The sequence below is a fragment of the Streptomyces sp. NPDC001828 genome, from assembly GCF_042892175.1.
GTDB lineage: Bacteria > Actinomycetota > Actinomycetes > Streptomycetales > Streptomycetaceae > Streptomyces.
This window is the reverse complement of record NZ_JBIATV010000001.1, coordinates 963,677-1,019,844: the sequence shown is the minus strand read 5'-3', so window position 1 is coordinate 1,019,844 and position 56,168 is coordinate 963,677. Positions and strand designations below refer to the sequence as shown.

Annotated in this window: 52 protein-coding genes, 1 pseudogene and 2 riboswitches (2 of these 55 running past the window's edge); of the genes and pseudogenes, 28 read left to right on the top strand and 25 right to left on the bottom strand. The window is 70.8% G+C overall.

From position 1 onward, the window contains the following. The 3 genes in view from ACFYZA_RS04735 to ACFYZA_RS04725 are tightly spaced (at most 44 nt apart) and all read right to left on the bottom strand, a layout consistent with a single transcriptional unit that may run on beyond the window. Positions 1–1,210 carry the 5' portion of a class I SAM-dependent methyltransferase gene (locus ACFYZA_RS04735; protein ID WP_388487183.1) on the bottom strand. It extends 68 nt beyond the left edge of the window, so the window shows 1,210 of its 1,278 coding nt (coding positions 1–1,210); the start codon lies at positions 1,208–1,210; its stop codon lies off the left edge, out of view. After that, a complete protein-coding gene (locus ACFYZA_RS04730; RefSeq protein ID WP_388487995.1) occupies positions 1,207–1,932 on the bottom strand; it encodes a DUF1365 domain-containing protein in 726 nt (241 codons plus the stop codon). The genes ACFYZA_RS04735 and ACFYZA_RS04730 overlap by 4 nt, the downstream gene beginning before the upstream one ends. 44 nt (positions 1,933–1,976) lie before the next feature. Continuing rightward, positions 1,977–3,236 carry an NAD(P)/FAD-dependent oxidoreductase gene (locus ACFYZA_RS04725; protein ID WP_388487181.1) on the bottom strand — a complete coding sequence of 420 codons (1,260 nt, stop codon included), beginning with the start codon at positions 3,234–3,236 and terminating at the stop codon, positions 1,977–1,979. A gap of 390 nt (positions 3,237–3,626) precedes the next feature. Between ACFYZA_RS04725 and ACFYZA_RS04720 the strand changes: the two genes are divergently transcribed. The 3 genes from ACFYZA_RS04720 to ACFYZA_RS04710 all read left to right on the top strand — a co-directional run bounded on the left by ACFYZA_RS04720 (position 3,627) and on the right by ACFYZA_RS04710 (position 6,920). Next, complete coding sequence (locus ACFYZA_RS04720; protein ID WP_388487178.1) at positions 3,627–5,150, top strand: catalase; 1,524 nt, start codon at positions 3,627–3,629, stop codon at positions 5,148–5,150. A gap of 149 nt (positions 5,151–5,299) precedes the next feature. Then, positions 5,300–6,127 carry a DUF1206 domain-containing protein gene (locus ACFYZA_RS04715; protein ID WP_388487176.1) on the top strand — a complete coding sequence of 276 codons (828 nt, stop codon included), beginning with the start codon at positions 5,300–5,302 and terminating at the stop codon, positions 6,125–6,127. Positions 6,128–6,236: 109 nt separating this feature from the next. After that, positions 6,237–6,920, top strand: coding sequence for a hypothetical protein (locus ACFYZA_RS04710; protein ID WP_388487173.1), 684 nt, complete (start codon positions 6,237–6,239; stop codon positions 6,918–6,920). A gap of 67 nt (positions 6,921–6,987) precedes the next feature. Here the strand turns inward: ACFYZA_RS04710 and ACFYZA_RS04705 are convergent, their stop codons facing one another. Beyond that, positions 6,988–7,680 (bottom strand): haloacid dehalogenase type II, encoded by a 693-nt coding sequence (locus tag ACFYZA_RS04705; protein ID WP_388487170.1) that lies wholly within the window; start codon positions 7,678–7,680, stop codon positions 6,988–6,990. Positions 7,681–8,112: 432 nt separating this feature from the next. Between ACFYZA_RS04705 and ACFYZA_RS04700 the strand changes: the two genes are divergently transcribed. Then, positions 8,113–8,673 carry a TetR/AcrR family transcriptional regulator gene (locus ACFYZA_RS04700; protein WP_382588313.1) on the top strand — a complete coding sequence of 187 codons (561 nt, stop codon included), beginning with the start codon at positions 8,113–8,115 and terminating at the stop codon, positions 8,671–8,673. Between the two features lie 55 nt (positions 8,674–8,728). Here ACFYZA_RS04700 and ACFYZA_RS04695 read toward each other — a convergent pair whose 3' ends face one another. The 3 genes from ACFYZA_RS04695 to ACFYZA_RS04685 all read right to left on the bottom strand — a co-directional run bounded on the left by ACFYZA_RS04695 (position 8,729) and on the right by ACFYZA_RS04685 (position 11,454). Next, a complete protein-coding gene (locus ACFYZA_RS04695; RefSeq protein ID WP_388487168.1) occupies positions 8,729–10,117 on the bottom strand; it encodes a helix-turn-helix domain-containing protein in 1,389 nt (462 codons plus the stop codon). Positions 10,118–10,294: 177 nt separating this feature from the next. After that, positions 10,295–10,882, bottom strand: coding sequence for a cupin (locus tag ACFYZA_RS04690; protein ID WP_388487166.1), 588 nt, complete (start codon positions 10,880–10,882; stop codon positions 10,295–10,297). Continuing rightward, positions 10,879–11,454, bottom strand: coding sequence for a class II aldolase/adducin family protein (locus ACFYZA_RS04685; protein ID WP_382588000.1), 576 nt, complete (start codon positions 11,452–11,454; stop codon positions 10,879–10,881). Before ACFYZA_RS04685 ends, ACFYZA_RS04690 begins: the two co-directional genes overlap by 4 nt. A 280-nt stretch (positions 11,455–11,734) precedes the next feature. Here ACFYZA_RS04685 and ACFYZA_RS04680 point away from each other — a divergent pair, with 280 nt between their 5' ends. The 8 genes from ACFYZA_RS04680 (at position 11,735) to metF (ending at position 19,412) form a co-directional block, all read left to right on the top strand. Further along, positions 11,735–11,866, top strand: coding sequence for a hypothetical protein (locus ACFYZA_RS04680; RefSeq protein WP_382587998.1), 132 nt, complete (start codon positions 11,735–11,737; stop codon positions 11,864–11,866). 343 nt (positions 11,867–12,209) lie between these two features. Further along, positions 12,210–13,196, top strand: coding sequence for a class I SAM-dependent methyltransferase (locus ACFYZA_RS04675; RefSeq protein WP_382587996.1), 987 nt, complete (start codon positions 12,210–12,212; stop codon positions 13,194–13,196). A 130-nt stretch (positions 13,197–13,326) separates the two neighbouring features. Further along, positions 13,327–14,325, top strand: a complete 999-nt coding sequence (locus ACFYZA_RS04670) for a PLP-dependent cysteine synthase family protein (protein WP_382587994.1) — start codon at positions 13,327–13,329, stop codon at positions 14,323–14,325. Then, complete coding sequence (locus tag ACFYZA_RS04665) at positions 14,325–15,317, top strand: DMT family transporter (protein ID WP_388487163.1); 993 nt, start codon at positions 14,325–14,327, stop codon at positions 15,315–15,317. The genes ACFYZA_RS04670 and ACFYZA_RS04665 overlap by 1 nt, the downstream gene beginning before the upstream one ends. A gap of 67 nt (positions 15,318–15,384) precedes the next feature. After that, positions 15,385–16,032: a class I SAM-dependent DNA methyltransferase gene (locus ACFYZA_RS04660; protein WP_388487161.1), complete on the top strand. Its 648-nt coding sequence runs from the start codon at positions 15,385–15,387 to the stop codon at positions 16,030–16,032. A gap of 102 nt (positions 16,033–16,134) precedes the next feature. Further along, on the top strand, positions 16,135–17,361 hold the full coding sequence (gene metK / locus ACFYZA_RS04655) for a methionine adenosyltransferase (RefSeq protein ID WP_388487160.1): 1,227 nt from the start codon (positions 16,135–16,137) through the stop codon (positions 17,359–17,361). 141 nt (positions 17,362–17,502) lie between these two features. Next, positions 17,503–18,486 (top strand): carbohydrate kinase family protein, encoded by a 984-nt coding sequence (locus tag ACFYZA_RS04650; RefSeq protein ID WP_382587986.1) that lies wholly within the window; start codon positions 17,503–17,505, stop codon positions 18,484–18,486. Then, complete coding sequence (metF, locus tag ACFYZA_RS04645; protein WP_388487159.1) at positions 18,483–19,412, top strand: methylenetetrahydrofolate reductase [NAD(P)H]; 930 nt, start codon at positions 18,483–18,485, stop codon at positions 19,410–19,412. The genes ACFYZA_RS04650 and metF overlap by 4 nt, the downstream gene beginning before the upstream one ends. A 4-nt stretch (positions 19,413–19,416) precedes the next feature. On the opposite strand, the gene ACFYZA_RS04640 is transcribed toward metF, so the two are convergent. From ACFYZA_RS04640 to ACFYZA_RS04625, 4 genes are all read right to left on the bottom strand, one after another. Beyond that, complete coding sequence (locus ACFYZA_RS04640; protein WP_388487158.1) at positions 19,417–21,039, bottom strand: phospholipase D-like domain-containing protein; 1,623 nt, start codon at positions 21,037–21,039, stop codon at positions 19,417–19,419. 184 nt (positions 21,040–21,223) lie between these two features. Continuing rightward, complete coding sequence (locus tag ACFYZA_RS04635) at positions 21,224–21,394, bottom strand: hypothetical protein (protein ID WP_382587981.1); 171 nt, start codon at positions 21,392–21,394, stop codon at positions 21,224–21,226. 83 nt (positions 21,395–21,477) lie between these two features. Then, positions 21,478–22,872 carry an AMP-binding protein gene (locus ACFYZA_RS04630; RefSeq protein ID WP_388487155.1) on the bottom strand — a complete coding sequence of 465 codons (1,395 nt, stop codon included), beginning with the start codon at positions 22,870–22,872 and terminating at the stop codon, positions 21,478–21,480. Positions 22,873–23,102: 230 nt separating this feature from the next. After that, entirely contained in the window at positions 23,103–24,320 is a 1,218-nt protein-coding gene (locus ACFYZA_RS04625; protein ID WP_388487153.1) for an erythromycin esterase family protein, read from the bottom strand. 58 nt (positions 24,321–24,378) lie between these two features. On the opposite strand from ACFYZA_RS04625, the gene ACFYZA_RS04620 reads away from it, so the two are divergent. Together ACFYZA_RS04620 and ACFYZA_RS04615 are read left to right on the top strand one after the other, a co-directional pair. Beyond that, positions 24,379–25,128: a TioE family transcriptional regulator gene (locus ACFYZA_RS04620; protein WP_388487152.1), complete on the top strand. Its 750-nt coding sequence runs from the start codon at positions 24,379–24,381 to the stop codon at positions 25,126–25,128. Between the two features lie 147 nt (positions 25,129–25,275). Then, positions 25,276–26,205, top strand: a complete 930-nt coding sequence (locus tag ACFYZA_RS04615; protein WP_388487151.1) for an endo-beta-N-acetylglucosaminidase H — start codon at positions 25,276–25,278, stop codon at positions 26,203–26,205. 12 nt (positions 26,206–26,217) lie between these two features. Here ACFYZA_RS04615 and ACFYZA_RS04610 read toward each other — a convergent pair whose 3' ends face one another. Then, positions 26,218–27,069, bottom strand: coding sequence for an alpha/beta fold hydrolase (locus ACFYZA_RS04610; protein ID WP_388487150.1), 852 nt, complete (start codon positions 27,067–27,069; stop codon positions 26,218–26,220). A 97-nt stretch (positions 27,070–27,166) separates the two neighbouring features. Between ACFYZA_RS04610 and ACFYZA_RS04605 the strand changes: the two genes are divergently transcribed. After that, entirely contained in the window at positions 27,167–27,817 is a 651-nt protein-coding gene (locus tag ACFYZA_RS04605; protein WP_388487147.1) for a TetR family transcriptional regulator, read from the top strand. Positions 27,818–27,846: 29 nt separating this feature from the next. Here ACFYZA_RS04605 and ACFYZA_RS04600 read toward each other — a convergent pair whose 3' ends face one another. Together ACFYZA_RS04600 and ACFYZA_RS04595 are read right to left on the bottom strand one after the other, a co-directional pair. Next, the gene (locus ACFYZA_RS04600; RefSeq protein WP_382587967.1) at positions 27,847–28,911 is read right to left on the bottom strand and encodes an alpha/beta hydrolase; all 1,065 of its coding nucleotides are present in this window, start codon (positions 28,909–28,911) and stop codon (positions 27,847–27,849) included. 148 nt (positions 28,912–29,059) lie between these two features. After that, positions 29,060–31,525, bottom strand: a complete 2,466-nt coding sequence (locus ACFYZA_RS04595) for a penicillin acylase family protein (protein ID WP_388487146.1) — start codon at positions 31,523–31,525, stop codon at positions 29,060–29,062. A gap of 207 nt (positions 31,526–31,732) precedes the next feature. On the opposite strand from ACFYZA_RS04595, the gene ACFYZA_RS04590 reads away from it, so the two are divergent. Next, positions 31,733–32,401, top strand: a complete 669-nt coding sequence (locus tag ACFYZA_RS04590; RefSeq protein WP_382587963.1) for a cutinase family protein — start codon at positions 31,733–31,735, stop codon at positions 32,399–32,401. A 100-nt stretch (positions 32,402–32,501) separates the two neighbouring features. Here the strand turns inward: ACFYZA_RS04590 and ACFYZA_RS04585 are convergent, their stop codons facing one another. Then, a complete protein-coding gene (locus tag ACFYZA_RS04585; protein ID WP_388487144.1) occupies positions 32,502–33,632 on the bottom strand; it encodes a BTAD domain-containing putative transcriptional regulator in 1,131 nt (376 codons plus the stop codon). Between the two features lie 178 nt (positions 33,633–33,810). Between ACFYZA_RS04585 and ACFYZA_RS04580 the strand changes: the two genes are divergently transcribed. Then, positions 33,811–35,037: a low temperature requirement protein A gene (locus ACFYZA_RS04580; protein WP_388487142.1), complete on the top strand. Its 1,227-nt coding sequence runs from the start codon at positions 33,811–33,813 to the stop codon at positions 35,035–35,037. 28 nt (positions 35,038–35,065) lie between these two features. Here ACFYZA_RS04580 and ACFYZA_RS04575 read toward each other — a convergent pair. Together ACFYZA_RS04575 and ACFYZA_RS04570 are read right to left on the bottom strand one after the other, a co-directional pair. After that, positions 35,066–35,230: pseudogene (locus tag ACFYZA_RS04575) on the bottom strand (FAD:protein FMN transferase); the annotation flags it as partial. A gap of 18 nt (positions 35,231–35,248) precedes the next feature. After that, positions 35,249–36,412, bottom strand: a complete 1,164-nt coding sequence (locus ACFYZA_RS04570; RefSeq protein WP_388487139.1) for an ROK family protein — start codon at positions 36,410–36,412, stop codon at positions 35,249–35,251. Positions 36,413–36,817: 405 nt separating this feature from the next. Here ACFYZA_RS04570 and ACFYZA_RS04565 point away from each other — a divergent pair, with 405 nt between their 5' ends. From ACFYZA_RS04565 to ACFYZA_RS04550, 4 genes are all read left to right on the top strand, one after another. Further along, complete coding sequence (locus ACFYZA_RS04565; protein WP_388487136.1) at positions 36,818–37,078, top strand: hypothetical protein; 261 nt, start codon at positions 36,818–36,820, stop codon at positions 37,076–37,078. A 139-nt stretch (positions 37,079–37,217) separates the two neighbouring features. Then, the gene (locus ACFYZA_RS04560; RefSeq protein WP_382587942.1) at positions 37,218–37,379 is read left to right on the top strand and encodes a hydrophobic protein; all 162 of its coding nucleotides are present in this window, start codon (positions 37,218–37,220) and stop codon (positions 37,377–37,379) included. Between the two features lie 230 nt (positions 37,380–37,609). After that, the gene (locus ACFYZA_RS04555; protein WP_388487134.1) at positions 37,610–37,978 is read left to right on the top strand and encodes a PRC-barrel domain-containing protein; all 369 of its coding nucleotides are present in this window, start codon (positions 37,610–37,612) and stop codon (positions 37,976–37,978) included. 177 nt (positions 37,979–38,155) lie between these two features. Then, positions 38,156–38,902, top strand: coding sequence for a class I SAM-dependent methyltransferase (locus tag ACFYZA_RS04550; RefSeq protein ID WP_388487132.1), 747 nt, complete (start codon positions 38,156–38,158; stop codon positions 38,900–38,902). A 422-nt stretch (positions 38,903–39,324) separates the two neighbouring features. On the opposite strand, the gene ACFYZA_RS04545 is transcribed toward ACFYZA_RS04550, so the two are convergent. Next, positions 39,325–40,146 (bottom strand): DUF2382 domain-containing protein, encoded by an 822-nt coding sequence (locus ACFYZA_RS04545; protein ID WP_388487130.1) that lies wholly within the window; start codon positions 40,144–40,146, stop codon positions 39,325–39,327. A 476-nt stretch (positions 40,147–40,622) separates the two neighbouring features. Here ACFYZA_RS04545 and ACFYZA_RS04540 point away from each other — a divergent pair, with 476 nt between their 5' ends. The 5 genes from ACFYZA_RS04540 to ACFYZA_RS04520 all read left to right on the top strand — a co-directional run bounded on the left by ACFYZA_RS04540 (position 40,623) and on the right by ACFYZA_RS04520 (position 45,206). After that, a complete protein-coding gene (locus ACFYZA_RS04540) occupies positions 40,623–41,075 on the top strand; it encodes a hypothetical protein (protein ID WP_388487127.1) in 453 nt (150 codons plus the stop codon). A 180-nt stretch (positions 41,076–41,255) separates the two neighbouring features. Continuing rightward, the gene (locus ACFYZA_RS04535) at positions 41,256–41,918 is read left to right on the top strand and encodes an NAD(P)H-binding protein (RefSeq protein WP_382600491.1); all 663 of its coding nucleotides are present in this window, start codon (positions 41,256–41,258) and stop codon (positions 41,916–41,918) included. A 136-nt stretch (positions 41,919–42,054) separates the two neighbouring features. After that, positions 42,055–42,492: a cytidine deaminase family protein gene (locus tag ACFYZA_RS04530; RefSeq protein WP_388487992.1), complete on the top strand. Its 438-nt coding sequence runs from the start codon at positions 42,055–42,057 to the stop codon at positions 42,490–42,492. A gap of 118 nt (positions 42,493–42,610) precedes the next feature. Then, a riboswitch (cobalamin riboswitch) is annotated at positions 42,611–42,785 on the top strand. A 43-nt stretch (positions 42,786–42,828) separates the two neighbouring features. Then, positions 42,829–44,616 (top strand): ribonucleoside triphosphate reductase, encoded by a 1,788-nt coding sequence (locus tag ACFYZA_RS04525; RefSeq protein ID WP_388487124.1) that lies wholly within the window; start codon positions 42,829–42,831, stop codon positions 44,614–44,616. After that, the gene (locus ACFYZA_RS04520) at positions 44,613–45,206 is read left to right on the top strand and encodes an anaerobic ribonucleoside-triphosphate reductase activating protein (protein ID WP_382600487.1); all 594 of its coding nucleotides are present in this window, start codon (positions 44,613–44,615) and stop codon (positions 45,204–45,206) included. The genes ACFYZA_RS04525 and ACFYZA_RS04520 overlap by 4 nt, the downstream gene beginning before the upstream one ends. A gap of 58 nt (positions 45,207–45,264) precedes the next feature. Here ACFYZA_RS04520 and ACFYZA_RS04515 read toward each other — a convergent pair whose 3' ends face one another. The 6 genes from ACFYZA_RS04515 to ACFYZA_RS04490 all read right to left on the bottom strand — a co-directional run bounded on the left by ACFYZA_RS04515 (position 45,265) and on the right by ACFYZA_RS04490 (position 52,543). After that, a complete protein-coding gene (locus ACFYZA_RS04515) occupies positions 45,265–46,047 on the bottom strand; it encodes an enoyl-CoA hydratase (RefSeq protein ID WP_382600484.1) in 783 nt (260 codons plus the stop codon). Beyond that, positions 46,044–46,967: a 3-hydroxyisobutyrate dehydrogenase gene (mmsB, locus tag ACFYZA_RS04510; protein WP_388487121.1), complete on the bottom strand. Its 924-nt coding sequence runs from the start codon at positions 46,965–46,967 to the stop codon at positions 46,044–46,046. The genes ACFYZA_RS04515 and mmsB overlap by 4 nt, the downstream gene beginning before the upstream one ends. Beyond that, a complete protein-coding gene (locus ACFYZA_RS04505) occupies positions 46,964–48,040 on the bottom strand; it encodes an enoyl-CoA hydratase/isomerase family protein (protein WP_388487119.1) in 1,077 nt (358 codons plus the stop codon). The genes mmsB and ACFYZA_RS04505 overlap by 4 nt, the downstream gene beginning before the upstream one ends. Beyond that, positions 48,037–49,185, bottom strand: coding sequence for an acyl-CoA dehydrogenase family protein (locus ACFYZA_RS04500; RefSeq protein WP_388487117.1), 1,149 nt, complete (start codon positions 49,183–49,185; stop codon positions 48,037–48,039). The genes ACFYZA_RS04505 and ACFYZA_RS04500 overlap by 4 nt, the downstream gene beginning before the upstream one ends. Positions 49,186–49,189: 4 nt before the next feature. Then, complete coding sequence (locus ACFYZA_RS04495) at positions 49,190–50,689, bottom strand: CoA-acylating methylmalonate-semialdehyde dehydrogenase (RefSeq protein WP_388487115.1); 1,500 nt, start codon at positions 50,687–50,689, stop codon at positions 49,190–49,192. A gap of 223 nt (positions 50,690–50,912) precedes the next feature. Next, positions 50,913–51,098, bottom strand: a riboswitch (cobalamin riboswitch). 26 nt (positions 51,099–51,124) lie between these two features. After that, positions 51,125–52,543, bottom strand: a complete 1,419-nt coding sequence (locus ACFYZA_RS04490; RefSeq protein WP_388487990.1) for a short-chain fatty acyl-CoA regulator family protein — start codon at positions 52,541–52,543, stop codon at positions 51,125–51,127. A 376-nt stretch (positions 52,544–52,919) separates the two neighbouring features. On the opposite strand from ACFYZA_RS04490, the gene aceA reads away from it, so the two are divergent. Both aceA and aceB read left to right on the top strand, forming a co-directional pair. Further along, entirely contained in the window at positions 52,920–54,209 is a 1,290-nt protein-coding gene (gene aceA, locus ACFYZA_RS04485) for an isocitrate lyase (protein ID WP_382600474.1), read from the top strand. Between the two features lie 123 nt (positions 54,210–54,332). Continuing rightward, the gene (gene aceB / locus ACFYZA_RS04480; RefSeq protein WP_388487112.1) at positions 54,333–56,009 is read left to right on the top strand and encodes a malate synthase A; all 1,677 of its coding nucleotides are present in this window, start codon (positions 54,333–54,335) and stop codon (positions 56,007–56,009) included. A 109-nt stretch (positions 56,010–56,118) separates the two neighbouring features. On the opposite strand, the gene ACFYZA_RS04475 is transcribed toward aceB, so the two are convergent. Further along, positions 56,119–56,168, bottom strand: the final stretch of a protein-coding gene (locus ACFYZA_RS04475; RefSeq protein WP_388487110.1) for an MBL fold metallo-hydrolase. 820 nt of this gene lie beyond the right edge of the window; the window shows 50 of its 870 coding nt (coding positions 821–870); its start codon lies off the right edge, out of view — the gene reads right to left on this strand; it ends in the stop codon at positions 56,119–56,121.

Here is a 56,168-nt window from a genome sequence, read left to right as displayed (position 1 = left end):
CGGAATAGGCGAGGTAGAACTCCCACATCCTGGTGAAGGTGGCGTCGAAGCCGAGCGCGGCGATCTGCTCGCCCTGTGCGGCGAAGCGCTCGCGCCACAGCCGCAGCGTCTCGGCGTAGTGCGCTCCGTACGCGTCGTCGTACACCGTCGTGAGGCCTGCCGCCCCGGCGGCCTGGTCCATGGCTTCGACGGAGGGGATGAGGCCGCCGGGGAAGATGTACTTGTGGATCCAGGTGTAGGTGTCGCGGGTGGCCAGCATGCGCTCGTGGGGCATGGTGATGGCCTGCAGCACGATCCGGCCGCCGGGATCCAGCAGACCGGCCAGGGTGTCGAAGTAGACGGGCCAGTACTCCTCACCGACCGCCTCGATCATCTCGACGCTGACGATGGCGTCGAAATCACCCGTGACCTGCCGGTAGTCACACAGTTCGACGCTGACGCGGTCCGCGTGGCCGGCCGCTTCGAGGCGCTGGACGGCGTAGTCGCGCTGTTCCCGCGAGAGGGTCACGGTTTTCACCCGGGCGCCCCGGTCGGCCGCGCGCAGGGCGAGTTCGCCCCAGCCGGTGCCGACCTCCAACAGCCTGGTTCCTGGGCCGACTTGGGCCAGATCGAGCAGCCGGTCGATCTTGCGGTGCTGGGCGTCGGGCAGTTTCGACCACTGGGCGGGGAAGCCTCGGAAGAGGGCGGCGGAGTACATCATGGTCTCGTCGAGGAACAGGGCGAACAGGTCGTTGGACAGGTCGTAGTGCCGGCTGATGTTCGTCCGCGCGCCGTGCAGGGTGTTGCGCTGCGGAGCCGGGTGGCGCCGCGCCCAGAGTCCGCGCAGGCTCTGCAGCGGACGCGGCACGAGCGAGGCGACGTTGGCGGCGAGGACGGTGAGGACGTCGACGAGCTCGTCGGTGTCCCACTCCCCCGCCATGTAGGACTCGCCGAAACCGATCAGACCGTCCGTGCCCAGCCGGCGGAAGAACGCCTGCGGGTCGTGCACCCGGACGAGGGGCCCCTGGTCGCCGGTGTGCGGGGCGTCGCCCAGCTCGACCCGCAACGGCAGCCGGGCGAGCGCGCGGCGCACGATCCGCTCGGCGACCCGCGCGCGCAGCGGCGAGCTGCGGGGCACCCTGGCCACGTCGGGCCACCGGGAGGCGTCCACCCGCACGCGCGGTGCGGGGGTCGCGCTCCGGTCGTCGGGGTACGAGACAGCGGCCTTCACTTCATGCCCTCCTGAGGACAGTGGCGGGGTCGGGGATGGACGGGCAGACGGCGCAGGAACAGCCACAGGCCGTGCCGGCGGATACCGGCCGCGACGGCGACCGTCGACCACGGGTGACGCAGCGCGGCGGCGAGCAGGCGCCCGGGGGTGGCCCTGGTGCGTACGCCCCGCACGGTGGCGGTGAACGGACGCTCGCCGCCGCGCCGCAGCTGCACGCTCAGTTCAAGCCTCGCGCCGGGCTCCGGCAGGCGCATCCGGTAGGAGCCGTCGACGGGGAAGAACGGCGACACGTAGAACTCCTTGGCCACCGAGGCGGCGCCCTGTTCATCGGTGCGCAGCAGGTAGCAGTGGCGTTCGCCGTAGGTGTTGTGTACCTCGGCCACCACGGCCTCGAGGTCACCGCCCGGGCCGTAACACCAGTACAGCGTCAGGGGGTTGAACACATAGCCCAGTACGCGCGCGTTGCCGAGCATGAGGACTCGGCCGCCTTCCAGGCGCACGCCGTGCGCCGCCAGGAAGCGGTCGAGACCGCCGCGCAGTGAGGCTTCCGTGCCGCCGAAGTGGTCGCGGGCGTCGAAGCGGGCCAGCGGGAGCAGCGGGAGCGGCAGGGCGGGCAGGTCGTCGAGGTCGACCAGCCACATGTAGGTGCGGTGGCGGAAGCCGTGCCGCAGCGGGAGCGTCCGCGCGTGGGAGACCACGCATTCGTAGAGCGCGGGGGCCATGGGCGCACGGACGGAGCCGGGAGCCGGGTCCAGGGCCGGGGCGGTCACCACGGCACCCCCAGAGCGGCGGCGGCGCGGACGCCGGACCGGCAGCCGTCCTCGTGGAAGCCCCAGCCGTGATAGGCGCCCGCGTAGGCGGTCACCGGCGTGTTCAGACGCGGCAGGTGCTGTTGCGCGGCCACGGACTCCCTTGTGTAGACGGGGTGTTCGTAGGTCATGCGGTCCACGACCCGGCCGGGGTCGATCCTGTCCTCGCCGTTGAGGGTGACGATGTAGGGGTGCGGTCCCTCGAGGCGCTGCAGCCGGCTCATGTCGTAGCTGACCTGCACCTTGTCCGCCGTCGACGCACAGGAGGGCATCCGGTAGTTCCAGGACGCCCTGGCCCCGTGGGCAGTGGGCAGCACGGTGGCGTCCGTGTGCAGCACGGTGTGGTTGCGCGAGTACCGGAAGGCGCCCAGGACCCGGGCCTCGTCCGGGGTGGGGTCGGCCAGGAGCCGGAGCGCCTGGTCGGGGTGGACGGCGATCACCACGGCGTCGTACGTGTCCTCCCCGTCCCCTGTGATCACCCGGGCCCGGCCCGGCTCCCGTCGCACCGCCCGCACGGGGGTCGAGGTGTGAACGGCGGTCAGCTGCTTCACGACCCGGCTGACGTACTCGGCCGAACCGCCGGTCACCGTCTTCCACTTGGGCGCCCCGCGCACCGACAGCATCCCGTGGTGCTCGAGGAACCTGAAGAGATACGTGGCCGGGTACCGCATGGCGATCTCGGGTGCGCACGACCACACCGCGGAGACCAGCGGGGTCATGAAGTGGTGCACGAAGTACGGCGTGAAGCCGCCGTCGGCCAGGAATTCGCCCAGCGTCCGCGCGCCCTCGCGGTCCGAGACGAGTGCCGCGCGCGCGGCCCGGTGGAAGGCGGGCACCTGGCCGAGCATCCGCAGATAGGGACCCCGTACGACGCTGCGCGGCTGGGCGAAGAGCCCCGCGAGGCCGCGGGCCCCCGCGTACTGCAGCCCACAGCCGTCGCACCGCACGGACATGCTCATCTCCGAGTCCTGTGTGGACACCCCGAGCTCCCGGAACAGCCGCAGCAGCAGGGGGTAGGTGCGTTCGTTGTGGACGATGAACCCGCTGTCGACCCGGACCACCTTCCCCGCGTCCCGGGTCAGCTCGTGCGTGTGCGCGTGCCCTCCCGGCCGGTCATCGGCCTCGTACAGCGTGACGTCGCAGACCCGCTGCAACACATGGGCGGCGGTCAGTCCCGCCACCCCGCTGCCCACCACGGCTATCTGTCGCCGCTCCATCTCCGCGCGCCTCCTCAACCCGACACCGACAGCGACGGCCGACCGTCCGGCCCCCCGTCTGTGAGTGATTCGGCTCTGCGCGCCCCGCGGATTGGCCCGAGTTTGAATTGGCGCTCTGCTCGACCGGGGAGCGCGTCAGGCGTCGCCGAGCCAGGCGTCGATCCGCTGTTCCCGGGCCCGGTCGCCGGCGTCGTACGCCGTTCGGGGTGATTACCGGACGGAGCCAGAGCCCCCGACGTCCGATGCCCGTCGATATTCGCCATTACCTGACGGATATGCGCGGGTTTGCCGACCCCCTGTGGCGGCTACACGCGTAGTGCCGCGATTTCCATTTCGTGATCACGGCCTGAGTACGTTGCATCGCGCACCGCAATGACGGAGGGCAGACCGATGACAGACACGCCACGCCAGCCGACCACCGCCGATTCCGGCGCACCGGTGGAGAGCGACGAACATTCCCTCACCGTCGGCCCGGGCGGACCGATCCTGCTCCAGGACTCCTACCTGATCGAGCAGATGGCACAGTTCAACCGGGAGCGGATCCCCGAGCGCCAGCCGCACGCCAAGGGAAGCGGTGCCTTCGGCCACTTCGAGGTCACCAACGACGTCAGTGCCTACACGAAGGCCGCGCTGTTCCAGCCCGGTACCACTACCGATCTGGTCGCCCGGTTCTCCACCGTCGCGGGCGAGCGCGGCAGCCCGGACACCTGGCGGGACCCGCGCGGTTTCGCGCTGAAGTTCTACACCAGCGAAGGCAACTACGACATGGTGGGCAACAACACCCCCGTGTTCTTCGTCAAGGATCCGATGAAGTTCCAGCACTTCATCCGGTCCCAGAAGCGCCGTGCCGACAACAACCTGCGCGACCACGACATGCAGTGGGACTTCTGGACGCTCTCCCCCGAGTCCGCCCACCAGGTCACCTGGCTCATGGGCGACCGCGGCATCCCGCGCACGTGGCGCCACATGAACGGCTACACCTCGCACACCTACATGTGGATCAACGCCCAGGGTCAGCGCTTCTGGGTGAAGTACCACTTCAAGACCGACCAGGGCGTCGAGTTCTTCACCCAGGACGAGGCCGACCAGATGGCCTCCGCGGACACCGATTACCACACGCGGGACCTCTTCGAGCACATCCGTGACGGCGAGTACCCGAGCTGGACGCTGCACGTGCAGGTGATGCCGTACGAGGACGCGGCGGACTACCGGTTCAACCCGTTCGACCTCACCAAGGTGTGGCCGCACGGTGACTATCCGCTGATCGAGGTCGGCCGGATGACCCTGGACCGCAATCCCACCGACAACCACGCCGAGATCGAGCAGGCGGCGTTCCAGCCGAACAACCTGGTCCCGGGGATCGGCCCGAGCCCGGACCGCATGCTGCTCGCCAGGCTCTTCTCGTACGCGGACGCGCACCGCTACCGCATCGGCGCGAACTACCAGCAGCTGCCCGTCAACGCGCCCGTCGTCCCGGTCAACACGTACTCGAAGGACGGGGCGATGGCGTATCGCAAGACGTCCGACCCCGTGTACGCGCCGAACTCGAAGGGCGGCCCCGCCGCCGACACGCAGCGGTACGGGAGCCCGCCCAGCTGGACCGCAGACGGGGAGATCACCCGCGCGGCATACGTCGACCACGCCGAGGACGACGACTGGGGCCAGGCAGGCACCATGGTGCGCGAGGTCCTCGACGACGCGGCCCGTGACCGGCTCGTGGACAACGTCGTGGGCCACCTCCTCAACGGAGTGACCGAGCCGGTCCTGCGAAGGGCCTTCGAGTACTGGTCCAACATCGACAAGTCGATCGGTGAGCGCATCGAGCAGGGCGTCCGCGCCAAGGCGGACGAGAAGGACCCCAAGGCCGAGCAGCAGGGCAACCCCGCACGGCGGGACATGCAGGCCAAGGCCTGACCGCAGCGGGCGGCCGGCCTTCGGCCGCCACCGGGCCGGTTCCTCGCGTCTGAAGCGAGGGACCGGCCCGACGCATGGGCGGGCCCCTCCGGGGCACCCGGCGACCAGGGACGCGTGCCGCGTCCAGGCGTCAGGAAGGTGGGGGAAACGTGGCATCGTCACACATACACAGGAACGGCAGTCGGCTGGGCCGGAACGGCCTCACACAGGAGGAGACGGTCGGCGCGGCGGGCCGAGCGGGGTTCGTCGCCCGAGGTGTCGTGTACGTCCTGATCGGCGTGCTCGCGATCCGCATAGCCTTCGGATCCGGTGGTCACGAGGCAGACCGCGAGGGGGCACTGGCCGAGGTGGCCGGGAAGCCCTTCGGCATCGCGGTGCTGTGGGCACTGGCCGTGGGGTTCGGCTGCATGGCCGTGTGGCGCGGGATCGTGGCGGTGCGTGGGCGCGGCCGCGACGGCAAGGTCACCGCGCGCGTCATGAACGGCGGACGGGCCGTGTTCTACGCGTCCGTGTGCTGGGGGACGGCCGCCTTCGCCACCGGGGACCGGGGAAGCGGCGGCGACGCGAAGTCCCGCGACTGGACCCGCACCGCACTCCAACTCCCTTATGGGCAGCAGCTGGTGGGCGCCGGGGGCTGTGTCCTCATCGGCGTCGGCGTGGGGATCGCCGTCCGCGCGGCGATGCGCCGCTTCCTGCGCCGCCTCGACCTCTCGTCCTCGCCCACGGGCACCCGCCAGGTCGTCACCGCTCTCGGTGTGGGCGGCGGGGTGGCACGCGGCATGGTGGGCGCGGCGGCGGGAATCTTCGTGCTGTTCGCGGCCATCCGCTTCGACCCCCAGCAGGCCAAGGGCGTGGACGCCACGCTGCGCAGCCTCGCCGCCACACCCGTCGGTCCCTGGCTGTTGGTCGCGGTCGCGATCGGACTGATGCTGTTCGGCGCCTTCTCCTTCGCCTCGGCACGCTGGCGTCGTATGTGAGACCCGGGCGCTCGGGGCTCGCTGGCCGAGTCCGGCCCTTCGCACTCATTGGTGCGCATTTGTCCCGGGGCGGGCGATACGAGGAGCGCCTCGTGATCGTTCACCCGGCATGAACCGAGCCCATTCCGCACGCCTGGCCGCGACGGCGGCCGCCGTCCTGATCGCCGCGTCCGCCCTCAGCACGGGCACCTCCTCCGTCGCGGCCGCCCCGCACCGGACGAGCGTGAACTCCTCGACGGACATGCCGGCCATCGGCACCGAGATCCCGTCGAACATGACCGGCGCCAACAGCGTCATCGAACTGAACGACGCGGTGATCAGGGCCAACCTCATGGGCGGCATCAAACAGCGGACTGAAGCCGACCCGCATCGCAGCCCGGCCAAGAGCGTGCTGCTGCGCACCATCGACTTCCACCTCGAAGGCACCTCCCCGGACCGGGAGTTCAAGGTCACCATCGCCCTCAGGGACGCCGACACTCACGCCCAGAGCAATCTGCGGCTGATGTCGGCGACCCCGCCCCGCTTCACCGAGCACGACGTCATCCTCGTGACGGTCACCATCGAGCGCCGCGACGAGCCGACCCTCACCCTCGAATCCCGCACCCCGCTCAGCCTGTCGTGCACCGGCATGACCCAGTTCCCGCCCGTCGACAACCGCTACGAACTGGAACGCCAGGTGAGCCTGTTCGCCCCCGGCGCCACGGCTCCCGCCGGTCACATCCGGGCGCTGCCCATCGTGCGCGGCGGCAATGTGATCACCCCGGTGTCCCCGCCGTCGCTGTCCCGGTTCTGACGCCCCGCCCCGTCGACGGCCGCGGTCGCCACTCCCCCGCGGCCGTCGACGGCGTCCCCGGAACTCCTCACGCCGCTGTCAGCGCGGCCGCCAAGTCGTCGAGGCTCTCCGCGTGCCAGTGGAACGTGTCGGACGTGCGCGGCGGGTCGCCGACCGGGCGGCGCACATAGGCGGTGCTCATGCCCAGCGCCTGGGCGCCGCGCAGGTCCCAGGCGTGGGCGGCAACCATCAGCACACGCTCCGGCGGGCAGCCCGCAGCGTCGAGGGCGAGCCGGTAGACCTCCGGCGCGGGCTTGTACGCGCGGGCGTCCTCCGCCGACAGTGCCAGGTGCCAGCGCAGCTCCGCGTGGGAGTTGAGCCGGAGCAGCGTCGCGCGGCCGGCGTTGGTCAGTCCCAGGACCGGAAAGCGCTGCGCGAGCCGGGCGAGGCCACCCAGGGAGTCGCCCCAGGGTGCGAGCCGCTGCGCGGCGGTGGCCAGGCGCCCGATGGCCGCACGGTCGGTGAGCCCGGCGCGGGCGGCCACCCGTTCTGCCGCCTCGCGGTCCAGGGCCTCCGAGTTGGCGTAGGCCCGGCTGCCCTTCTCCATGCGCCGCTGTTCGTGTTCCACGTGGTCCTGCCAGACGGTGACCAGCTCCCCGACGGTCACCTCGTCACCCTCGGGCAGCGCTTCGCGCACGGCTGCCCGCAGTCCGCCCGGTTCGTCGACCATGGTGCCGAGTACGTCGAAGACGACGACATCGATGGCGCAGGCCTCGGCCATCCGCCCTCCCAATCTTCCGAGTTCAGGCGCGAAAGGCCCGGAACACCCCACTGTGACAACGGCGTTGACGCGTCGCTTCGCACACGATCGGCATCAGCCCGCACAGCGTGACCGACCGAACGGCTCAGGGGCCCTATTGGGCCATCAGTGGCATGTCATGGATCAGGGGACCCGGGCAGCGCCGGTCCGGCGCGGACAGCCGGTGGCGGGGAGGCTCGACCGCGCCTTCAAGTACCGCTGCACGAGGGCTCGTTCACCGCCTGAGTGCGGTGGAATCCACCCCTCGTTTCCGGCCGGCGTCCGGTACTCGGACCGACAGGACAGCTGTCGCAGGTATACCGATAGGTGTACCGTTCGATCGTGACTACGAGCAGCGAGAGCACCGGTCGAAGCGGCAAGCGACGCGGCATACAGCACCTCACACCGGCCGGTGTGAAGATCCTCGAGACCGCCTCGCGCCTGTTCTACGAGCAGGGGATCCGGGCCGTGGGCGTCGACGCGATCGCGGAGGAGGCCGGGGTCACCAAGAAGACCCTCTACGACCGCTTCGGCTCGAAGGACGACCTCATCGTCGCGTATCTGCGCGCCCGTGACGGGCTGTGGCGATCCACTCTGGTCACGTACGTCAACAGTCACGAGGGGCCGGCCAGCCAGAAGATTCTGGCCACCTTCACCGCACTGCGCGACTGGATGCACGAGCGGAACCTGCGGGGCTGCGCCTTCATCAACGCTTCCGTGGAGCTGCCCGCGAACCATCCCGGCCGGGAGGTCGCCCGCGACCAGAAGGCCTGGTTCCTCACCTACCTGGAGGACCTCGCCACGGAGGCCGGCGCACAGGATCCCGCGGCTCTGGCCGCCCAGGTCCTGATCCTCCACGAGGGCGCCACCATCGTCCACTCCATGCAGTCGGTCGACCGGGCCGTCGACCGCGCCGAGCAGATGGCCGCGGCCCTCGTCGAGACGTCTCTCGCCGAGCGACTCGCGACCACCTGAGCCCGGCGCCCCGGTCACACCACGGGGCCCGGGCCCTGACCGCCCGCGCGGGGCACTACGCGACGAGGGACTCCAGTGCGGACGGCCGCACGGCGACGGCCACCGGCTCGACCGTGTGCCGCACCGCCTTCGCGCGCTCGGCCTCACCGTCCAACTGCCGCGCGAGATCTGCCGCATAGACCCGCAAGAGGTCGTGCATGAAGTAGTGCCGCTCGTCCTGACGCTGAATCAGATGCGCGCCGGCGAGGCCGCGCAACAACCGTGAGGCCTCGTCCTGAGTCACCCCCGCGGTCGCCGCCGTGACGTTCGCGTCGATCAGATGGCCCGGGAGCCGCCCGAGCAGCCGGAACATGCGGGCGCTCGGTTCGTCCAGTGCCTTGTAGGAGGTGGCGAACGCGTTGCGGAGCACGACGTCGCCCTCCGCGAGGTTCAACCGGGCCTGCTCCGGACCCAGTTCCGTGGCCAGCGTATCGGCGCTTCGGTGCTGATGGCTGACGATGTGCTCGGCGGCCAGGACCAGCGCCAGGGGAAGCCGCCCGCAGCGTTCGGCCAGCACCGCGACCGCCCCGGGGTCGGCATCGGCACGTACGTCACCGATGTTCGCGCGGATCAGCATCGCGGCCTCGGGCCGGCGCAGTTCGGCCAGCGGCAGGGTGACGGGCTCCACCAGCGAGAGCAGACCGGGCAGCCGCGAACGGCTGGTCACCACGACGGCGCAGCCGGAGGAACCGGGCAGCAGAGGGGAGATCTGCTGGGCGTCAGCGGCATTGTCCAGGACCAGCAGGACCTCGCGGCCGTGCAGATACGAGCGGAGCGTGGCGGCGCGCTGGTCCAGGTCCGCCGGGACGCGGTCGGCGGGGACACCCACGGCGCGGAGCAGATCCCCGAGCACGTCGACGGGGTCGGCGGCGGCGCCCGGCTCGGGGCCCTCCAGGTTCACGAAGAGCTGGCCGTCGGGGAAGTGGCCCTCGTTGACCGCCCGGTGCGCCCACTGGACGGCCAGCGCCGTCTTCCCCACCCCCGGCGGCCCGTTGATCACCGCGACCGGTACCGCGAGGGACTCCTCCTGGCGTTGTAACAGCCGGTCCAGGCGTTCGATGAAGTCCTGGCGGCCCACGAAGTGGCGCTTGGTGGGCGGCAGTTGGCCCGGTTGGACCCAACCCTGTTGCTGGCGCGCGGCGGCTTCGAGGGCCGAGGCGATGGGGGCGAAGGTGTGCCCCACGTCCAGCGCCCGGTCACAGGCCTCCGCGAAGCTCACGGAGGGCGGCCGCTTGCCGGTTTCGATCTTGCTGACATGGCCCCGGTTGAAGTGCACCCGAGTGGCGAGCTGCGCGAGCGAGAGCCCTCGCTGCTTGCGGTGGGCCCGCAGTAGCTGCCCGAACGTGGCAGGGGCGCCGGAATCCGGCGCCTCCTCAACTTCCCGGCAGGGAGGGCGTGTTGACACTGGACTGTGTGCTGCTTCTCGTACCACTTTCGATCTCCCGGATGTGTACGGATCGGCTGGAGCGGCCGGCCCCGGATTCGGGGGCGGGTGCGGGTGCGGGTGCGGTGCGTACTTCGGGGCTCCACGGCCGATGAAGCGCCGGCTTCACGGCTGAGGAGGCGGGCTACGACGTCGGGTTCATGAGGTCGGCAGGAGATCGTCGAGGGTCGGGAACCGGGACGCGATGCCGTCCGGCAGGAGGCGGGTAATCGGGCCGTTCCGCTTCCCGCGGAAACGGATGGCGGTGTAACTGGGGCTGGCGCCCGCGTCGAACCAGTGCGCCGTGCGGCTGGGAACGGACAGCATGTCGCCGGCGGTACACAGCACCGCGTACACCTGGGCGGCGGCATGGAGATAGAAGCAGCCGAGCCCCGAGACGACGAAGCGCACCAGATCCTCGTCGTGGAAGTGTTCCTTGAGAAGCTTCTCCCGGGTTGGCTGCCCCGGTCCGGGCCGGGCGGACCCGGCGGGGCCGGCGGGGCCGGCGACCAGGCGCGCGATGTCGACCGCCTGGTAACCGCTCTCGGCCCTGACATGGTCGATGTGGCTCCGGTAGGCGTTCATGACGGTGGCGTCGTCGGCGCCGGCCGGGATGCGGCGGGCCGCGTGCCAGCGCGCGAAGCGCACACCGATCCTGAGCAGTTCCTTGCGGATGGCGTCGAAGTCGTCCGTCCACACCCGTACCGTCTCCGGTTCGCCTTCCGGCATGATCCGCAGCAGCGTCACCGGGTGATCACCTCGACCGCCTCGGTCTCGTGGATGCCGTCCGGCGAGCACGAAGGGTGCGCCAAGGGTCGCGAGGGCGGACGGGCCAGGGCTTCCAGCTCTTCCAGTCCGCGACGCGCTTCGCCGAGGTCGCGGCCCCGGACGAAGAGGCCGCCCCGGTACCGGAGCAAGGTGGCCGGGGCTTCGGCGGTGACGTCGCCGAGAGGGGTCACCAGGGTGTCGGCGACCGGAGCCACGGAGGAGGCCTCGGGTACGTGGATCACCACTCCGACGTCCGGCAGCCGCCGGTGGATGGCGAGGTGTCCTGACGTCTCGGCCGGGGGCCATTCGGTCTCCCCCAGCAACGGCAGGCCCTGGACGGGGTCGATCAGCACGACGCCCTGGCGGGGCGGCACGGGCCCGTCGTCCCCTGCCCCGGCCACCGCGACCGTGATCATGAGCGCGTCTCCCGTCCGCATCGAGACGCTGCCGCACGTTCCCGTCGCCGCGTAGCCACGGCGCAGTGACTGGCAGGCGGCCGAGAAGCGTTCACGTTGCCGCTCGACGTCCTCGCGGACGCGTAGGGGTTTCACGGGTTCTCCTCTCCTGCGCGAGCCTGTTCCGCCGGGCCGGCCGACGGGTCTCGCCTCGCACGCACGCGCCCGCCTCGACGACATGGCGAAATCCCAACTAGGCCCTGTGCAGGGCGAGTTGACGCCCCAGCGGTCACCTTGCCCGGCACGGGGAGCGCCACGCGTGATCTCCTTCGGCCGGAGACGTCGAGGTATACCAACCGGTATAGCTACATGCTAGGGAGTTGATCATTTTGGTGTCAACGGCGCGCTGCCCGGCTGGCCGAAATGCTTGTTCCGCTTGCGACTTGGCGACCTCGCCTGCTACTCGAAGGCCTCGCCGGAGCCGCAGGTCGCGCGCCTCCGGCGCCCGGGCGCCGGCCTCGCCCGCGACGCCGCGGTGAGCGAAGGGCCCGCCGCGATGGCCGTATAGCGCCGCGCACACCCACTCGATCTGACACACCATCGACTGACAGCCACACCAAGGGAGTTGGGCACGCACGGCTCATCAGCACTGTTGCCGTTGCCACCCGAGAGACAACAGGGCAACCCTGTACAGCTTTCCGAGAGCTGGACGATAGTGAAGTCACTTCCACCGCAGGGATGCCGAGGGGCACGGTTCCTCATGGCCGTCCTCGTGAACGGGAGTAATCCAGCTGCTGCTCGCCCCTCCGAGGCAGTCCACTCCGTTCGCCCGTCGGATCTCCGTCCGGCCCTGGGCGCGCTCCGGACACTCACGTTGAAGCAGCGCTGTCGCCACGTCGAAGGAGGCCGAGATGGGTACGGAAATCGACTCTGCGGAACTGGTGGTGTCCCCCGGCGCATTCTTTGAAATCGGGGAGACGGATCGGATCAGGTCGTCCATAGGGCTGAAGCTCTCGGACCGCTCCTACCTGCCGAAGGCGAACGAGCCACGCGCCGACTGGGTCGCGAGTGTGGCCGTGCCGGCGTTCAAGACCCTTGCCAGGATGGGCGTCCTGGCGCCGCGGTTCTGCACGATCGGCACGGGAGCGGGCCTGGACGCGCTGGCCGCCGTGGAGATCTTGCGAGCAGGGACCGTTGGCTTCACCGACCTTCACGAAGATGTTCTCGCCCACGCACGGGAAAACATCCAGAACAACCTTCTGGCTCAGGACGTCCAGCTGATCGGGGGCGCCGGCGACCTCCTCGCTCCCCTGGTCGGCAAGGTGTCGCAGGTCGACGTCGTCTACGAGAACCTGCCCAACATCCCGATGGCGGCGAGCGGTGATCTCTCGCAGGGCCAGACCAGTTCGACCTTCATTACCGAACGCGACGAGGAGATTCCGGGCTTCGCCGAGAAGAACCTGGTCACGCTGCACTATCTGGCCCTGCAGCAGGCGCATCCCCTGCTGAGGGTCGGCGGCCGCGTGCTGTCGTCGATCGGCGCCCGTGTTCCGCTCTCCGAAATCCTGGCCCTCTCCGGGGCCGCCGGATACAACGGCAGCATCCTGACCTATACGTGGAAGGTGCAGTCCGAGCCGCACGAGGTGGTCGGCGGCTACGCCCAGTGGGAACGCGAGGGCCTGGGGCCGTTCCACTTCTACCCGGTGAAGGTTCTGGAGGACGCCTTCCGGGGCGTCTCCCCGGCCGCCGCGGGTGCGCAGGCGCTGCGGCTGGAGCAGGAGCTGGCACCGTTCGAGATCTCCGCGGTGGATGCCCTGGCCCTGGTGGAGAGGGGCGTGAAGGTCGGTCACACGGTCGCGGTTCTCAGCTCCGTAAAGATTCCGGACTCCGCTCTCTGAGCCTGCTTCACCGCATTTCCGGCGCGTCGGCACAGGCACGGCGAGGCTCCCGGGCGGCGCCCCCGCAACACGCCGCCCGGTGCCCGCCGGTCTCCCGCGACGCCGTCGACGGACCGCAAGAGGAGTCAGGATGAATATCCAGTCGACCATCGGCAAGACACCCCTCGTCGAACTGAAGACCTTTGATGTTCCGGCCGACGTTCGGATATTCGCGAAGGTCGAGTTCATGAATCCGGGGGGCAGCGTCAAGGACCGCATCGTCAGTTACATCATCGACGATGCCGAGCGCCGCGGTCTGCTCACGCCGGGCGCGACCATCGTGGAGAACACCTCGGGAAACACGGGCGCGGCCATCGCGATGATCGCGGCGACCCGCGGCTACCGGGCGGTCCTGACGATGCCGGACAAGGTGAGCGAGGAGAAACAGAACGCCCTGCGCGCGATGGGGGCCGAGGTGATCGTCTGCCCCACATCGGCCCCACCGGGTTCGGCCGAGCACTACGTGACGCGCGCCAGGCGGCTGCACGCCGGGACGCCGGGCTCGTTCATGCTCGACCAGTACGACAACCCCCTCAACGCGCTGGCCCACTTCCTCTCGACCGGGCCCGAGATCTGGGACGCCCTCGGGCCGCGGCTGACGGCGTTCGTCGCGTCGGGCAGCACCGGAGGCACGATCTCCGGGACGGCTCGCTTCCTGAAGCAGCGGAACCCGTCCGTGCGGTCCGTCCTGCTCGATCCGGTCGGCTCGATCTACCACCGCTACTTCCACGAGGGTGTGGTCGATCCCTCGCAGATCTCGCCGTACTTCGTGGAAGGCGCCGGCGAGGACCATCTGGCGAAGTGCATGGACTTCTCGGTCGTCGACGACGTCATCCAGTTCACCGACGCCGACGCGTTCGCCACCTGTCGGCACCTGGCGCGGCGCGAGGGCCTCATCTGCGGCGGCACCTCGGGCGCGAACGTGTGGGGCGCGGTCCGCGTGGCCCGGTCGTTGACGGGGCCGGCGACGGTGGTCACCGTTCTGCCGGACAGCGGGAACAAGTACATCTCGAAGATCTACAACCCGGATTGGCTGCGGCAGAACGGCTTCGATTCGGGAGAGATCCGCGCACTGGAGCCGACTGTCTAATGGGAAGCACCCGGAACAATGTGATCGCCGCGCTGACGGCCGCTCTCCTGTGGGCCTTCGCCTTCGTCGCCCCCGCCGCCGTCAAACCGGCCAGCGAACTGCTCCTGGTCACCGGCAGGTACTCCCTGTTCGGCCTCTGCGGTCTCTATGTGCTGATCCGGGGCCGACGGCAGCTGGGACTCATGCCGATACGGCGGGTCCTCTTCGGCCTGTACATCGGCTTCGTGGGCTATTTCGTCTTCTACATCTGCGTCTCCTACTCCGCGACCATGGACAGCGGATTCATCACCGCGGTCATCGTGGGGTCCTCGCCGATCACCATCGCCGTGGCCGGCAACTTCGCGGAGAAGCGCATGTCGTGGCGCGAGCTCATCGGGCCGGTCGTCCTGATCCTCGCCGGCCTCAGCCTCCTGAGCGTCACGGAGTTCGTCCAGGGGAAGGGCAAGGGCGGCGACCACGACTCGCTGTTCGCGATACTGCTCGCCCTCGGGGCGATGCTGACCTGGTCCTACTTCGTGGTCCGCAACGCCCAGTCGCAGCGCACCTGGGAGCGCAAGCCCGACCCCACGATCTGGGCGGCCCTGGTGGCCATGGGCGCGGGTGGCGCTTCGATGGTGCTGCTGCCCTTCGCCATCGCCTCCACACCGCCGGAGACCTTCGACCCCTATCCGCTCTTCAAGATCATCGCGTGGTGCGTGTTCCTCGGCGTCATCGCGTCCTGGTGGGGCACCTACATCTGGGTGAAGGCGGCGCAGGGCATTCCCGTGCCGTTGGTCGGGCCGCTGCTCGCCACCGAGACGATCTTCGGCGCGATTCTGAGTCTGCCGGTGGAGCACCGCATGCCCACCTGGACCGAGGTCGGCGGCGCCCTGTTCGTACTCGCCGGAATCGGCGTCTACATGGTGTTCGACGTCAGGAATTCACGAACCAGGGCGGGTGAGGCCGACGGTTCGGAGAAGACGGACGCTTCGGACGTGCCCGTGGTGATGTGACGCCGCACCCGACGGGTTCGAAGGCCGGCCGGCCAACAGACCGATTCATCGACAGAGAGGGAATTCCATGAGCAAGTCCTTCACCAACATCGCGCAGTCCCACGTCTTCTTCGACGACTCCCCCGGGCTCAAGACCTACTACGAGGACTGGGCGCCCCGGTACGACGTGGATCTGGCGGACCAGAAGTGGGTGGCACCGCGCGTGGCGGCCAACTTCGTACATCTGCTCGCCTCGGCCTACGGCTCGCCGGAGTCGACCATATTCGACGCCGGATGCGGAACCGGCCTCGTCGGCGCCTTCCTGAGCAAGCTGGGCGACTACGTGATCGACGGCGTGGACCTGTCGGAGAACATGGCCGCCGAGGCCGCGCGGACCAAGGCGTACCGGAAGGTCTACGGCGGCGTGGACCTCTCGGCGCCGACGCGGGACGAGCGGCTCGACCAGTACGACATCGTGGTCAGCAGCGGGGTGTTCACCCTCGGCCATGTGCGGCCGACGGCGCTGCTCACGCTGATCGAATACGCCCGGCCCAACGGGCTGATCCTGGTGTCCACGCGCGGCAGCTACGCGACCGAGACGGGCTTCGAGGAGTTCGCCCGCTCCCCCGAGGTCGCCGGCCGCGCGGCCCTGCGGTTCAAGCTGGAAGACGCCAACTACATCGCGGAGGAGGGCGCCGACTACTGGGTGTTCCGCAAGGCCGGGACGCGGTCGTAGCAGGGGCCCGGCAACACCGATCCGGCGACGACGAAGCGGCCGCGGTGTCCTGCGGTGACACCGCCCGCTGCCCGTGCCCATCCACCACTGTCCTGGAGTGTCATGTCCCGCAGCCTGTTCACCTCGGAGTCCGTGACCGAGGGGCATCCCGACAAGATCGCCGACCAGCTCAGCGACACCGTCCTCGACGCACTGCTGCGCCACGACCCGGCCTCGCGCGTCGCGGTCGAAACCCTGATCACCACCGGTCAGGTGCACATAGCCGGTGAAGTGACGACCTCGGCCTACGTCGACATCGCCACGCTCGTGCGTCAGAAGATCCTCGACATCGGCTACGACTCCTCGGCCAAGGGCTTCGACGGCGCCTCCTGCGGGGTGTCGGTGTCCATCGGCGCCCAGTCCCCGGACATCGCGCAGGGGGTCGACACCGCGTACGAGACACGGCACCAGGGCATCGCGGCGGTGGGCGGAGCCGATGACCTGGACCGGCAGGGCGCGGGCGACCAGGGGCTGATGTTCGGCTACGCGACGACCGAGACGCCGAACCTGATGCCGCTGCCCATCGAACTGGCCCACCGTCTGTCGCGACGGCTGACGGACGTCCGCAAGGACGGCACCGTCCCCTATCTGCGGCCCGACGGCAAGACACAGGTCACCATCGAGTACCTCGGCGGTCAGCCGGTCCGCCTCGACACCGTCGTCGTCTCCTCGCAGCACACGGCCGACATCGACCTCGGCAGCCTGCTCACGCCCGACATCCGGGTGCACGTCGTCGAGCACGTCCTTGGTCAACTCTCCGACGACGGAATCAAGTTGGACACCGAGGGCTACCGTCTGCTGGTCAATCCCACGGGACGGTTCGAGATCGGCGGCCCGATGGGCGACGCCGGGCTCACCGGCCGGAAGATCATCATCGACACGTACGGCGGCTACGCGCGGCACGGCGGGGGCGCGTTCTCCGGCAAGGACCCCTCCAAGGTGGACCGCTCGGCCGCGTACGCGATGCGCTGGGTCGCCAAGAACATCGTCGCGGCCGGCCTGGCCGAGCGCTGCGAGGTGCAGGTGGCGTACGCCATCGGGAAGGCCGAACCGGTGGGCCTGTTCGTGGAGACCTTCGGCACCCACACCGTCGCCGTCGAGAAGATCGAGGCCGCCATCCCCGAGGTCTTCGACCTGCGTCCGGCGGCCATCATCCGCGACCTGGACCTGCTGCGCCCGATCTACGCCCAGACCGCGGCCTACGGGCACTTCGGCCGCGAGCTGCCGGACTTCACCTGGGAGCGCACCGATCGCGCCGCTGCCCTGCGCAAGGCCGTGGCCACGGTCTGACGGTACGGCGCCGGGGCATCCCCCGGCGCGCACGTCGGCGGTGTGCGGCCTCCCGGACCGCACACCGCTCCCCCGGCCCCGGCGGCCTCGGCCGCGGCCGCTCCCCCGCCACCCCGGACCGAGATCCAAGGAGTGCTGTCCATGCGTACCGTCGTGACCGGATCGATTGCGACCGACCACCTGATGGTGTTCCCCGGACGCTTCGCCGAGCAGCTACTCAAGGAGCAGCTGGAACGGGTCTCGCTGTCGTTCCTCGCCGACCGCCTGGAGGTGCGCCGGGGCGGGGTCGGCGCCAACATCGCCTTCGGGCTCGGTCTGCTGGGCCTCGGTCCCGTTCTGGTGGGCGCGGCCGGCGTGGACTTCGCCGAATACGGCGCCTGGCTGCGGGCCAACGGCGTCGACACCGCCGAAGTCCGGGTCAGCGAGCGTCTGCACACGGCGCGCTTCGTGTGCACAACCGACCAGGACCAGAACCAGATCGCCACCTTCTACGCCGGCGCCATGGCCGAGGCCTCCCGCATCGACCTGGCCTCGGTCACCGCCCGCACCGGCACCCCCGGGCTCGTCCTGGTCGGCGCCGACGACCCCGCCGCCATGCTGCGACACACCGACACCGCACACCGTCTCGGCATACCCGTCGCGGCCGACCCCTCCCAGCAGCTGGCCCGCCTCGACCGCGACCAGGCCCGCCAACTTGTGGACCGGGCACGGTGGTTGTTCACCAACGAGTACGAGGCGGCCCTGCTGCTCGAACGCACCGGATGGACCGAGCCACAGCTGCTCGACCGGGTGGGCACCTGGGTGACCACCCTGGGCGACGCCGGTGTGTCGCTGACCCGGGCGGGTGCCGCCGCGCTGCGGATCCCGGCCGTGCCGACGGACGAGATCGCCGACCCCACGGGGGCGGGCGACGGATTCCGCTCCGGGTTCCTGGCGGGCATGGCATGGGGCCGGCCTCCTGAGCAGGCCGCCCGGCTCGGCTGCGCCCTGGCCACCACGGTCCTCGAGTCGGTCGGCACCCAGGAGTACAAGCTCAACTCGTCCGACCTGATCGCCCGCATCGAGGGGACGTACGGCCACGAAGCGGCCCGCGCTCTCGAACCGCAGCTCGCCCGCGTGTCATGACGGCGCCGCAACCCTGGCACCCCGTCACTCAACCGGGCCTCGTACGGCGGGAGTTGGGGGCCGCCTCGAAGCCGACGTTCTCGTTCGAATTCTTCCCGCCCAAGACCGCACAGGGCGAGCAGACGCTGTGGCAGGCCATTCGGCGCATCGAGCCACTCGCCCCCGATTTCGTGTCGGTGACCTATGGCGCCGGGGGCTCCTCTCGGGACCGTACGGTGGCCGTCACCCGTCGGATCGCCGCGGAGACGACCCTTCGCCCGGTCGCCCATCTGACCGCCGTCGGCCACTCGGTCGCCGAGCTGCGGCACATCATCGGCCAGTACGCCGACGCCGGGATCCGGGACGTACTCGTCCTGCGCGGCGACCCTCCCGGTGACCCGAACGGCCCCTGGGTACCGCATCCGGACGGCTTCACCCACGCCTGCGAACTGGTCGAACTGGTCCGCTCCCTGGGCGAGTTCAGCATTGGCGTGGCCGCCTTCCCGGAGATGCACCCGCGCTCGGCGGACTGGGCACAGGACATCCGGCACTTCGTCGCGAAGTGCCGGGCGGGCGCGGACTACGCCATCACGCAGATGTTCTTCCACGTCGACGACTACCTGCGGCTGCGGGACCGGGTGACGGCCGCCGGCTGCGCCGTGCCGATCATCCCGGAGATCATGCCCGCCACCGATGTGCGCCAGATCCGCCGCTTCGCGCGACTGTCCGGGGCGGCCTTCCCCGAGGATCTGGCACACCGCCTGGAAGCGGCCCGGGACCGGCCCGACGAGGCGTACGCCATCGGCGTCGAGCACGCCACCGCCATGGCGGGGCGGCTCCTGGCCGAGGGGGCGCCCGGGTTGCACTACATCACCCTCAACAGGTCGACGGCTGCCCTCGACATCCACCGCGAGGTCCTGCTCGCCCTGGGCGCCCGCGTTGCCTGACGGGTCAGCCCTGGCAGATTCCGCGCTCGTAGTCGACGGTCGCGGCGTCCCGGGAGAACTGCCATTGCGGGGCGAGGAGTTGAGCGTCGAGCTGCTGCGCGGCCGCGGGGCTCTCCACCACGTACCCGAAGTCCTGGAGCCAGGCGGGGTAGAGGTTCTTCGACCCGATGTAGAACGCCGAGCCGTCCACGGAGATCAGCTTGTGGTGCTGCGCGTAGGGGTGGCCGTCCGCCCACTTCGGGCTCGTCGAGCTGCGCGACGTCGCCAGCTGGAGGTTCGAGCACATCGCGGTGCGTGCCGACGCCCGGTCGCCGGTGCGCAGGGCGAGCCGGTCGCGGAGGGTGTCGCTGATCTCGGCGAGCGACTTGATCTGCGAGTAACCGCCGCTGCCGACGGCGCCGCGGTTGGCGGGGTCGCTCACGACGATGCGGACCTTGACCCCGGCGGCCATCTTGGCGGCGAGGGCGTCGTACACGCGGATGTCGTACCTCGGCAGCGGCGGGCAGGTCGCGTTGAGGTCCTGCTGGGAGATCTCGATGTGCCGGCCGGCGCTGGAGATGAGGGCTCGCAGGGCACTCTCCTCCGGGTTCACCGTGTCGTAGTCGCGATCGGCGTTGGTGTTGTCGTGCAGGCCGACGACGCACTTCGTGTCCGGCGCGGTGGGCAGTGTGGGCCGGAACCGCGAGGTCGGATCGTCGCGCTGGATGCCGACGCCGAGCCCTCCGACGGCGATCACCGGCACGCCGCCCCGGGGAGCCCCGGCGGAGGCGACCGGTGCCAGGGTCGGCATGCAGCCGGCCCCGTTGGAGGACGCGAACCACACGCTGGCGATGTTGCTCTTGTTCTGGCAGGTCCAGGACCACAGCTCGTTCAGGTACTTGCCCGCCGAGGCGGCGGCCGGACCGGTCAGGGCCAGGTCCACGTCGTTGACCGGGTGGGCGGTGTCGAGGTAGTCGTCCTTCCAGTCGTTGATGCCGCCGGTGATCACGGAGGTGCCGTCGACCACGAGCAGCTTGGAGTGGTTCCAGGAGAAGGCGGTCTTTGACGTCGTCATCGAGGCGACGTTGAGGGTGACGCCGGCGGCGTCCTTGCCGAGCCTGTCGACGAGTTCGTCGCGGTACTTCGACGGCACGACGTTGAGGTGATAGATCGGTGCGGCGCCCACGAGGATGCGCACCTTGAGCCGGTGGCCGGACGCGACGGAGGCCTTGAGCCCGCTCACCACGGCGTCCTGGAACGCACCGTTGGGAAACGGGGCCAGGGTGGATATGTCGACGGTTCCGGTCGCCCGCGCGATGTTCTCCGTCATCTTGGCGAGGAGCCGTCGGGTTCCGGGCCGGTCGGCGCAGCTCGCGTCACCCCAGCAGCCCGGCGTCTGCAGCAGCCAGTCGCCCCCACCGGCCGCCGAGGCGTCGAGGGTGTTGCCCTCGGTGCGCTCCCAGACGCGCCCTTCGAGGCCCGGGGACACTTGACGGAGCGTCTGCTCGATGGCGTCCAGGTGCGGGGTCGCCGTGGTGGCCCCCGTATCCGCCGATGCGGGGGCCACGGGCAGCAGGACGGCCACCAGGGCCGGGACAGCGGTGCGGAGGACGAAAGCGGACGATCGCTTTCGCGGATGGCGAGCCAATTCGGATTCCTTGTTCGCGGGTACCCGGCCGCCACTCCCGGCGGCCAGCAAGATCAACTCGCGGAAGCTATCAGCTCATGCCGGGAGTGAGTATCCGAGACCACACGATCCGGCCACCAACCGGCCCTTCTCCGGCACATCACCGCTCCCCGGAGGAATCCCGTCGGCCTGCCCGGTCACCGCACTAGCCGGCGTGACGGTGACTGCCGTACTGGCGCGGAACGGCGGGCAGACGCCTGCGGGCGAAGCGGCCACGGGGAGAGGGGTTGCGGCGCGCGGGCGCCTTGGGGGCGAGGGCGAGCACCGCGAGGGGTGCGAGAACCGCGACGAGGATGAGCACCGTAACGAGAATCATGTCCTTGCCTTCCGTCGGGTACTGACGGCCTATCACTACGTCGGGTAACCGAAATCCCGCTTCGCAAACACGGTCGGTATTCCCTACGGATCCAGACGGGCGACCCGGTGGCCGGTCAGCACCACATTGCCGTCCGGCGTACGCCGGGCGAGGACGCCGCTGCGGAAGTAGCCGTCGGGGGTGAAGGCGCGGGCGTTCCGGTCGGGCGCGCGGTAGTGGCCGCGCACCGTGCAGGGCCCGCGTGCGAGGAGTTCACCGGGCTCGCCGTCGGGCACGTCCTTGCCGTCGGTGCCGACGATGCGGATCTCGTCGTCGGGCGAGAGCGGGCGGCCGTGGGTGGTGAGGACCGTCTCGTCCGGATCGTCGGGCCGGGTGAGGACGAGCAGCCCCTCGGGCAGCCCGAAGACCGGCTGCAGGACACAGCCCAACTCGGCGCCCAGCCGTTCGGCGGTCTCCCGGGGCAGGGCCTCGCCGCAGATCTGCACGAGGCGCAGCGCGCTCAAGTCGGCCTGGGTGGTGGCGAGTTCGAGAACGTCGCGCAGAGACTCGGGCGGGAGCGAGGTGACGGTGACCCGCTCCCGCTCGACGGCCGAGAGCCATGCGGCGGGTTCCCGGTTCGCGAGGCCATCGAGGTGCTCGCCCGTATCGGCGTCGTCGACGCCGTCGACCAGCACCACGGTGCCGCCGACGGAGAGGGTGCCGACGATGCCCGGGCTGCCGAAGGCGAAGTCGGACTCGACGGGCAGTGCGGCGAGGTACACGTCGTGGTCGGTGAGGGCCACCAACTCGGCTGCGGCCCGCGCTTGGTAGGCGTAGTCGTTGTGGGTACGGGGCACGAGCCGCGGCATCTCGCCGCCGCCCCCGGACAGCGCGAAGAACGCCACCTCGTCGGCGCTCAGTACGAGCGCTGGGCCCGGCGGGGAGTCGAGGGCGCCGAGCGGTGAGTACTGGCAGCCGGACGGGTCGGTCGTGAGACCGCCGTACGGAGACGAGGTGCCGGGTTCCTCGTAAGTGAACACCCTGCGCAGGAAGGGCCATTGGGACGCGATGTCGGCGGCCATCGCGGTGTGGTCGAAGCCCTGGTGTGCCGCGGGGCCGACGTAACCGACCGCCTGGGTCACCCGGACGACGTGCGGCACCTCGGGCACGCCGTAGGAGAGCGGGCAGAACACGGGGACCACTCCGGCGCGCATCAGCGCGAACACGGTAATGACGAACTCCGGCACGTTGGGCAGCTGGACGACCACCCGCTGCCCGGGCCGCAGGCCCCGCTGCCGGAACGCGGCGGACATGCGGTCCACGCGCCGGTTCAGGTTCGCGTAGGTGAGACGGGTGTCGCCGTGCACGAGAGCGGTCCGCGGCCCGTACTCAAGGGCCCAGTCGCGCAGCAGATTGTCCAGCGTGTTGCCGCGCCAGTGCCCTGCCGCCCAGTAGCGGTCGACGAATCCCTCGGGCCAGGGCACGCAACCCTTGAGCACGTCCGCCCCCTTCGACACGGCGGAGAAAGGCATCTCCGCTCAGGCCCCGCAATCCAACCCCTCAGCACCCCTGCGCTCAATGCGCTTTCCCGACCACGAGCCCCGGACTCGCTCGGCAGAAGGTCCAACGAGACCCGCTGACCAGGGCGAACAGTCGAGCCTCGGAACGAATGCCCCGGTCCGAAGGAGGACTCGTGCCTCGTCGCGGCCGCACCCGCGCCCAGGCCGGGTCAGCGGTGAACCTGCGGGACATCCTTGACGAAGACGACTCCGTCGCTCGCGGCCAGGTGTGCCGGGTCCAGGGAGGCATAGCCGTAATACGGGGAGACCCGTGTGACCGGGGCCGCGTCTGCGAAGGCGGTGGCCAGGCGGGGTGCGTCGACGAGGTGCCGCTCCCCGGGGAACGCGTACAGGAGGCCTTCCACCGTGTCCGCCGGCGGCGCGTCCACGCCGTGGTGACGCAGGGTGCCCAGGGCCGTGGCCAGGAAGGCGTACTCCTTCCCCAGGCGCGCGCTGACCAGCGCGCCGGCGCTCCACCACTCCACCGGCAGGCCGCTCATCCACATCGTGCTCCGGTTCCGCTGGAGATGGCCGTTGTGGGCGTGGACCAGCGTCGGGCCTCGTTCGGCGAGGGCGAGCAGGTTGTCGGCCATCATCCGGTCCCGCAGGCTCACCAGCCACGTCATGCGGTTCGGCGAGGGGTCGGCCATCCAGAAGTGGTAGCGGAGCAGGCCCGTGGCGGTGCGCGCGTACAGGCGCCCCCGGTCCAGGCCGTCCGACGACGTCGCGGTCGTCAGATGCGGTGTGTGGGAATCGAGCAGCGCCGCGAGGTCGTCCGCGAGCAGCCGCAGCTCTCTGGCCTCGGCGGACCGTCCGATGGATCGAGCCGGGTCGAACATCGCGGCGGGGTTGGTCCACCGGTCGTCGTCGCCGAGCAGGTCGTCGAGTGTCTGCTGGGTGCAGGGAAGCGGATCCGTGCCCAGGTGGGTGGACAGATAGCCGTGGAGCGCGGTGAGGACTCCTCGGGGGCAGGCGGCGGCCGCCATCTCCAGCGGGCCGTCGAACCCGGCGAAGCGGAGCCGTTCGGACGCGGGCCGGCCTTCGTTGTGGGCGCGCATCCACCGCACGAGCTCCCGGTTGGCCGGGGAGGCGCCGAGCCCGATGTCCGGGTGGCTGAACCCGCGCTCCATCACGTCGTCGAGGGTGCCTTCGCCCGTGGTGACGTAGTCGTCCACGACCAGACACATCAGGCAGTCGCTCTCGATCGCGATGGTCCGGTAGCCCTCCTCCTCGACGAGCCGGCGGAAGAGTTCGTTGCGGAGGTCGAGCAGGGTGTCCTCGCCGTGGGTGGGCTCGCCCAGGGCGAGCAGCCGGGGCCGGGCCGGGAGCAGGTTCATGACGGCCGCGGCTTCGACGGCGTGGACACAGTCCTTGATGTCGGTTGCCATGGCTTCAACGGTATCTTTGAACCCTCGGTTGAGACTTTCACGCGATATGGGCAGGGCCATGGGGCATAACCTTCAAAGCAGGTCACGGCTCCGGCCGGTCGATCTGGCGCGCGGGCACGGTCTTTCCACCCAGGCGGTCAGGAACTACGAGGAGGCCGGGATCCTTCCGGCGTCCTCGCGCGGCCCGAACGGCTACCGCACCTATACGCCGCTGCACGCGCGGGCCCTGCGCGCGTTCCTCGCCCTGGTGCCGGGCCACGGCCACCGGACGGCGGCGTCGATCATGCGCGCGGTCAACGAGGGAGCGCCGGAGGAGGCGTTCCGGCTCATCGACCAGAGCCATGGCCGGCTCCTCGACGACCGGCGGACCCTCCAGGCGGTGGAGCACGCCCTGCGCGGGCTTGAGCGCACGGCGGTGGCCGAGCCGGCCCCGGCGCCCGGGCCCGCCGCCGGATCCGGCCCCGGGGACACGTTCATCGGGCCGCTGGCCGAGACGCTCGGGATCCGGCCCGCCACACTGCGCAAGTGGGAGCGCGCCGGGCTCGTGCGTCCGCACCGCGAGCCCTCGACCGGGTACCGCGTATACGACGAGGCCGCCGTGCGGGACGTCCGCCTGGTCCATCAACTCCGGCGCGGTGGTTACCTGTTGGAGCAGATCGCGCCGCTGATCACCCAGGTGCGGGAGGCCGGCGGGCTGGAGCCGCTTGCGGCCACCCTGCGCGAGTGGCACGGCCGCCTCTCCGGTCGCGGGCGAGCGATGCTGTCCGGGGCCGCCGAGTTGGAGGCGTACCTGCGCGAGCGCGCGTGAGGGAACGGGCGACAAGGGCCCGTTGACGGTGCCTCCCGGTGAAGCGGAGGCACCCTATCCGTGTCGCATCCGGTGTGGCAGGCTCCCGTCGCTGGTTCAACGAACGCGTTCATGAGGCAAGTCCATGTGACAGGGAGCTGATGAACAATGCGCATCTTCGACCGGAGCAGAGTGCGGACCGCCGCTCTCGCGCTCCTGGCCGCCGCCGCCCTCGTGGGCGGCGCGACGGCGACCACTCAAGCGGCGTCGACCACCCGGTCGCCCGTGGCGGCCGCCAAGAAGGGGCCGACCTCGGTGGCCTACATCGAGGTGAACAACGACAGCATGCTCAACGTGGGCAAGTACACCCTGGCCAACGGGGGCGGCAACGTGTTCGACGTCGCCGTCATATTCGCGGCCAACATCAACTACGACACGACCAAGAAGTCGGCGTACCTGTACTTCAACGAGAACGTGCAGCGGGTCCTCGACAACGCCCAGACCCAGATCCGCCCCCTGCAGGCCAAGGGCATCAAGGTGATGCTGTCCGTACTCGGCAACCACCAGGGCGCGGGCTTCGCCAACTTCCCTTCGCAGGGCGCCGCCGCGACGTTCGCCAAGCAACTGTCCGACGCCGTGGGCAAGTACGGCCTCGACGGCATCGACTTCGACGACGAGTACGCCGAATACGGCAACAACGGGACCGGCCAGCCCAACAGCAGCTCGTTCGTTCACCTGGTCTCCGCGCTGCGCGCGAACATGCCGGACAAGCTCATCTCGCTGTACAACATCGGCCCCGCGGCGTCGAGGCTGTCGTACGGCGGTGTGAACATCTCGTCGAAGTTCAACTACGCCTGGAACCCGTACTACGGCACCTGGGGCGTCCCGGGCATCGCCCTGCCCAAGTCGGCGCTTTCGCCGGCGGCCATCGACGTCAGGGCGACACCGTCGAGCACGGCGGCCGACCTCGCGAAGCGAACGGTGAGTGAGGGCTACGGCGTGTACCTCACCTACAACCTGGACGGCTCCGACCGGCACACCTACGTCTCCGGCTTCACCCAGCAGCTGTACGGGAGCAGCGCCGTCTACACCCCGTAGCCGCACGTTCCATCAGGGCGCCAGGAAGGCGCGCAAGGCGGCGGTCAACGCGACCGGGTTGTCCTCCTGCACGTTGTGGCCCGCGTCCGGGACCACCACGAGTCCACCGTCCGGCACGCGCCCGACCAGGCGCTCGGCGGTGGACTGCGGGAGCACCCTGCTGCGCCCGCCGCGTACCAGCAGTACGGGCAACTCGCCCAGCTGTGAGGCGAGTTGCTCGATGGCGGCGAGGATGGCGGGGAAGTCGGGCGGCCGCGGGTCGTTCTTCGGAACCCACTCGCCGTTGGGCGCCCGGCGGAACAGGGAGCGCATGCGGTAGGTGACGCTCGCGCGGTGGGCTCGCGGGCTGACCCGCATCGCGGCGTCCACCACCGCATCGAGGTCGTCGACCGGGCCGAGGCCGGCCATGAAGGCCCGTACCCGCCCGGTGCTCTCGAAGTCGACGCCGGGCGCGACATCGACGAGCACCAGGCGCTCGACCCGGTCGGGGCGGGTGCCGGCGACATGGGCGGCGACCACGCCGCCGAGCGACATGCCGACCAGTCGCACGCGGTCGAAGCCGAGGTGGTCGGCGGTGGCGATGACGTCCTCGGCCATCGTGGCGATGCGGTAGTCCTCGGACCAGCCGCTGTCGCCGTGTCCGCGCAGGTCCAGCGCGATGAGCCGGGCCGCCCCGCGCAGCCCGAGACAGACGAAGTCCCAGGTGTGCGCGGTCAGTCCGCCGCCGTGGAGCAGGAGCACCTCGGGGCCCGTCCCGCCCCAGTCGAACGCGTGCAGCCGGCAGCCCGCGCGCGAGAGGTGGAACTCCGACGGCGGTCCCGGGTCGTGGATCCGTACGCCCAGCGCCGCCGCCAGGTCGGTCATCGAAGGAATCATGGCCTGCCCGTCCATCTGCCCATCCCCTTACCTTGACTACTCAAGGTAAGACGCTTGCCTTGGCAGGTCAAGGTAAGGTCGAGGGGTGACCACCCGAGTACGACGCACACCCGAAGAGGCCAGGCGACAGATCCTGGAGGCGGCGGCCAAGCTGCTCACGGCGGGCGGCCCGGCGGCCGTGCAGGTGCGGGCGGTGGCCGCCGAGGTCGGCGTGTCCGATGCCGCGGTGAACCACCACTTCGGAACCCGCGAACAACTCCTTTCGGCGCTGCTGCGCTTCGGCGGGGCGCGGCTGAAGTCCGAACTGCGGGCCGCCCTAGACGAGTGGGGCGGCGACGGGGCGGCCGACCCCGCCCGGCTCGTCCACGTACTGGCCGGCCTCTACGCCGACGGCTATGCCGAACTGGCGCTGGCTCTGCGGCAGTTGGGGTGGCGGGACACCGGCAGCGGCATGCTCGACGAGGCGGTGGACCGCCTGCACACCCGGGCCGTGACCGACGGTGCGGCCACCGGCCGGACACCTCCTTCGCGGGAGGCGGTCCAGCTCACGGTGGCCGCACTGCACCAAGCAGTGGCGACGGAGCCGCTGTTCGGCGACGAGTTCCGCAGGAGCGTCGGGCTCGACGCGAGCGCACGGGATCGTCTGGTCGGCTGGTGGATCGAAACCCTGCGCACGACCCTCGCGGGACGAGATGCCTCAACTCGGGCTATGCACAAGGGCGTTGGGGATCGCTGAGCCGCCCCAGGGGCGAGGCGGCGGGGGCGTCAGGCGGAGGCGAAGGACCGCTCCAGCCTCGGGATCAGATCGCGCAGGTCCTGCTCCCAGCAGCCGCCGTTGTGGCCGCCGTTGCACTGGGTGCCCCAGGCGGAGCCGTCGCCGTAGTCGACGTAGTAGTAGGGCATCCCGATGGCGTCCATGCTGTCCTTGACGTGCTTGGACGCGCTTTCGAGCCAGAATTCGAGGTCGGTGGGCGAACCGTGTCCGTTGCCGACGTAGATGGAGACGCCGACACCGGCGAGCTTGTCCATGTGCTGGGACGGGTCGACCTCGTTCCACTTCCGGTCGGCGTTGAAGATCGGATAGGGCGAACCGAACAGGGCGTCACTGTCCACGCCCGGCTTGTACGGGTCGTCCTTGGGATCGCAGACGCCGGACGCCGAGCCACAGATCGCGCCCTGCGCGTCGATGAGGGAAGCGACGACGGCGAGCCTCAGGTCCATGGCGTTGGCCGACAGGTCGATGTCTCCGGACAGGGACGCGGTCTGGCTGAACAGCTCGGGGTGGTCCTGGGCGTAGTGCAGGGCCCCGAACCCGCCCATGGAGACCCCGGCGACGGCCCTGGCCTTCTTCGTGGCGACGGTCCGCAGGTTGGCGTCGATGAACGGGATCACCTGCTTGAGGTGGAAGTTCTCCCAGTTCTGGGCACCGGCCGGGGTGTTCTGGTTGAGCCAGTTGGCATACCAGCCCCGAGCGCCGCCGTCGGGGATGACCGTGATCATCGAGTTGGACATGGTCAGCGCCGGATAGTTCTGCTGGACGGGATCGTCGGGCGAGCCGTGCAGGAAGTACAGCACGGGGTAGCGCCGGGCCGGGTCGTCGTAGTAGCCGCTCGGCAGGATGATCTTGATGTGGTGCTTGCCCGCGACCTCCGGGGTGGTCACCGTGATGGAGAAGTTGGTGGAACTCCCCGCCGCTGTGTCGACCTGCGTCAGGCCGAACCCGTTCGTCAGCGGCGGCGGCGTGGTGGCAGGTGACCCGGCCGTGTCCGCCCGGGCCGCGCCGGCCGGCAGGGCCGCCCCCACCATGGCGGCCATCACGGCCACCACCATTCGCCATCGACTCGTTCTCCGCATTGCAGCATGCCCCCTCGTGAGCCTCGTCTTCGTGCGACCCGGAACCTATCGGGACGCGATGACGTCCCGATGAAACAGCACGCCGGGACCGTCGCGGAGGTCCCGGCGTGCCCGTGCGCCGGTCTCAGTCCAGGACCTTGGTCTCCAGCACCGGAGACGCCGCGATCTGGTCCTCGGTGAAGCGTTCGGTGACCCATTGGCCCGCCGAGAACAGCTTGGTCTGGTCGGCGTAGTGCGGCGAGTTCGGGTTGGCCGACTGGGAGTAGGCCAGCACCGAGGAGGCCTGCGGCGGCCCGTCGGCGGTGAACTTCACCTGCTGGATGAAGCTGGACCCGAAGGTGATGTCCGGTTTGCCGTCGACCTGGCCGGGAGTGACCACGTTCAGCACGCCGACTTCGGTGACGGCGCCGTGGACCGGGATCTGCTCCCCGTTGCGCGTCACCTTCTGGATGTCGGAGAGCGGCGCGTTGAGCGGGATCCCCGCCTTGCGCAGGGCGAGGACCGCCCGGCCGAACGCGTCGCGGACGGCGGAGCTTCCCGAGTCCAGCGAATTGGGCGTGTGCACCGGGTCCTTGGCGTCGAAGGGAACCCGCCAGGGAAGCTTCTCGATCGCCTGCCCGCCGAGCAGGAAGGCCCAGTAGTTCTCGAAGAGCCATGAACCCCGGCTGTCCGAGGTGTAGTTGTGGTCCTTCCAGGCGGCCAGGATCGGGCACGCCTCGCTCACGTTGACCAGGTTGCCGTCCACGAGGATGAGCCCGAAGGGCTGGCTCTGGCACATCGACACCGTGGCGTCGAGGGCGAGGTCGGCCGCTCGGCTGTTGTCGGCGAACAGCAACTGACGCATGGTCTCCGGCGTGAAGCCCCTGCCGGGCAGGCCGTCGGTGCCGTTGATCCGGTTCTGCGCGGTCAGGATCAGCTCCTGCGTGCGCAGCGATCGGGGCTGCGCCGTGTCGCCCATCACCCGGGGGAAGGCGAGCGGCTGCTCGGGGTTGGCCAGCCAGGCGCTGTCGTTGGCGTTGCCCACGAAGTCGGAGCGGATCAGGCGCGGCTGCTTGTGCGGATCGAGGAGCCCCGGCGCGACCGCGTTCGGGTCGTCGGGCCAGTCGCACTCGCTGCGCTTGCCGTCGAAGATGGAGACCGGCGGCACGTTCGGCAGCCGCAGCGCCTGGCTGAACAGCAGCCGGCCGGTCGCGGTGAGGCACGACTGCGCGTGTTCGTCGGTGATGTTCGGAGTCGCCTGGATGTCGGCGTACAGGGCGTTGCCCTTGCGGTCGGAGGCGACGGTGTTGAAGAACGGGATGCCCTCGGTGGTCTCCAGGGTGTTCACCACGTCCTGTACGTCCGTGGCCTGGTCGAGGTGGAACCAGGTGTTCATCGCCCGCAGGTTGTCCATGTTCGCGTCGCGCACCGCGTGCGCGCTCACCACCCAGGGCAGGGCGATGCCCTGGACCGATGCGGTGACGGGGCCGTAGCGGGTGGACCACAGGGTTCTGGTCACCTTGCCGAGCGTGCCGTCCTTGTTCAGCACATCGACCGCGACCTGCTGCGAGGTCATCGGCTGCCAGGCGCCGTCGACGAGGTAGTTGGTCGGGTGCAGCGGATCCACCTGGACGTCGAAGAGGCCGAACGGGGCCACCGTGGCGATGGTGTGGCTCCAGGCGACGTTGTCGTTGTGGCCGATGTTCACGGCGGGGAAGCCGAGCAGGCTCGCTCCCGAGACATTGGCCTTCCCCGGGATCGTCAACTGGCTCTGCCACATGCGGTTCTTGCCCTGCCAGGGGAAGTGCGGGTTGGCCAGCATCATGCTGCCCGCTCCCCCGGACACGCCCTGCGATCCGACGGCCAACGCGTTGCTGCCCATGCTCTGCTGACGCGTGGCGGCCATGGCGTCGCGGATCTTCTTGGCGGTCTCCTCGGGTGAGGACGCCGGCGGCGCGGCGGCGGCCGACGCCCCCGGAGGCACGGCGTTCACCTCGCCGTCGAGGAGCGCGTCGGCGCTGCCCATGATGATCTCGGCGTGCGCGTGCCGGTAGACGTCCAGCTCCGTGATCGGCCGCACCCAGGCGGCGCCCCGGCAGGCGGGGTCGGTGATGTTGTTCACGCCGGTCTCGGCCAGGTACCGGTTGTACCCCTGGACGTAGCCACGGATGGCGTCCTTGACCTCCGGCTCCGGCCCGTTGGGGGCGGGCTGGTCGAGCAGCCGTTCCACCACGCGGTTGTTGTTGATGCGCTGGAAGTACAGGTCGCTGTTGAGGTTGGTCGTGGTGTTCTGCTGCTCGCCGGGGCTCGTCCTGCCGTCGGGTCCCAGATAGCGGGACCGCTGGGCGTTGACCATCAGATAGGTGTCGGCCAGGGTGCAGATGTTGTCCTTGGCCGCGGCGTATCCGTAACCCGTCCCCAGGCCCTCCCAGTTGGAGGCCGTGATGTGCGGGATGCCGTATTCGGTGTACCGGATCGTCGGCCTGTCCGGACCCTGTGCGGTGGCCGATGGTGTGGCGCCCGGTGATCCCGCGGCCGTCATGGTGCTGATCACCGCCAGCGCGGCCATGACCGCCATCGGCAGCCTCGCTCCGAATCTCCTCCGCGCCATCGAGCCGTCCTTTCCTGTGCTCCGGGCCCTCGTCCGAACGCGCACACGGTAGGCGGGTGCGATGAAATCCCGATGGAGTCGCCGAGCGCGGCAGTTGGGGTTCCGGGGTTTCATCGGGATGTCATCCCCCGCTGCCAGTCTCGTCCGGTGACTCGGCCCACGCTTCGGAACGCCGACGCATGGGCCACCAACATGGGGAGGATCGACATGCGAGCCAGTAGGATCGCAGCCGCCGCGGCCGGACTTCTGCTGACAGCAGGGCTTTCGGCAGCGCAGGGGACCACCGCACAGGCGGCCACCACGGGGGCCGCGGCCTCGTGCGACGGCACGTACACGATCGTGGTGGGAGGCACCGGAAGTTCCTGGAACAACGACGGCTTCACCGGCAACATCCAGCAGCACGTCGGCTACCCGACCCAGATCCCGAACGGTGCGAGCGCCCGGGCCGGGGTCAACGAGCTGAACCGGCTGGTCCGCGACCAGCGTGCCGCGTGTCCGTGGCAGCACGTCAAGATGGCCGGCTACTCCCTGGGGGCCGCGGTCGTGCACATCTGGGTCAGCGAGAACAACCGCACCTTCGACAACGTCAACGCCATCCTCGTCGCCGACCCCAAGCGCCAGGGCCCTCCCGGGGCCAACGGAGGGTCCGTGCCGTTCGGCGGCATCATCGGCGCCCCGCTCGCCGGCGCGGACAAGAACTTCGGCAGCATCCCGGTCAAGACCATCTGTCACTGGGACTACGTCTGCGACGAGTCGGCGGGCATCTGGACCTACCCGGCCAACCACGTGAACAACTACCCCGAAGACTTCAACATGGATCACCACAACGACGGCGCCAACGAGGTCTGGTACAACGGCGCTTGGTACCCCGCGTAGACAGCGCTCGGCGCCCGTGCCCCGGCTCGCCCGTCGACCGGGGCACGGGCCCGCCACCTGCCGTCGGCCGACTGCTGGCGGGAGAGGTTCCGCGTGCGCGTCAGGAGGCGGAGCAGCTCCGCAGCAGCTCCCCGCCGCGCGCACCCGGCGTCGTCGAGGGCGCCGCGATGGATCTGGTGAGCCCGAGTCCGGCCTCGTCCCCGCGCAGGATCATCCGGTACGTGCTGTGCAGCATCCGGCTCGGCCCGACCCCCAGGTCCTCGGCCAGCCGGCATCGGGCCCGCTCGAAGACGGTCAGGGCGTCGGCCTGCCGGCCGGTGCGGTACAGGGCGCGCATCAGCATCGCGGCCACCGGCTCGTTGAGGGGGTGGGCCCCGGCCAAGGCATACAACTCGGCTATGGCCTGCGGGTGTTGGCCCATCCGGAGCTGCCACGTCAGCTTGCGCTGCATGAGGGCGAGCCTGCTCTCGGTGAGCCGCATCCGCTCCAGTTCCGCGAGCGGTCCGGGCAGGCCCGCCAGCGGCTCGCCCCGGAACAGGTCGAGGGCCCCCGCGCACCCGCGGACCGCCTCGGCAGCGTCGCCCGCGCGCTCGGCCCGGGTGATGTCGGCGAGCAGTCGCTCCACCCGCACCACGTCCACATCGACCGCTCCGGGCACCAGCCGGTATCCGCAGCGGTCGTGCTCGATCACCGGTTCCGGGCCGTCCCCGGCGCGCAGGGCCTTGCGTAGTCGGTAGACGTACACCGGGATCACATTGGTGAGCGGCGGCTCCAACCCCCATATGCCGTCGAGCAGTTCACGCTGGCTGACGGCGCGCCCGGCGCCGAGCGCCAGCGCCGCGAGGACGGCCTGCTGACGGAGGTGACCCAGGTCCAGCGGCCGCCCGTCCCGCCATGCCTGGAGCGGGCCGAGGACCGAGATCCGCACCTCGGGTGCCGCTGCCCGGCCGATGGCCGCACGCGCCGCCGGGCCCGCCGTGCGCGACCGGGGGCCGTGGCCGGGGACGACCAGGCCGCAGTCGAAGGCGTGCACGATGGCGGCGGCCCGGTCGCGCAGCCCCAGCCGCGCGAGGATGCGCGCCACGTGCCCGGCCACCGCGTCCTTGGGGATCGCGAGGGCGGCGGCGATCTCGTCGTCCCGCAGTCCGCAGCCGATCGCCTGGAGCACCTCGCGCTCCTGGTGTCCCAGTGCGGTGGCCGTTGGCCGGCCGGTGGTGGCGGTCGTCGGCATCACTGCTCCCCGGGCTCGTCGGTCTGGCGGACGCGATCGCCAAGCTAGTGGCGCCGGCCTCGTGCGGGGCATCCGGAATGATCCGGGGTCAGCACCGGTCGAGCGCGGTCGCCCTGGCCTCCGGGCGGTCGACGGGGTCCTTGATCGAAGTGCCCGGAAGCGGCAGTAGGGTCTGTCCGTGGCCGACACTCACGTGAACACCTTGGTATCGACCCCGGGCGGGGAGCGGCACGCCTCCTGGCTGGAGCTCTTCTTCGATCTGGTCGCGGTGGCCGGCGTCGCCCAGCTGGCACACCTGCTGCACGGTGAGCCCGGCTGGCGCGATGTCGGCCTGTACATCGTGCTCTACCTGGCGTTCTGGACGAACTGGCTGTCCCTGACGCTGTACGGCAATGTCGCGGGTGAGCGCACCCGTACCCGCATCCTGCTGATCGGCATGTTCGGCCTGACCGTGATGGCGGCGGCCGTGCACGGCGTCCAACAGGGCGACCGGGGAACGGCGTTCGCCGTCGCGTACGCGGTCACGCGGTTCATCGGCGGGAACGCGTTCGGCGACCGGCGCGAGGTCGTGGTCGACTGGCCGACGGTCACCTTCACCGCGGGCGCGGTGCCGTGGACCGTCTCCATCTTCGTCCACGGGCCGGCCCGGCCCTGGCTCTGGGCGCTCGGCGTCGTCATGGATCTGTACGTCACCTTCGCGTTCTCCAGGGAACACCTGCTGCGCACCCTGCGGGAGCGCGCCGAGCACCGGCGCACACGGGAGCAGGGTCGCGCCGCCGCGCCCGAAAGCCGTAGGGAAGCTCGCGGCCGGGACCTGGCCGTCGTCGAGACCGACACCGAGCATCTCGCCGAGCGGCTCGGCCTGTTCTCCATCATCGTGCTGGGCGAGGGCGTCTACCAGATCGTCGAGGCCGCCTCGGACGCCCACTGGGACCGCGGCCTGTACGCGACGGTCGCCGGCGCCTTCGCCCTGCTGGTGCTGCTGTGGTCGCTGTCCCTGAGCAGGGGGCGCGGCGGCGTCCCGTGCCTGGGGGCCGCCTCGCCGCCCACCCGGGTCCTGCTCGGCCTGCACTGCTTCGTCACCGGCGCCGTCGCGGCGCTCGCGGCGGGAGTCGGTGTCCTGGTGGAACATGCCGACGGGGGTCTCCCCCATCAGACCGCCTGGATGATGGCCACCGCCCTGGGGGCCTATCTCCTCGTCGCGACCGGCCTCGCCCACTGGACCCGGGTGGGCAGCCTCCGCCGTCTCCTCGCCGCCGCGCTCCCCTCCCTCGCCGTGTGCGCGGCAGTGGGCGCCTTCGATGGCGCGGGCAGGCGTCCGGCGGGCCTGGTGTGGCTTCTGGTACTGGCGTTGGTGTGGTTCTCGGCCGGGATGCGGCGGTACGACTCGCCGAAGCCGAGCTGACCGGGCCGGGGCGCGCCTCACGATCCGTAGGCCGCAGGGGATGCGCGATGCCGATGCGCCAAGGTGTCAAGTCGCCCTCCTCCAAGCCCAGTTGGAGGTCACCGCCGCCGTTGACACAGGTGTGCCGCGCGCCCGCCGCCCGCAGGATCCGCGAGGCCGCCTCGGTGGCCCAGCCCCTGACGAGCCCGCTGGGTCGCGCCGGCCGAGCGCCTCACACCACGGCGGCGCTCGGGTCCTCGTACACGGCGTCGAGTGCGAGGTGGGCCCCGCCGCGCGCCGCCGCTCCCAGGCCCAGGGTCGAGGGGAGGATCTCGCAGCCGCCCGATTCCGGCGCCATGACCCGTCGCGCCACGCCCTCGCGCACACGGTCCAGGATCTGGTCCGCGAAGACCGGGAAATAGCCCCCGAGCACGACCGCGCGGGGGTTGAGCACATCGGCCAGGAGGGCGATGCCCAGGCAGAGGCCGTCGGCGATCCGGTCGAGCGCCGACAGCGTGCGGGCATCGCCCGCCTGCGCGCGCCCGCGCAGATCGGCGAGGCGCGAGGCGACGTCGAGGGACGCGTCATGGACGGGGTCGTCCGGCTCAGCGGCGTGGCGCAGCAGGGCGCCGAGGCCGACCATGGTCTCCCAGCAGCCGCGTCGGCCGCAGTTGCACAGCCGGCCGCCGGGGGCGAGTCGCATATGGCCGATCTCGCCCGCGAAGCCCCGGGCCCCGCGCATGAGCCGGCCGGCGCTGATGATGCCGCCGCCGACACCGACGTCGCCCGTGATCGAGATGAGGTCGTGGATGCCGGCGGCCGAGGCGATCACGTACTCGGCGATGGCGCCGAGCTTCGCGTCGTTCTCCAGGTGCAGCACCGGGGCGGCTCGGCCGAGGCGGTCCCGTAGTCCGGCGACGGCCGCCACGTCCCGCCATCCGATGTTCGGGGCGTAGCCGACGTGGCCGGTGGTGATGTCGACGTTGCCGGGCGCTCCCAACGCGGCGCCCACGAGCCGGGCGCCGACGGCGGCGACCGCCAGGTCGGCCTCGCGGACCAGCTCCGCCGTCAGGTCCAGCACGGCTTCGGGTCCGGTCGCGCGGACGTCGAGCGGGATCCGGCGTTCGAAGACGCAGTCACCACGCAGGGAGCGCGCCACCGCGCTGATGTAGTCGGCGTTGATCTCCAGACCGAGGCCGCAGATGCCGCGCCCGTCGATCTCGACGCTCACTCCCGGCCGTCCGACGGCGCCCTTCCGCTGCGAGTCCCCCTCGCGCACCAGGCGCAGCTCGATCAGTTCGGCGACCAGGTTGGTGACGGTGGGGCGCGGCAGACCGGTGTCCGCCGCGATCCGCGCGCGGGATCTGGGTCCGGCGTCCCGCAGGAGCCGCAGCACAAGGCCGAGGTTGGTCCGCCGGATCGACGCTCGGTCACTGGGCCGGGCCGTACCGCCCATCCCCACCCCGCGAACCACACCGCGCCGCAGCTCCGCCGCCATCTCTCCCCCGTCCGCGGCGCGTTCCGCCGCGTACCGAACCCTGTCGAAGTGCCCTGCCTGCGACCAGGTTAGTTGCGTGGGATGCGGAAGGTGCTCCGCGAGGGTTCCCGGACCGGACCGTGGCCGGTGAACAGGACGCGTCGGGAGTCGAAGGGGGCGAGCCGGCTCGGCCAGTGCGGCCGCGCGGCGAGTGCCCGGTGCGCCAAGTACTCGGCGCGGATGCCGTTTTCAGGGCGGAATCACCCGCGCCCGCCGGGGTACGCGGAGCGGAACACAGCTCCGACCGAAAGCGAGTACCCCATCGTGAGCGACCGCAGGCCCGAAGGACCGGGAGACGCCGGAGCTCCCGTACCCGAGCCGATACCCAGGGATCTGCCCGACCAGCAGGCAGGCGGCGACGGCGACCCCTGGGAAGCCCCGGACGAGTCCGCCCCCGATGCGAAGGGCGAGCGGCCCGATCCCGGGATCCCGGACACCGACGAAGCGGGCACGGGCCGCCGTGGCGCACCGCACTCGGGCAGCAGGCGGCCGGACCATCCGGTGCCCGACGAACCGACCGGCTGAGAACGACTGACGACTGAAGCCGTCCGAGAACGGCCGGGTCGCGACTCAATTACCGCCGGCGACGCGAATAAGACCCGAATAAGTTGAAGCGCATGTCCCGGCGGCGCCGGGGAACCCGGTTCCCCGGAGGTTGACAACTATGGTTCCCCTGCTTCTCGTTCTTCTGCTCGCTCTGATTCTGTTCGGTGCCGGTTTCGCCCTCAAGGTCCTTTGGTGGGTGGCGATCGCGGTTCTGGTGATCTGGCTGGTCGGGTTCGTGGCCCGCCCGAAGGGCGGCAGCGGCCGCTGGTATCGCTGGTAGGCAGGCCTTTTGGCCTTCCAGGCTTGATGTGGGGCCCGCCCTCTTCGAAGGGGCGGGCCCCACATCTCGTGTCAACGGCCGTACGGAAAGAAATATCAACCCGTCCGCGTGGGACGGTTTTCTGTGGGCACCCGCAGATTCAGCGGATCCGTACATATCTCTCGCCTCCTCCAGTGATCGAGAGAAGGTAAAGGGCCGCTGGTATCGCAATTGATGAAGGAGTTGTTTTCATGTCCGACAGCATGTGGGGTTACCGCGAGACGTCCGGCCGTCTGGCCGGGGCCGATCTGACGGGCTACAAGGTCGAGGCGACGGACGGCTCCATCGGCAAGGTCGACAAGCACTCGGACGAGACCCGGTCCGCCTACATCGTGGTCGACACCGGCCCCTGGATCTTCGGCAAGGAAGTCCTCCTGCCCGCCGGCACGATCGAGCGCATCGACGCGGACGAGCGGAAGATCTACGTGGACCGCACCAAGGAGCAGATCAAGAACGCCCCCGAGTTCGACCGGGAGAAGCACCTCGGCAACTCCGGTTACAACGAGGAGTTGGGCACCTACTACGGCACCGGCGCCCCCTTCGGCGGCCGGCCCGCCTGACCGGCCCGGAACACAGTGAGGGGCGGCCACCCGCATGCCGGGTGGCCGCCCCTCGTTCGTGTGACCACCGCCCCGGCCCTCCCCATCTTTGGAGCTTCTGCCAGTACGGGCCTTCCGCCGTGCATGGAGAGACTGCCGGGTGTCCGAGCCAGGACATCACTACGGGAGGAGTGTGCGGTGAGCACACAGGAGACGTACGACGAGATCGGCGAGGCGTTCGAGGGGTTCAAGGCCCTGCCGTTGGCCCGGTACGTGGAGGCGCCCAGCTTCCTCGCCATGGTCGGGGACGTCACCGGCAAGAAGGTGATCGACCTGGCCTGCGGAACCGGCTTCTACAGCCGTGAGGTGAAGCGGCGGGGCGCGGCGGACGTGTTCGGCATCGACGTCTCCGGCGAGATGATCGCCGCCGCCCGGGACATCGAGCGGGCGGACCCGCTGGGGGTGCGGTACGAGGTGGGCGATGTGGCCGACCTGTCGCCGGCCGAGGGGCCTTTCGACGTGGCGACCGCCGTGATGCTGCTCAACTATGCCGAGACGGTGGGCGAGTTCGAGCACCTGTGTCGCCGGGTGCACGAGAGCCTGAGGAGCGGCGGAGTGTTCTTCATGCTCCACCAGACGCCGGACTACGACTTCTCCGGGCCGTCGCCGCGCCCGTACGGCTTCCTCACCGAGCTGACCGGCGAGGAGTTCGGCACCGGACCACGGGTGAGGACCACCGCTCTGCTGGAGGGCGCGCCGATCTCGTTCACCTCCGGCCTCGCACGCCGCGAGGTGTTCGAGACCTGTCTCGCCGAGGCCGGGTTCAGCGAACTCACGTGGGTGCCGACCACGGTGTCGCCTGCCGGCATCGAGGCGTACGGGGACGCGTTCTGGGCCGACTACCGCTCCAACCCTGCCTTCGAGATGCTGCGCTGTCGCGCCTGACGGACAACCGCCGGGGCCCTCAGCCCGCGCCCGGCCGGCGCAGGTCCCGAACGCATGCGTTCACCCCGGACACTGCGCCGGGCACGGGCATCCACCCAGGTGGAACAAGGGAGCGGTTGCAGCAGCGGACTGTCCCGCACGGGTGACACCTTGTGTAACGCGCGGAGTCACGGGCACGCGTCTTTCATGATGTTCACGACGCTCATCCTCGTGCCCGTCGCCCTCGCAGTCGTCCTCACCTGGCGCAGCCCACACCACAACCGCCACCGCCGCTGAGCGCCGGGCGCTCCTTCACAGCCGACCCCGCCGCGACGCGTTCAAGAGCCGTCACGGCGGCCTCGCGGCGAACGTACGTAACGCAGTCTCCCGCCGCCCCTCGGTCGAGGGGCGGCGGGAGAGCACGAACACAGCATGCGATGCGGTCAGCGACGCCTGTCGCCCCGGCCGCCCTCGCCGCGTCGGCGCTCGTCCTTGCCGGTGGCGTCGTCGAACCGGATCTCTTCCTTGCGGACGGTGTCGGACACCTCCTTCTGCTCGGTGACCTTCTCCGTCTCCAGGCGCACCCGCTCCACCGGCACGGCCTCCTTGCGCACGACCGGGCGCTCCGCGTGGAGCGTCACCTCGGTCTCCGCCTCACCGATGTCCACGCGTGCGCGGTCGCCCTCGCGGATCGGCTCACGCACGACCCGGACCTCCTCGTGGCTGACCGGGACGGTCGTGGTCACGTCCTCCGTGACGACGACCTTGCGCAGCCGCGCCCGGCCCACTTCCTCGTTCTCGGTGCCGACCCGCAGCCGCTCCTCGGAGCGGATCAGGGCGTCCTCGTCCCCGGCGAACCGGGCGTGGACGTCGGTGCCCGTGGCGTTCCCGGGGACGTCGACGCTGCCGGCGGCTCCGCCCGGGCCCGGGGTGCGCTTGCCGAGGCCGTCGACGCCGTAGTGGCGGTACAGCTCGCCCTCCGCCGTGGCGTCGAGGTGCTCGTCGGCGTCCAGACGGGGGGCGTCCTTCACGACGCTCTTGGCGTAGGCCACGTGCAGGGCGTCGCCGTCACGACGGGCGCCCTTCAGCGGCACGAACGACTCCTTGGTGCCGAAGAGGCCGGTCTTGACCGTGACCCACTCCGGGCGGCCCGTGCCGTCGGCCAGGTAGACCTGTTCGACGCCGCCGATCTTCTCTCCATCCGGGTCGTAAGCCACCAGTCCCTTGAGACCCTCGGGGCGGCTGAACATGTCACCGGTGCTCATGCGGATCACTCCTGACCTGTCGGGGGATGGGCCCGGCGGCATCCGTACGGAGCCACGGCCCTCGCTCCAACCCCGCCACATCCCACCCGCCACGGCGACCGGAACCACCCCGCCCACAACGGCCACACCCCAGTCCCCACGCCCGGCCGGACACATCCGGGGCCGCCGTGCGGGTTACGCCATCCGTGTGAACGCCGATCCACGTGCCCGGACGCCGTCCGACGGGCCCTGAGCCGGCTCGCCGGCTCCCGCCGGTCCCCCGGTGCGACGATCACGCTTCTCACGCTCAGGGATGAACCGATCTCCGCTCGGCTCGACTTCGGCCTCCGCTCCCCGCTACGAACATCACCCAGTACGGGAGACCTTCACGAAGGGGTGTTCATGCGCATGCGCGCCAGGACCACAACCATGGCGACGGGGCCGGCCGTCCTCGCCATCCGCACGACAGCGGTAGCGGCCTGCGGCGAGACGTCCTGATGGGGCGGCCTCGTCTGTTACTCGTCGTATGTGCCGGGCTGCTCGCCACCGGCTGCGTCTCGGTCGCGTCCAAGTCCGGGCCACCCGTCAAGGAGCTCGGGCCGGAAGGGGGCCGTCTCACCGCCGTGTCACCCGGGCCCGAGCAGCCGCCCGGCCGCGAGACCCTGGCCCCGGCCGGCGCCCCGGCGCCCACCAGCCACGGCACGGGCAGCGCCCGGCCGGCCGGGCCATCCGCTCCGGACCGCCCGCGCCCCCAGGCCGCGGACTCGGCCCACCGCGCTCCGGCCCACGGCCGGGCCGCGGCGCGGCACCCCGCACCCGCCCCGGCGCAGCGCCATCAGGGGCAGCCCCGCCCCCGCTACGACCCCGGCCAGGTGTGTGCCTGGGCCAAGGGCACCGGCTTCGACCCCTCGGTCGTCCGCGCCTGCCAACAGCAGTTGGGCCTCAGGTGAGCTCGCGGCCCAACTGAGCTGACAGCGGCGGCCGTTGGGGCTGTGCCCGACGGCCGCACGGGCCTGTCCCCCTGTGCTCATGGGCACTTCCCCAGGACCGCCGGGGTCGGCGCGGTCCGGGGCGGTGGAGGATCGGTGATTTTCCGGCGGAGCCCCGGCCCGGCGCATAGGGTCGGTGACATGCGCATTGTCATCGCTGGTGGTCATGGTCAGATCGCGCTGCGGCTCGAACGGCTGCTGCACGCGCGCGGGGACGAGGTCGCGGGGATCATCCGCAGGGCGGAGCAGGCGGGCGATCTGCTGGCAGCGGGCGCCGAACCCGTCGTGTGCGACCTGGAGTCGGCCTCCCTCGACGAGCTCGCCCGGCACCTCGAAGGCGCGGACGCGGCCGTGTTCGCGGCGGGTGCGGGGCCGGGCAGCGGTGTGGCCCGCAAGGACACCGTGGACCGCGCCGCGTGTTCCCTGTTCGCGGACGCGGCCGAGGCCGCCGGGGTGCGGCGCTTCATCGTCGTCTCCGCCCTGGGTGCAAGGAACGCGCCCGCACCCCGTGGCTCCGACTCCGTATTCGCCGCCTACCTGTACGCCAAGGCGGCAGCCGACGCGGACGTACGGGCGCGGGCCGGGCTCGACTGGACCATCCTGCGCCCGGGCCAGCTCACCAACGGGGCGGGCACGGGCCTGGTCACCCTCGCCGAGTCCACCGGAGGCGGTGCCATCACCCGTGACGACGTCGCCTCCGTCCTGGCGGCCCTGCTCGACGAGCCCGCGACCACGGGGCGGACGCTGGAACTGGTCGGCGGAAGCGTCCCGGTGGACAAGGCGGTCGCCTCGCTGACCGGCTGAGCCGAAGCGCCCGCCGGGCGGGAGGGAGGCGGCGAGAGCCGCTCACCTTCCGGCGCGGCCGCGCTCATATCCGCTTGCGCATCCTCACCGCTCAAGCCATCGTCGCGGAACCGAACACCGCACGAAGGCAGACATGATGACGACCCAGTCCCACCCCGTCGACCACGAGCTCGTCCAGGCCGCGTCGGACGTCGCGCGTGTTCGCTGCCGCGGCGACAACCACACGATGGCCGCCGCCGGGCGCACTCCGGACGGACGGATCATCACCGCGGTGAACGTGTACCACTTCACCGGCGGGCCTTGCGCCGAGCTGGTCCTCATCGGCACGGCCGCGGCCCAGGGCGCGTACGAGTTGGAGACGGTCGTCGCCGTGGGCGACCGTGACCGGGGGGTCGTTCCGCCGTGCGGGCGTTGCCGCCAAGTGCTTCTCGACCACTTCCCCGCCCTGCGGGTCATCGTCGGCGCGGGCGAGCGGCTCCGGACGGTCTCCGTCGCCGAGTTGCTCCCGGAGAGCTACGTCTGGGCCGATCACCAGCTCGACGCCGACCAGGCCACCCCGCCCAGCACCGGCTGACGCCCGGGGCCCGGCGCCCTCCCGCGCCCGGCGGGACTGAAGTCCCGCCGATGCAGCCCTGGTACAGGACCATGGTCACACAACATCTTGTGTCGAGTCCTCACACCACATCGCAGATGTAGTGTTTCGTTCTGCCGGTTCGACGCCTGTGGCCGAGGTCGCGCGTCGAGGCAAGAGGGAACCCGGTGGGAATCCGGGACTGCCCCGCAACGGTGAGTGGGTACGACGGTCGGGCGCAGACGCGTCCGCACGGGTCCACGAGTCCGATACCTGCCGGCGCAGCTCCGCGCGTACTCACGCCCGGAGGACGTTCCGACGCCTCGTGGGAGGGCCGACGTGACTGTTGTCGACGCCGTCGATTCCGTGACCGAATATCTGGACCGCAGCGACTGGCGGGTCAACGCCAATGCCAATCAGGGCTATTCGCTCGGCGGGCTGATCCTCAACGCCGCCGGGAAGGTCATCGCCAACTACTGGCTGGACCAGGTGTATCCGCCGGCGGTCGGGCGCGCGCACCGGGAGGGCGACCTTCACATCCACGATCTCGACATGCTCGCGGGCTACTGCGCGGGCTGGTCGCTGCGCACCCTGATCACCGAGGGGTTCAACGGGGTGCCCGGGCAGATCGACTCGGCGCCGCCACGGCACTTCTCCTCCGCCACGGGCCAGATCGTGAACTTCCTCGGCACACTGCAGAACGAGTGGGCCGGCGCCCAGGCATTCAGCTCCTTCGACACCTACATGGCGCCGTTCGTCCGCAAGGACGCGATGACGTACGGCGAGGTCCGCCAATGCGTCCAGGAGATGGTGCACAACCTGAACGTGCCCTCCCGCTGGGGCACCCAGACCCCGTTCACCAACCTCACCTTCGACTGGACCTGCCCGGCCGATCTGCGGGAGCAGGTGCCCGTGATCGGCGGCATGGAGATGGACTTCCGCTACGGGGACCTCCAGGCCGAGATGGATCTGATCAACCGCGCCTACATCGAGGTGATGGCCGAAGGCGACGCCACCGGGCGGGTGTTCACCTTTCCCATCCCCACGTACAACATCACCCGGGACTTCCCCTGGGACAGCGAGAACGCCGAGCGGCTGTTCGCGATGACGGCGAAGTACGGGCTGCCGTACTTCCAGAACTTCATCAACTCCGACCTCCAGCCGCACCAGATCCGCTCCATGTGCTGCCGGCTCCAGCTGGACCTGACCGAACTGCTCAAGCGAGGCAACGGCCTATTCGGCAGCGCGGAGCAGACGGGCTCCCTCGGGGTCGTCACCGTCAACTGCGCCCGGCTCGGCCACGTCCACGCCGGTGACGAGAGCGGCCTGTTCAGCGCGCTCGACCGGCTCCTCGACCTGGCCCGCACCAGCCTGGAGATCAAGCGGGTCACCGTGCAGGACCTGATCGACGGCGGGCTCTACCCGTACACCAAGCGCTACCTCGGAACGCTGCGCAACCACTTCTCCACCATCGGCGTGAACGGGATCAACGAGATGATCCGCAACTTCACCCACGACGCCCACGACATCACCACCCCCGAGGGGCACGGCCTGGCCGTCCGGCTGCTCGATCACGTGCGGGCCCGGATGGTCGAGTTCCAGGAGGAGACCGGGCACCTCTACAACCTGGAGGCGACCCCGGCGGAGGGCACGACGTACCGGTTCGCGAAGGAGGACCGCGATCGCTTCCCCGGCATCCTCCAGGCCGGCTCGGACGAGCACCCCTACTACACCAACTCCTCGCAACTGCCGGTCGGTTGGACCGATGACGCCTTCGCGGCGCTGGAGATGCAGGACGAGCTGCAGGGCAAGTACACCGGGGGCACGGTGCTGCACCTCTACCTGGCGGAGCGGATCTCCACCGGGGAGGCGTGCCGCAGTCTGGTGCGCCGCTCCCTCGAACGCTTCTCCCTGCCCTATCTCACGGTGACACCGACGTTCTCGATCTGCGCCTCGCACGGATACCTGGCGGGAGAGCACCCCAACTGTGCGCAGTGTGGGGCCAGTTGCGAGGTGTGGACCCGCGTCATGGGGTATCACCGGCCGGTCGCCTCCTTCAACATCGGCAAGAAGGGCGAGCATGCCGAGCGGGTCCACTTCCGTGAAGGCGCGGGGGCCGTGGCGTGATACGGATCGGCGGCTGGTCACGGCTTTCGGGCTGCGACTGGCCGGGCCGTCTGGTCACCACCGTCTTCTGCCAGGGGTGCCCGTGGCGGTGCGGATACTGTCACAACCCCGGTCTCCTGCCTCCGCGTTCGGCGCCCGTCGTGCCCTGGGACACGGTGACGTCCCATCTCGCGCGCCGTCGCGGCCTCCTGGACGGCGTCGTCTTCTCGGGCGGTGAGCCGCTGCTCCAGGCGGGTCTGGCGGGCGCTTTGCGCGAGGCTCGCGCGCTCGGCTTCGCGACCGGCCTGCACACCGGCGGCGCCTATCCGCGCCGCTTCGCGCAGCTCCTTTCGGAGGGGCTGCTCGACTGGGTCGGCTTCGACGTGAAGGCCGCCCCGGCCGCGTACGAGAAGGTGACGGGCGTCTCCAACAGCGCGGCTCCCGCTGCCCGTTGCCTGCGCCTGCTCCTGGACGCCGGGGTGCCGCACCAGATCCGGACCACGGTCGACCCGGCGCTGCTCGACCGGGCGGACGTCGCGGAGCTGGAGCGGTGGCTGGCACGGCAGGGTGTGCGCGGCCATGTGAGGCAGGAGGCCCGGCGGGTGACCTGACGCGGGGTGGCCCGGCCGCCGTGGGCAGGAGGCTCACGGCGGCCGGGCCGCGCTCTTCCTACCGGTGGGTGAACTCCGGTGGCCTCTTGTCGATGAAGGCCGTCATGCCCTCCTTCTGGTCCTGGGTGGCGAACACCGCGTGGAACAGGCGGCGTTCGAAGCGGACGCCTTCGGCGAGGGTCGTTTCGAAGGCCCGGTTGACGGATTCCTTCGCCATCATCGCGACCGGCAAGGACATCCCGGCCACCGTGTCCGCTACCGCGAGCGCCTCGGCGACCAGGTCGGACGCGGGCACGATCCGGGAGACCAGACCGGCGCGCTCGGCCTCGGACGCGTCCATCGTGCGGCCGGTCAGACAGAGTTCCATCGCCTTGGCCTTGCCCACCGCGCGGGTCAGCCGCTGGGAGCCGCCGATGCCCGGGATCACCCCGAGTCTGATCTCCGGCTGACCGAAGACGGCCGTGTCGGCGGCGAGCAGAATGTCGCACAGCATGGCCAGTTCACAGCCGCCGCCGAGGGCGTAGCCCGCGACCGCCGCGACGGTCGGCGTACGCAACTGGCCGAGCCGGTCCCAGGCGGTGAACCAGTCGCTGAGATACATGTCCAGGTAGCTTCGCGGCCGCATCTCCTTGATGTCGGCACCGGCCGCGAAGGCCTTCTCGGAGCCGGTGAGGACGATGCAGCCCACGTCCGGATCCCGGTCCAGTGCCTCGGTGGCGGCGACGACCTCGGTCATGACCTGGAGGTTGAGCGCGTTGAGCGCCTTGGGCCGGTCGAGCGTGAGCAGGGCGGTGCGCCCCTTGCGCTCGACGACGATGGTCTCGTACGCCGTGTCGGTCATCGGGTTCCCTCTTTCTGGTGCCTCGCTGCCGCCGCCGCGTCGCGCAGGGCGTGGACGATGCCGGAGAAGTCCTCGCCCGCTCCGGCGCCTTCGGCGTACGCCGCGTACAACTCGGCCGCACGCAGGCCGAGTCCGGAGTCGATGCCGCCGGCCCGCAGGGCGTTGGCCGCGAGCCCGAGGTCCTTGGCCATCAGGGGCGCGGCGAAGCCGGGCCGGTACTCGCGGTTGGCGGGGCTGGCCGGAACAGGGCCCGGGACGGGGCAGTTGGCGGTGAGCGCCCAGCACTGGCCGGACGCGGTGGAGGCCACGTCGTACAGCGCCTGGTGGGACAGGCCGAGGCTCTCCCCGAGGACGAACGCCTCGCTGACCGCGATCATCGAGACGCCGAGGATCATGTTGTTGCAGATCTTCGCCGCCTGTCCGGCGCCCGGGCCGCCGCAGTGCACGGCCTTCTTGCCCATCACGGCGAGCAGCGGCGCGGCCTGTCCGTACTCCGCCTCTCCCCCGCCCGCCATGAAGGTGAGCGTGCCGGCCTCGGCGCCCGTCACACCGCCCGACACCGGCGCGTCCAGGGCGCGGTGCCCGGCCGCGACGGCGGCCTCGTGGGCGGCGCGCGCGTCGGCCACGTCGATGGTGGAGCAGTCCACGAACAGCGTGCCGGGCCTGGCCGCCGCGAGGAGCCCCTCGTCCTGGTACAAGGCGAGGACATGGCGGCCGGCGGGCAGCATGGTGATCACGACGTCCGCCTCGGCGGCGGCGGCCGAAGCGTCTCGTGCCACCTCGACCCCGGCGGCCTCCGCCGCCGACAGGGCCTCGGGGACGAGGTCGCAGCCGATCACCCGGTGCCCGGCGGCCGCCAGGTTGGCGGCCATCGGGCCGCCCATGTGTCCGAGCCCGACGAAGGCGACGACAGCGCTCACCAGGGCACCTCCTCGGGGGAGTCGGGCCCGGCGAGGCGCAGTTCGCGCTCGCCGAGCGGAGCGAAGAAGCGGGCCACGTCGTCGTCGGTCACCTCGGCCAGGGTGGCGGGTGCCCAGTGGGGGGTGCGGTCCTTGTCGATGACCTGGGCACGGATCCCCTCGGCCAGGTCGGGTGCGGACAGGGCCGCGCAGGAGACGCGGTATTCCTGCTCCAACACCCTTTCCAGGGTGCCGAGTTGCTCGGCGGACCGCAGGGCGGCGAGGGTGACCTTGAGTGCGGTGGGCGACTTGGCGGCGAGGGTGTCCGCCGCCTCCTTGGCCGCGGTCACCCCGCTCGCCAGGAGCCGGTCGACGATCTCCTCGACGGTGTCGGCCGCGTAGCAGTGGTCGATCCACTCGCGCCGCTCGGCCAGTTCACCGGGCGGGGCTTCGGTCGTGTGCCGCACGAGCACCTCCGTGACGGGCGACCGGGCGAGGTCGGCCGTCAGCGCGCCGAGCCGGGCCGCCGGAACGAAGTGGTCGGCGAGGCCGCACAGCAGGGCGTCGGCGGCGCCCACCGCGTTTCCCGTCAGGGCCAGGTGGGTGCCGAGCCTGCCCGGTGCGCGGGTGAGGAGATGGGTCCCGCCGACATCGGGGACGAAGCCGATGCCGGTCTCGGGCATAGCCACGCGGGAGCGCTCGGTGACGATCCGGACGCTGCCGTGGGCCGAGACGCCGACGCCGCCGCCCATGACGATGCCGTCCATGAGGGCCACATACGGCTTGCGGTAGCGGGCGATGCGGACGTTGAGGCGGTACTCGTCGCGCCAGAAGTCCGCCGAGGCGCTGCCGCCCGCGCGCGCGTCCTCGTAGATGGAACGGATGTCACCGCCCGCGCACAGGCCGCGCTCGCCGGCGCCACGGATCAGGACGGTCTCGACGGCGGGGTCGTCCTCCCAGGCGGCGAGCGCTTCGTCGACGCGGCGGACCATGGTGTGGCTGAGCGCGTTGAGCGCCTTGGGGCGGTTGAGGGTCACGTATCCGGTGTGGCCCTCGGTGTGCAGCAGGACCTCGTCCTGTCCGTCCGGGCTCATCGCAGGTTCTCCGTGAGTCCTCGGGCGACGATGACGCGCATGATCTCGTTGGTTCCTTCCAGGATCTGGTGCACCCGGAGATCGCGCACGATCTTCTCGATGCCGTACTCGCTCAAGTATCCGTACCCGCCGTGCAGCTGAAGTGCCTGGTCGGCCACGGTGTAGCCGGTGTCGGTGGCGAAGCGCTTGGCCATGGCGCAGAGCTGGGCGGCCCCCGGGTCACCTCCGTCGAGTGCCTGGGCCGCGGTGCGGACCAGGGCACGGGCGGCGGTGAGTTCGGTGGCCATGTCGGCGAGGCGGAACTGGAGCGCCTGCGCGTCGAGCAGCCGGGCGCCGAACGCCCGGCGGTCGGCGAGATGGGCGAGGCTGCGGTCCAGGGCGCTCTGGGCGCCGCCGAGCGAGCAGGCCGCGATGCCGAGGCGGCCGCCGTTGAGGCCGTTCATGGCGATGCGGAAGCCCTCCCCCTCCTCGCCCAGGCGCCGCTCCGCCGGGACGCGCACCTGATCGAGAACGACCTGGCGGGTGGGCTGAGCGTTCCAGCCCATCTTGCGCTCGTCGGCGCCGAAGGAGAGCCCCGGGTCTGTGCGTTCGACGACGAACGCGGAGATGCCTCCGGGGCCGTCGCCGCCGGTGCGGGCCATGACGATGTACACGTCGGAGGCCCCGGCCCCGGAGATGAACTGCTTCACTCCGGTCAGGACGTAGTGGTCGCCTTCGCGCTCGGCGCGGGTGCGCAGGGCCGCCGCGTCCGAGCCCGCGCCGGGTTCGGTGAGGCAGTAGCTGCCGAGGGTCTCGGCGGAGCAGAGGCCGGGCAGCCAGCGGTCGCGCTGGTGCTGGTCGCCGTACCGGTCGATCATCCAGGCGACCATGTTGTGGATGGAGAGGTATCCGGCGATGGAGGGGCAGCCGGTGGCGAGCACCTCCAGGACGAGCACGCCGTCGGCGCGGGTGAGCCCGGAGCCGCCGGACTCCTCCCGCACGTAGATGCCGGCGAGGCCGAGCCGGGCCGCGCGGCGCAGCACGTCGACGGGGAAGTGCTTGTCCTGGTCCCACGCGATGGCGTGCGGGGCGAGCTGCTCCTGGGCGAAGTCGAGGGTCACTTCGGCCAGGGCGAGCTGGTCCTTGCTGAGCAGGGTCGTGGTCACCGGGTCACCCCATCGTCGGGATGGTGAAGCTCGCGCCCTCCTTGACCCCGGAGGGCCAGCGCGAGGTGACGGTCTTGGTGCGGGTGTAGAAGCGGACGGCGTCCGGGCCGTGCTGGTTCAGGTCCCCGAAGCCGGAGCGCTTCCAGCCGCCGAAGGTGTGGTAGGCCACCGGGACCGGGATGGGCACGTTCACGCCGACCATGCCGGTGTTGACCCTGCGCGTGAAGTCGCGGGCGGTGTCTCCGTCGCGGGTGAAGATGGCGACCCCGTTGCCGTACGGGTGCTCACTGGGCAGTCGCAGGGCCTCCTCGTAGTCGGCGGCCCGCACGACGCACAGCACCGGGCCGAAGATCTCCTCGCGGTAGATCCGCATGTTCGGCCGTACGTGGTCGAAGAGCGAGGCTCCGGCGAAGAAGCCGGTCTCGCTCCCGGGCAGCGTGAACCCCCGCCCGTCCACTACGAGTTGGGCTCCTTCGGTGGCGCCGATGCCGACGTAACGGTTGACCCGGTCCAGCGCGTCGCGGCTGACCAGGGGGCCGAAGTCGGCGTCCGGGTCGTCGGAGCGGCCGATGCGCAGGGTGGCGATGCGTTCCTTGAGCCGGGCGACCAGGGCGTCGGCGGTCTCCTCGCCGACGGGGACGGCGACCGAGATCGCCATGCAGCGCTCGCCCGCCGAGCCGTAGCCCGCGCCGATCAGCGCGTCCACGGCTTGGTCCAGGTCGGCGTCCGGCATCACGATCATGTGGTTCTTGGCGCCGCCGAAGCACTGGGCCCGCTTGCCGTGGGCCGCGGCGGTGGCGTAGATGTGCGCGGCGACGGGGGTCGAGCCGACGAAGCCGAGCGCCTGGACCCGTGGGTCCTCCAGGAGGGTGTCGACCGCTTCCTTGTCGCCGTTGACCACGTTGAGCACACCCGGCGGCAGCCCGGCCTCAAGGAAGAGTTCGGCGAGGCGCAGCGGTACCGACGGGGCACGCTCGGAGGGCTTCAGGACGAAGGCGTTGCCGCAGGCGAGTGCGGGTGCGGCCTTCCACAGCGGGATCATGGCGGGGAAGTTGAAGGGGGTGATGCCGGCGACGACCCCGAGCGGACCGCGCAGTGAGTGCACGTCGATGCCGGAGCCGGCGTTGTCGGTGAACTCACCCTTGAGCAGGTGCGGAATCCCGGCCGCGAACTCGACGACCTCCAGGCCGCGTTGGATGTCGCCGTGGGCATCGGCGACGGTCTTGCCGTGTTCGGACGAGAGCAGCCGGGCCAGCGACTCCCGCTCTCCTTCGACGAGTTGGAGGAAGCGGAGCAGCACGCGGGCCCGTCGCTGCGGATTCCACCCGCCCCAGTCCCGCTGCGCCTCCTCGGCGTTGGCGATGGCCGCCTCGGTGTCGGCGCGGCCGGCGAGGGGGACCCTGGCCCGCACCGCGCCGGTGTTGGGGTCGTACACGTCGGCATGGCGGCCGGAGGTTCCGGTGGTGTGCTTTCCGCCGATGAAGTGGGTGAGTTCACGGACCATGGAAACCTGCTCTCGTCAGGTGGGATCCGAGGAGGGCGCGGCTTGCCGGCGGGACGGCACCGATCGGGGTGCGCGGCGCCCGCAAGGCGCGGGACAGCGAAGGACCGAAGCCTTCGACGAGTCACGAACGCGCGGACAGGGCCGTGCGCTTCGGGAACTCCGACGGATCACCAGGGCCGTGGTCACGTACCGGTGCCATGCGTGTCTTCTCCATCCTCGTGGACAACACGGAACACCCCACGGCCGGTATCCTGACTCCCGGATCAGCGCACATCGCCCGCCTTCCCGACGTCTCACACGTCAGTGGCGTACCGCTCGGCGACACACTCCCCGGTCACAGTGGCGGGACCGCGCCGGATTCACACCGGCTTCCCTGCACCGCGGGCTTACCCACGAACATATAGTTGGACGTCCTAGTAAGTCCACCCCCGCCCGTCAGCCGATGCCCGGCTTCTCTTCGGCCACCGGGTAGGGGACGAAGGTGCTGCTGTTCTCGTCGACGGCGAGGCGCCGGTCCAGCGGCGGTACGGCCCGCTGCGGGCAGTCGGTGCGTTCGCACAGGCGGCAGCCCATGCCGATGGGGACGGCGGCGGAGGTACTGGCGAGGTCGAGGCCGTCGGAGTACACCAGCCGTGCGGCGTGCCGGAGTTCACAGCCGAGCCCGATGGCGAAGGTCTTGCCCGGCTCGCCCCAGCCGCCCCGGTGGCGGGAGACCGCCCGGGCGGTCCACAGATAGCGCCGGCCGTCCGGCATGGCCGCCACCTGGACGTGGATGCGGCCGGGTGCGGCGAACGCCTCGTACACGTTCCACAGCGGGCAGGTGCCGCCCGCCCGTGAGAAGTGGAAGGCGGTGGCGGACTGGCGCTTGGACATGTTGCCCGCCCGGTCGACCCGCACGAAGGAGAAGGGCACCCCGCGCAGCCGGGGGCGTTGCAGCGTGCTGAGGCGGTGGCAGATCGTCTCGTAGCCGAGTCCGAAGTGGTCGGTCAGGCGCTCGATGTCGTAGCGGGATTCCTCGGCGGCCGCGTGGAAGCGGCGGTAGGGCAGGATCAGCGCGGCGGCGAAGTAGTTCGCGATGCCGATCCGGGCGAGCGGCCACGCGGCGGAGTCCTGGTCGAAGTCCTCCGAGGCGAGGGCGGAGATTCCCTCCGCGTGTTCGAGCAGGGCGAGTTGGGTGGCCATCCGGAACGCCTGCTGGCCCGGGCGCAGCCGGCTGGAGAGATGCAGGACGCGGGCGCCGGGGTCGTAGTGGTGCAGGAGCCGGCCGGAGTCCGCGGCGGTCCGCACGCCGTGCCGTTCGGCGAGGCGCGCGGAGAGCGCGCGCAGGACTTCCCCGGGGCGTACGCCGGTCTCGGCGGCCAGGTCCTCGGCGGCGAGGTCGATGTCGTGCAGGTAGTTCTGCCGCCGGTAGAAGAACTCGCGGATCTCCTCGTGCGGGGAACGCGGCTGTGCCACCGCGCCGAGCCCCCGCCCCTCCGCGACCTCGGCGAGCCGCTCGGTCAAGTGCTGGTTGCGACGGCCCAGTTCGACCAGGACCGAGGCCACGGCGGGCATGCGCGCGGCGAGGTCCGCGAGGTCGGACGCGGACACCCGGCCCACGGAGACCTCGCCGGTGAGCGCGTCCCGCAGATCGGCGACCAGGCGGCTGGTGTCGCGCTCGGAGAAGAATCCCGGATCGACGCCGAAGGCCTCGGTCAGGCGCAGCAGCACGGGCACGGTCAGGGGCCGGGAGTCGTGCTCCATCTGGTTCAGATAGCTCGGGGAGATGGCGAGGGTGCGGGCCAGGTCGGCCTGGCTCATCCGCCGTTCCTCCCGCAGCCGGCGCAGCCGCGCCCCCGCGTACGTCTTGCTCACCCGTGGCTCCCGTGTGGTCACGATCGTCGGCATTGCCCGCGATCGTAGCCGTCCGGGTGCCTCGTACGGGCTTCGCAAAGTTGGCAATGTGCGGGCGGAAGATGCGCAGAACTTGGCATCTTTCCACGGTTGTTGGCACTGAGTGCCAATGCCAGAGTCGTATCGCGGCCCGCCGAACTCCGTCGGGCGGAGCGGATCCGGGGCGCGACTTCACGCCCTGACGTCGGCACTCCCGGCGTCTCCGCCCGGCTCTGCACCATTGCTCGAATGGCCGGCCAGGGGTCCGACGGGCCGCAGCCCCACCATCACGACGGCACCCAGTGCCGATCATTCGCACAGTTCACGACGCACAGGTTACGACTCCCGGGAGACGGTCATGGCACAGGCAGACACGATGACGGCGGCGGCCGCGGAGCTGGCGCGGCGGTGGGCGAGCGATCCGCGGTGGCAGGGGATCGAGCGCACCTACAGCGCCGAGGACGTGGTGCGGCTCTCCGGCAGCGTCCGCGAGGAGGCCACGCTGGCCCGGCGGGGAGCCGAGCGGCTGTGGCGCCAACTGCACGAGCGGGACTACATCCACGCCCTGGGCGCGCTCACCGGCGGGCAGGCCGTCCAGCAGGTGAAGGCCGGCCTCCAGGCGATCTACCTGTCCGGCTGGCAGGTGGCCGCCGACGCCAACCAGGCCGGGCACACCTACCCCGACCAGAGCCTCTACCCGGCCAACTCCGTGCCCCAGGTGGTGCGTCGGATCAACAACGCCCTGCTGCGCGCCGACCAGATCGCGACCGCCGAGGGCGGCACGGACACCACCGACTGGCTGGCCCCGATCGTCGCCGACGCCGAGGCCGGCTTCGGCGGACCGCTCAACGCGTTCGAGCTGACCAAGGCGATGATCACGGCGGGGGCGGCCGGCATCCACTACGAGGACCAGCTCGCCTCCGAGAAGAAGTGCGGCCACCTCGGCGGCAAGGTCCTCGTCCCCACCTCCCAGCACATCCGCACCCTGAACGCGGCGCGCCTCGCCGCCGACATCGCCGACGTCCCCACCCTGATCGTCGCCCGCACCGACGCGTTGGCTGCCAACCTGCTCACCAGTGACGTGGACGAACGCGACGCGCCTTTCGTGACCGGCGAGCGCACGGCGGAGGGCTTCTACCGGGTGCGCAACGGCATGGCACCCGTCATCGCCCGTGGACTCGCCTACGCCCCCTACGCGGACCTCATCTGGGTCGAGACGGGCACCCCCGACCTGGCACAGGCCCGTGAGTTCGCCGAGGCCGTCCACGCCGAGCACCCGGGCCAGATGCTGGCCTACAACTGCTCGCCCTCCTTCAACTGGAAGGCGTCCCTGGACGACGACCAGATAGCCAAGTTCCAGCGCGAACTCGCCTCCATGGGCTACCGCTTCCAGTTCATCACCCTGGCCGGCTTCCACTCCCTCAACCACGGCATGTTCGACCTGGCCCGCGGCTACGCCGAGCACGGCATGACCGCGTATGTCGACCTGCAGGAGCGGGAGTTCGCCGCCCAGGAGCACGGCTTCACCGCCGTGAAGCACCAGCGCGAGGTCGGCACCGGCTACTTCGACCAGGTCTCCACGGCCATCAACCCGGCCTCCTCCACCACGGCCCTGGCGGGCTCCACCGAGGAGGAGCAGTTCCACTAGCGGTCGCCCGCCGGCCGGAAGGCCGGGCCCCGCTCGCCGCCCGATCCGCCATCCCCGTGTCCAGGGCGGGGGCCGCACGACCGCCTCCGTCCGGCCCCCGCCCCTCCCGCTGAGGAGACCCGCATGACCCTCTCCGCCCCGACCAGCCGTGCCCAGGTGCTCGGCGCTCCGGGACATCGGCACGACGAGATCCTCACGCCCGGGGCCCTGGAGTTCCTCGGCTTCCTCGTGGACGAGTTCGGCGACCGGCGCCGGCACGTCCTGAGGGAACGCGAGCGGGTGGCGTCCCGCCTCGCCTCGGGTTCACCGTTCGACTTCTCCGTCGCCACGGCCGGCATCCGTGCGGACGCGTCCTGGCGCGTGGCGCCGCCCGCGCCCGGCCTGACCGACCGCCGGGTGGAGATCACCGGCCCCCCGGAGCGCGGCATGGCGGTCGACGCCCTCAACTCGGGCGCGCGGGTGTGGACGGCGGACTTCGCGGACGCCACCGCCCCCACCTGGGCCAACATCATCGGCGGCCAGCTCACGCTGCTCGACGCGATCGAGCGGCGGATCGACTTCACCACCCCAGAGGGCAAGCGCCACCGGCTCGGTGAACGGATCGCCACCATCGCCGTACGGCCCCGTGGCTGGCATCTCACCGAGGAGCACCTGGAGTTCGGCGGCCGCCCCGCACCCGCCTCCCTCGTCGACTTCGGGCTCTACTTCTTCCACTGTGCCCAGCGGCAGATCGACGCCGGGCACGGCCCGTACTTCTCCCTGCCGAAGCTGGAGGGCCGCGACGAGGCACGGCTGTGGAACGACATCTTCGTCTTCGCCCAGGAGCGTCTCGGCATTCCCCGTGGCACGGTCCGGGCCACCGTCCGGATCGAGACGGTCACGGCGGCCGTCGCCATGGAGGAGATCCTCTACGAGCTGCGCGAGCACAGCGCGGGGCTCAGCGCGGGGCACTGGGACTACGTCTTCAGTCTCGTCAAGACCTTCGGCCACCGCACCGACTTCCTGCTGCCGGACCGGGCCAGGGTCACCATGACGGCCCCCTTCATGCGGGCCTGCGCCGAACTCCTGGTGCGTACCTGCCACAAGCGGGGCGCCCACGCCATCGGCGGCACGGCCGCGCAGGTGCCGAGCGGGGACGCCGACGGCTGCCAGGCGACACTGGCCAAGGTCCGGCTCGACAAGGAACGCGAGGCCGAGGACGGCTTCGACGGCTCCGGGGTCGCTCACCCGGCGCTCGTAGCCGTCTGCCGCGAGGTCTTCGACGGGGTGCTCGGCGCCCGCCCGCACCAGATCGACCGCACCCGTGACGACGTCGAGGTGACGGCCGCGCAGCTCGTCTCCGTGCGCCGCACCAGCGCGCCGCCCACCCCGGAGGGCGTCCGGACCAATGTGGGGGTCGCGCTGCGCTACTTCGCGGCCTGGCTGCACGGGCGGGGGGCCGTCGCCCTCGACGGGCTGGTGGAGGACGCCGCCACGGCCGAGATCGCGCGCGTGCAGATCTGGCAGTGGCTGCGGCACCGCGCGGTCGAACGCCCGGCGGTGCTGAAGCTCATGAAGGCCGAACTCGCCTCCCTGGGCACGGAGTACCCCCGGTCCACGGTCGACGCCGTACGCGGACTCTTCGAACGGGCCGCGCTGGCGCGGGAGTTGCCCGACTTCTTCACCACCGACGCCTACTCCCGCCACCTCGTGCACCACCCGGAACCCCGCTGCGCCCCGCCGCCGCTTCGGCACATGGTGGAGGCCGGCCCGCTCGGCCGGCCGGGCGCGCGCGGGGTCCACACCGACGACCGGGGCTGAGGGGCCCGGGTCGGCCGCCGGGCAGAGGGCCGGCGGCCGCTGTGGAGAGGGGCGTGGAACGGATTGGGAGATCCGTTCCACGCCCTTCACGCGCTCGCGCGAGCCGCCGTCACCAGCGAACGGCGGTGAAGTCGACCGGCCGGGGCTCCAGTTGAAGGG

What these genes read in the sequence shown, in the direction of transcription:
- ACFYZA_RS04600 (WP_382587967.1), bottom strand. Translation starts at nt 28,911, where the DNA reads ATGGTGGTGGCCGTGATGGCCGCCATGGTGGGGGCGGCCCTGCCGGCC.
- ACFYZA_RS04560 (WP_382587942.1), top strand. Translation starts at nt 37,218, where the DNA reads ATGGTTCCCCTGCTTCTCGTTCTTCTGCTCGCTCTGATTCTGTTCGGT.
- ACFYZA_RS04710 (WP_388487173.1), top strand. Translation starts at nt 6,237, where the DNA reads ATGAACCGAGCCCATTCCGCACGCCTGGCCGCGACGGCGGCCGCCGTC.
- ACFYZA_RS04540 (WP_388487127.1), top strand. Translation starts at nt 40,623, where the DNA reads ATGGGGCGGCCTCGTCTGTTACTCGTCGTATGTGCCGGGCTGCTCGCC.
- ACFYZA_RS04505 (WP_388487119.1), bottom strand. Translation starts at nt 48,040, where the DNA reads ATGAGCCCGGACGGACAGGACGAGGTCCTGCTGCACACCGAGGGCCAC.
- ACFYZA_RS04585 (WP_388487144.1), bottom strand. Translation starts at nt 33,632, where the DNA reads ATGCCGACGACCGCCACCACCGGCCGGCCAACGGCCACCGCACTGGGA.
- ACFYZA_RS04610 (WP_388487150.1), bottom strand. Translation starts at nt 27,069, where the DNA reads ATGACCGACCTGGCGGCGGCGCTGGGCGTACGGATCCACGACCCGGGA.
- ACFYZA_RS04545 (WP_388487130.1), bottom strand. Translation starts at nt 40,146, where the DNA reads ATGAGCACCGGTGACATGTTCAGCCGCCCCGAGGGTCTCAAGGGACTG.
- metK (WP_388487160.1), top strand. Translation starts at nt 16,135, where the DNA reads ATGTCCCGCAGCCTGTTCACCTCGGAGTCCGTGACCGAGGGGCATCCC.
- ACFYZA_RS04665 (WP_388487163.1), top strand. Translation starts at nt 14,325, where the DNA reads ATGGGAAGCACCCGGAACAATGTGATCGCCGCGCTGACGGCCGCTCTC.
- ACFYZA_RS04530 (WP_388487992.1), top strand. Translation starts at nt 42,055, where the DNA reads ATGACGACCCAGTCCCACCCCGTCGACCACGAGCTCGTCCAGGCCGCG.
- ACFYZA_RS04625 (WP_388487153.1), bottom strand. Translation starts at nt 24,320, where the DNA reads ATGGCAACCGACATCAAGGACTGTGTCCACGCCGTCGAAGCCGCGGCC.
- ACFYZA_RS04730 (WP_388487995.1), bottom strand. Translation starts at nt 1,932, where the DNA reads ATGGCCCCCGCGCTCTACGAATGCGTGGTCTCCCACGCGCGGACGCTC.
- ACFYZA_RS04650 (WP_382587986.1), top strand. Translation starts at nt 17,503, where the DNA reads ATGCGTACCGTCGTGACCGGATCGATTGCGACCGACCACCTGATGGTG.
- ACFYZA_RS04495 (WP_388487115.1), bottom strand. Translation starts at nt 50,689, where the DNA reads ATGGTCCGTGAACTCACCCACTTCATCGGCGGAAAGCACACCACCGGA.
- metF (WP_388487159.1), top strand. Translation starts at nt 18,483, where the DNA reads ATGACGGCGCCGCAACCCTGGCACCCCGTCACTCAACCGGGCCTCGTA.
- aceA (WP_382600474.1), top strand. Translation starts at nt 52,920, where the DNA reads ATGGCACAGGCAGACACGATGACGGCGGCGGCCGCGGAGCTGGCGCGG.
- ACFYZA_RS04515 (WP_382600484.1), bottom strand. Translation starts at nt 46,047, where the DNA reads ATGACCGACACGGCGTACGAGACCATCGTCGTCGAGCGCAAGGGGCGC.
- ACFYZA_RS04725 (WP_388487181.1), bottom strand. Translation starts at nt 3,236, where the DNA reads ATGGAGCGGCGACAGATAGCCGTGGTGGGCAGCGGGGTGGCGGGACTG.
- ACFYZA_RS04590 (WP_382587963.1), top strand. Translation starts at nt 31,733, where the DNA reads ATGCGAGCCAGTAGGATCGCAGCCGCCGCGGCCGGACTTCTGCTGACA.
- ACFYZA_RS04675 (WP_382587996.1), top strand. Translation starts at nt 12,210, where the DNA reads ATGGGTACGGAAATCGACTCTGCGGAACTGGTGGTGTCCCCCGGCGCA.
- ACFYZA_RS04705 (WP_388487170.1), bottom strand. Translation starts at nt 7,680, where the DNA reads ATGGCCGAGGCCTGCGCCATCGATGTCGTCGTCTTCGACGTACTCGGC.
- ACFYZA_RS04670 (WP_382587994.1), top strand. Translation starts at nt 13,327, where the DNA reads ATGAATATCCAGTCGACCATCGGCAAGACACCCCTCGTCGAACTGAAG.
- ACFYZA_RS04595 (WP_388487146.1), bottom strand. Translation starts at nt 31,525, where the DNA reads ATGGCGCGGAGGAGATTCGGAGCGAGGCTGCCGATGGCGGTCATGGCC.
- ACFYZA_RS04535 (WP_382600491.1), top strand. Translation starts at nt 41,256, where the DNA reads ATGCGCATTGTCATCGCTGGTGGTCATGGTCAGATCGCGCTGCGGCTC.
- ACFYZA_RS04720 (WP_388487178.1), top strand. Translation starts at nt 3,627, where the DNA reads ATGACAGACACGCCACGCCAGCCGACCACCGCCGATTCCGGCGCACCG.
- ACFYZA_RS04620 (WP_388487152.1), top strand. Translation starts at nt 24,379, where the DNA reads ATGGGGCATAACCTTCAAAGCAGGTCACGGCTCCGGCCGGTCGATCTG.
- aceB (WP_388487112.1), top strand. Translation starts at nt 54,333, where the DNA reads ATGACCCTCTCCGCCCCGACCAGCCGTGCCCAGGTGCTCGGCGCTCCG.
- ACFYZA_RS04615 (WP_388487151.1), top strand. Translation starts at nt 25,276, where the DNA reads ATGCGCATCTTCGACCGGAGCAGAGTGCGGACCGCCGCTCTCGCGCTC.
- ACFYZA_RS04555 (WP_388487134.1), top strand. Translation starts at nt 37,610, where the DNA reads ATGTCCGACAGCATGTGGGGTTACCGCGAGACGTCCGGCCGTCTGGCC.
- ACFYZA_RS04660 (WP_388487161.1), top strand. Translation starts at nt 15,385, where the DNA reads ATGAGCAAGTCCTTCACCAACATCGCGCAGTCCCACGTCTTCTTCGAC.
- ACFYZA_RS04635 (WP_382587981.1), bottom strand. Translation starts at nt 21,394, where the DNA reads ATGATTCTCGTTACGGTGCTCATCCTCGTCGCGGTTCTCGCACCCCTC.